We start from the raw sequence: 48179 nt of genomic DNA, 5'->3' as shown, positions 1-48179 counted from the left end.
CCCTGACCACTAAAGGTCGCTCTCGAACTTCTTGGTGTCGACCGTTCGCAGGCGACCGGTGGGCGCTGACCAAGCGCAGATACGGTGGTGTCGGCGGTGAAGAGGCCGGCGTGACGTACGGGCATGTCCGTGAACCCATGCGCGGCTCTCGGCGCGGGGCTTGTTGTGCATGGCGTGATGCTGGGCCGCTGCATGAGTGGCGACCCGGTCACACATCGAAGGCGGCCTCCTTGGCCGTCATGTCGGGTGCCGGGTGGACGGCGAGGTACTCGGTGTATCGAGGAAGTGCGTCGTCCGGATTCCGCCGGAGACGGCGCGTGGGTCGCCCTAGGTTCGAGGCATGGGAACGCATGTCGACATCGATCCGGCCATTCTCTACTTCGGTACGCCGGTGGTGCTGCTCTCGACGCTCAATGAGGACGGCAGCACGAATCTGATGCCGATGTGATGTCCTGAGCCTGTCGAAGGGGTCGTCGGTGTTCTGGCTGGGGCGTACGGCGGTGCTCGGGATGGGGGCTTCGTCGCAGACGGCGCGCAATGTGCGGGAGCGGCCCGAGATCGTCCTCAATCTTCCCGGCGTCGACATGGTCGACCAGGTCGACCGGTTGGCGCTGACCACGGGGAACGCGGCGATGTCGGCGGCGAAGGTCGAGCGGGGGTATGTCCACGTGGGCCGACAAGCATGCGCATGCCGGGCTGACCGCGTACGGATCGGACACGGTGCTGCCGACGTCGGTGGCCGAGTGTCCGGTGCACATCGAGGGGACCGTTTCGGCGATCCATGAGCTCGAGGAGCCGAAGCTGCTTGCGGTGGAGGTCGCGGTGACCGCGGTGCGGGTCATGCCAGACGTACGGCTCGAAGGTCATCCGAACCGGATCGACCCGGATCGGTGGAGGCCGCTGGTGATGAGCTTTCTGCAGTTCTACGGGCTGGGGGAGCGGGTGCATCCGTCGCGGCTGGCGAGCATCGACGAAGAGCTGTACCGCTGATCGGCGGCGGATCGATACATCCGGGCGGCGGATTGTGGTCCGGGTCGACATAGACCTGTGGTGACCGTCACATCTACCGTCGATCTGCCCGCCGGGAGGCGGTGGGCGGGTCTCGCTCAGGAGGAATGGTCATGCGTCTCGGGTCACCGATCTCACCCAGGTTGCGGCGACGACGGATCGGGGCGGCGCTCGCGGGCCTCGGCCTGGTGCTGGCTGGTGGTACGGCGATCGCGGTCGCGCCCTCCGCCGATCCTGCGGCGGCCGCCGGTACGTGGACGACCCGGACGGCGGGCGGGATGACGACCCAGCTGTACGTCCCCGGCACCGCGCCGACGCTCGGCACCGCGCGTGCGCTCATGGTCAATCTGCACGGCTGCGTCCAGACCTCGGCCAACCTGCGTGACGGCGGCAACTGGACCGCGACCGCGGAGGCGCGGGGCATGGTCGTGGCGATCCCCGCGGCACCGAACGGCGGCGTACTCCTCGGTTGCTGGGACTACTACGACAGCAACCACTCCCGGACCTCGCCGAGCCGGCACGACGACAACCTCCTCCAGCTGGTCAGCGATCTGCTCGCCGATCCGGCGCTCGACATCGACCCCGACCAGGTCTACCTCTCCGGACTGTCCTCGGGCGGCGGCGAGACGATGGTGATGGGCTGCCTCGCGCCCGACGTCTTCGCCGGGATCGGGATCAACGCCGGGCCGTCGGTCGGTACGACGTCGGGCCAAATCGGGTCCGTGGCGGTGACGCATTCACAGGTCACCACCACCTGTCGGAGCTTCGCCGGATCCGCCTCGTCAGGTTTCGGCAGCCAGGTCACCTCGGTGACCTACGGTTCCAACGACACCACCGTCGCGCCCGGCTACAACACCCTGAACGCGCAGGTCATGGCCGGGATCTACGGTGCCACGTCGCAGTCGTCGTTCTCGCTGTCGGGGCTGGCCGGCAACAACACCGCCGGCTCCGGGACGCTGTGGTCGGACGGCAGCGGTCCGCGGGTCTCGCTCATCCAGAACACCGGGATGGGCCACAACTGGCCGGCCGGTGGCGGCCCCGGCGGTTCCTACATCACGACGAACTCGATCGACTACCCGGCGTACGTCACCGACTTCTTCTTCGACAACAACCGCCGCGTCGATCGGAGCACCGAGCCGACCGACCCGCCCACCGAGGACCCCACCGACCCGCCGACCGATCCGCCGACCGAGCCCGGCCTCTGCTGCGGCTCGGCGACCAACGCCCAGCACCAAGCCGCCGGGCGAGCGCACTCCTACGGGACCAACCCCTACAACCCGTACTACGCCGATGTCTCCGAGGACTACATGGGCCAGGGCGACGCCACCGTGACGACCCTCCAGGAGTCGGCGGGCGGCCGCTTCGACGTGGTCACGACGTGCTGACGTAGGCTTCGTCTCCCGACGAGAACGAGGTGTACCGATGACAGCGAGCAAGTCGGCTCGTGAGCGGAAGGCAGCCTCGCAGGCCGGGCCTCTGGCCACGGTGAGGATCGACCTCGACGCGGAGCAGCAGTTCGTCTACAAGGTCACGTGCACGGAGTGCGTCGTCCGGGACAGGATCAAGTGGGCGACCTACCGGTCCGGTGAGGACAACGGCTTCATGGCGGCCATGGACCGATGGATCTTCCACCTCACCGAGAAGCACCCCGACGCCGACGCGCCGTGCCTGAAGTTCCTGCCCGAGGCTCAGCAGCGCTTGCAGGAACGGCGCGAACGACGATCGGCCGACTGACGGCTCAGCCGTTCGACGCTGCTGCCTTGATCTCCTCGAACTGCGCGCCCATCCGGGCGGCGAGGGCCTCGGCGGCACGCAGCGGGCGCACCATCACCTTGAAGTCGACGATCTTCCCCTCCTCGTCGTAGGTGAGGAAGTCGCAGCCGTTGAGGTCGAGGCCGTCGACCTTGGCGGTGAACTCGTAGGCGTGGTGGGCGCCGTCGTGGATCTCGCGTACGTAGGTGAAGTCCTCGAACACCTTCACCACCGCGCGCAGGATCGCGGCGGTGATCGCCCGGCCGGAGTAGGGCTTGAACGCGACCGGGCTGGTGAACACGACGTCGTCGGCCAGCATCGACTCGACGGCGTCCATGTCCTTGGCCTCGATCGCCTCACGGAAGGTGGTCATCTGGGGCTCCTCCTGGGTCGGTGGTGGAAGAGAGCCTAGAGGGAGGGGTGTGGCGGCGCGCTGTTCCCGACCGTCCCGCCGCCGTTGCCGAGGGCGTAGCCGATGCCGATGCCCACCGCGGCGGGGACGAGGACGAGCCCAGCGAGGAACGGGGTCAGGTTCCACAGGTCGCTCCAGAGCACGCCGAGGTCGCGACCCTCCTCGAACCAGATCCGGAACGGACCGCTGAGACCGACCGCGCCGGCGACCAGCGCCCAGCGTACGAAGACGGGCGCGAGACGCTTCGCGTGGTAGCCGTCCCACAGGCCCCAGAGCCCGGAGACGGTGAGTAGCAGCGCGAAGTAGAGCAGTCCGACGCCGATGGTGGCGTCCTCGGTGCGGAAGAGGATGTCTGTCGCGACCGAGAACAGGATGCTGCCGCCGACCATCACGGCCAGCCGTACGAATAGCTTCATGTCTTCAGGGTCCTGGATCGAAGGCGCGAGGCGCATGAGCGCGGATACTCAGATCCGCGGGAAACGGGTCGCTTGACACCGGGCGGCCATGCCCCGATCGTGTGCGACAACGATTTCGAAAGGACTGCCATGGGGAGCACCACGGTGCCGGGAGGCGCGGTCCGTCCGACGTCGACGCCGCTCGCCGCCGCCCGGGGTACGGGCAAGGTGGCCGCCCTGACCTTCGACGACGGCCCGAACCCCGGCGAGACGGATCGCCTGCTGGACATCCTGGCGGCGCACCAGGTCACCGCGGTGTTCTGTGTGATCGGCCAGAACATCACCGCTCCCGGCGGCGCCACGATCCTGAGGCGCATCGTCGCCGAGGGCCACACCCTGTGCAACCACTCGACCTCCTACGCCGACATGGGCAGCTGGTCTCCTGTTCAGGTGGAGCGTGACCTCGCGGCCAACCTGGCCACGATCCGGGAGGCGCTGGGTGACCCGGCCCAGAAGGTGCCCTACTTCCGGGCTCCCAACGGCAGCTGGGGCACCACCGGAGAGGTCGCCGCAGCCCTCGGCATGCAGCCGCTCGGGCTGGGCAACGTCATCTTCGACTGGGACGGCAACGACCTCTCCGAGGAGACCCTGACGAACAACCTCCGGGCGGCGATCCAGCCCGGCGCGGTGGTCCTGGCCCACGACGGTGGCGGCAACCGCGAGAACACCGTCCGCGCGGTCGAGACGGTGCTCCCGGAGAAGCTTGCCGAGGGATACGGCTTCACCCTGCCGCAAGGCGGTGTCACGGCGTAACGGTCACCCCGGTTCGCGAGGTGTCGGGCCCCAGCTCGAACGCCGCGGTCGAGTCCTCGATGTCGACCCGGTAGTCGCCCGCCCATCCGCGCACCTTCATCCGCCCCTCGGCGTCGGTGCGCAGGCGCGTCGGTCCCAGCCACCACTCGTCCTTGACCAGGCGGTGGAGCGCGTCGTACGCCGGTTTCGGTGTGCCGTCGGCGCGCACCAGACCCGCGGGCGCTCCGAGCCAGGACCCGAGGTCGGTGAGGCCCCAGTAGGTGATCGCCTCGACCGACGGGTGCGAGAGCAGGGTGCGGTAGTGACGTACGAGCTCGTCGGCTTGACGCGCCTCGCCCTCGGGGGTCGAGGGCCAGCTGGGCACCTGGTGGTCGTTGAGGTCCTCGATCTCGGCCGGCATGAGGTCGCCGGAGAGGAGCGTCGTCTCGCTGAGGTGGAGCGGGAGGCCGAAGCGGGCGAACCGGTCGAGGATCTCCAGGGTCCGCTCCTCACCCCAATAGCCCTGGTGCATGTGGCTCTGCAGGCCGATCGCGTCCACCCGGATCCCCGCCTCGAGCACGCCCTCGATGAGGCACTCGTAGGCCGTGGACATGTTGAAGTCGTTGAGGACGAGACGTACGCCGGGGCCGGCCGCCCGCGCCTCCTCGAAGGCCAGGCGTGCCATCGGGATGCGGCCGAGCCGCCGGCACAGCCGGGTGATGGCGTTCTGGCGGTCCTCGTTGTCGAAGACCGGCATGATCACCAGCTCGTTGATCGCGTCCCAGGTGTCGACCAGCCCGTCGAACGCGGTCACCTCGCGCCGGATCCGGGCGCGGAGGACCTGCTCGACCTCCTCTGCCGGCGCGTCGAGGAGCCAGGCGGGGGAGAGGGTGTGCCAGGCCAGCGGATGTCCCTTGAGGGACACTCCGCGGTCGCGGAACCAGCGCGCCGCGGTGAGCAGGCGCTCGGTCTCGGGCTCGCCGCGCACGGGCTCGAAACCGGACCAGTAGAACGGGAGCGTCGCCGTGTTGAACACCGCCAGCCACAGGTCCACGAGCCGCTCGGCGGTCTCGGCGTCGGCGCCGCCGAAGACCGCGCCGGGGGACTCCGCCGTGTCGCCGTTCGCCAGACCGATGAAGTCGAAGCCGACGTTGCCGAAGGCGAAGGCGTGGCGGGTCTGCTCGACGACCACGTCGGTGTCGGCGTACGCAGTGCCGTCGGGTCGGAGCAGCCTCAGCGTCACCTCGTGGGAGCGGTGGCGAAGGGTCGGGTCGGGGGAGAGCGGCTGGTTCACGGGAGACCTTCGGGGGTAAGGGTTACGCGGATGTAAATCGTTGTCGACAACGATTGCTGTGCGCAAGGGTCTGCTCGGACGGAGTTCGGCTCGGTCGGCTAGATTGCGCGTCGTGAGTGGAACGACGAGCAGTCGGAGCGCCGTGGTGGTCGGTGCGGGGATCGGCGGGCTCACCGCGGCGCTCGCGCTGTCGCGGACCGGGTGGCAGGTCACCGTGCTGGAGCGGGCGCCGGAGCTCGGCGAGGTCGGTGCCGGCCTCTCGATCTGGCCGCGGGCGTGGCGGATCCTCACCGACCTCGGGGTCGCGGATCGACTCGTGGACGGGACCCGGCCGGCGATCCAGGCGGGGCTGCGTCGGCCCGACGGACGCTGGCTGGCGAAGGTGCGCGCCGACGCCGCTGCCCACACACCGGTGATGGTGCACCGGGCTCGGCTGCACGAGGCCCTGGTGGGTGCGCTGGCGGCGCGCGACGGGGTCGAGGTACGCACCGGCGTGACCGTCTCGGGCCTCGCCGATCTCGACGGCATCGACCCCGGCGGTCCGGCCGATCTCGTGGTCGCCGCCGACGGGATCCGCAGCAGGATCAGGAACGAGCTGCACCAGCGCGAGGACGTACGTCATGCCGGCTACACCGCCTACCGCGGCGTCACCGCGCAGCCGGTGCCGGGCGAGGCGTCGAGCACGGGCGGGGAGACCTGGGGGACCGGGGTGCGGTTCGGTTACGTCCCGCTGGTGGACGGCCGGACCTACTGGTTCGCGACCGCCAACCGGCCCGCCGGGGAGACCGGCGGGGACCACCATGCCGACGTCACCGCGCTGGTCGGCCACTGGCACGAGCCGATCCCGCAACTGCTCGCGGCCACGCCGCCGAGCGCCGTCATCCGCGGAGACATCTGCGACCTGCGGCTGCCGCTGAAGCGGTTCGACCACGGGCGGGTCGTGCTGCTGGGGGATGCCGCGCACGCCACGACGCCCAACCTCGGCCAGGGCGCCTGTGCCGCGATCGAGGACGCCGCCGTGCTGGCTGCGCAGCTCGCGGGCCACGCCCGGATCGAGAGCGCGCTGGTGGCGTACGACCGCATCCGGCGTCCCGCGACCCAACGGCTGGTGCGGGCCTCCAGGCTCGTGGGCGTGCTCGGTCAGCTCCAGAACGGTGCCGCCGTCACCGCCCGCGACGCCGCGCTGGCGTGCGTCGGCGCGGTGGCCGGGCTGCTGGCCAGGTAGGCCGTCCGGTCACGACGTGGCCTCGCCGGAAGTCAGGATCGGAGCCGGTCGCTGACCAGGTCGAACGCTCGGCGGACCGCGTCGCGGGACTGGTCGGTGTGGTCGAGGCAGTCGAAGCTGTGATGGCCGTCGGGGACGTCGATGACGGTCAGCCCCGTGGGTGCGGTGGCGACGAAAGCCTCCACGGTGGCGGCGACCTCGGGCGCCTCGAGGCCGACCCGGGTGAGAACGATGGGGAGGTCGCCGGCCGTCTTCACCGCCACGGCGGGGCGGAAGCGGGGATCTTCCGGCCAGCCCGGGAGGAAGCCCAGCAGCGGGTAGGTCGCCGCCAGGCAGCGCAGCCACGGGGGAGGCGTACGGAGCCAGGCGCTGGTCAGCAGGCCGCCACCGGAGAAGAACCACAGCGCGACGCGGTCGGCGTCGACGCGCGGATCTGCGCGGACCTCCTCGATCGCCTCGGCGATGACCCGTTCCGCGGTGCCGAACGGGTCCGGCGTCAGGTGCGGGCCGTGCTCGACCGTGACGCCGACGAGACCGCGTTCGGCGGCGGTCGATGCGTACCCCTGGAAGATCGGCCAGTCCCGTGGCAGCGGCTTCATCTCCTCCGGGATCGGGCCGCCGTGGATGAACACGATCGCCGGCTGTGGCGCCTCGCCGTCGGGCGCATACAGGTCGAAGGTGTCGTGGCGCTCGTGCGGGCGCTTCCGGGTCGGCAGGACGAAGGGTTGGAGATAGTCAGGCTCGGTCACGAAGATCCGTTCGACGGTGTGCTCGGGTCGTCGGCAACGTACGGGGCCTGTGCGGGCGGTTCAACCGATATTCGGCGGCCGGTCGGTCACAGCGACCGCTGCTGCGGTGTCTGGATGACCATGACGGCTACCTATCTGACCGTGACCCTCATCGCCTCGATCGCCGCTCTCGGCGGGGCGGTGCTCAACCTGACCGGACACCGGATACCCGTGACGGAGGCTCGACGGCTCTCGGTGCCGGTGGAATGGTTGAGGTTCCCGATCGGGGTGTCCTACGGGCTCGGCTTCCTCGGTCTGCTGGTCGGGGTGGCGGTGCCGGCGGTCGGGATCGTCGCTGCGACGGGGTTCGTGGTCTTCTTCGTGCTGGCGATCGGGGCGCACCTGCGGGTGGGGGACCGGAGCCTGGGCCGTGCAGCCGTCGGTCTCGCGGTGGCGTCGGCCACGCTGGTGATCACGGGGATGTACGCGGCGGGGCAGGACGACCTCGGCGGGGTCGTGGCGGCGTACGTCCGTGAGGTTCCGGAGCCGTGGTGGCCGGTCGTGCTGCTCGCGGTGATCCAGCTCGGCGACGCGGCGATGTGCTTCCAGCCGGTCGGCTTCATCGCCCGGTGCTTCACCGACGTCGGGCTGCCACGGGCGCTGTGGCCGGTGATGCCGTGGGTCAAGGTCGCCGCCACCGTCGGCCTGGTCGCCGGGCTGTGGGTGCCGTACGTCGGCGCGCTGACCGGTGCGGCCCTGGTCGCCTACTTCGTGTGCGCCGTCGCGGCGCACGTCCGGGCCCACGACTTCGGCCGCAACCTCGCCCTCAACGCCTCGTTGTCGCTGGTCCTGTGCGTGGCCGTGTTCGTGGCCTGCTTCCTGCGCTGAGCCTCGTCTAGGAGGCGCCGAACAGGAGCAGGCACGGCTCCACGCCGCTGACCTCGATGCCGCTGCGGTCGTTGAGCTCCCACCGTTCCCGGCAGAGCCGGAGCCGGTGGGAGACCAGCACCTCGCCGTCACGTACGTCGCGGGAGATGCCGTCCGGCTCGTAGCCGAGCTTGGTCGACACCCCGACGGAGGCGGCGTTGTCGGGGAAGGCCTCGGAGGTGGCGTAGGCGGCGCCGAGGTGGTCGAAGGCCAGGGCGAGGGCGCCCAGGCGCGCCTCGGTGCCGAAGCCGCGGCGGTGGTGGGGAAGGCCCAGCCAGGAGGCGGTGCTCACCTCGCGTCGCTCGGCGAACTCGGTCGCCGAGAGCCACACGACGCCGATCGGGTCGGTGTCGAGGAAGACGGTCAGGTTCAGGCTCCAGTCACCCGGCCGCCACTCGCCCCGGCCCGCCCAGGCGCCCTGGACCACGTGGCGCGCCCGTTCCAGCGGTGAGCGCTCGGCCCACGGGGTCAGGAACGGCCGGTCGCCGGGCTCGTGCACGCCCTCGGCCGCGACCTGGGCCAGGCGCGCGAGCTCGACATCGGTCGGCAGGCGCAGCTCCAGACGTGGGGTCCGGATCCTCAGGCCGAACAGCGGCCACACCTCGGTCGGGGTCATCGGGCCATCATCGAGAGGGGTCTGCTGGGCGGGCAACCGCTTATCAGCGCTCGGTGCGGCTCGGGTCCCTCACGTAGTCGAGCAGGTCGGCGTCCGTCGAGGTGTAGCGGTCGACCTCCTCGCCGCTGTCACAGGTGCACAGCACGATCGTGACCTCGTCGGCGCGCGGCCAGATCGCCTCCCAGGTCGCGCCGGCCTGCTCCCAGCGGAGCAGTCGGTCGAGGTCGTACGTCATCGGTCGGCCAGGACCGCGTCGACGGACTCGGCCCACAGGCCGGCGGCCTCGTCGATCGCGGCGGAGTCGACCACGAGGGCGGGGATGAAGCGTACGACCTGGCCCCAGGCGCCACAGGTGAGCAGCAGCAGGCCCCGCTGGGCGGCCTCCTGCTGGGCCGCGGCGGCGGTGGCCCCGTCGGGCTCGCCGTCGGGGGTGCGGAACTCGTTACCGAGCATGAGTCCGAGGCCGCGTACGTCGGTGATCGCCTCGTGCTTGCTCGCGACCTGCTCCAGGGCGGAGCGGAGCTCGGCGCCGCGCTCGGCAGCGTTCTTCACCAGGCCCTCCTCCTCGATGACGTCGAGGGTCGCCAGGGCCGCCGCACAGGCGACGGCGTTGGCGCCGTAGGTGCCGCCCTGCGAGCCGGGCCAGGCCTTCGACATCAGCGCCTCGCTCGCCGCGATCGCGGACAGCGGGAACCCGGAGGCGAGACCCTTGGCGGTCATGATGATGTCGGGACGCCCACCGAAGTGGTCGTGTCCCCAGAACTCGCCGGTGCGGCCGAAGCCGGTCTGCACCTCGTCGATGATGAGCAGGATGCCGTGCCTGTCGGCGCGCTCGCGCAGGCCCTCGAGGAAGGCGGCGTCGGCGGGGACGTAGCCGCCCTCGCCGAGGACCGGCTCGACGAGGAACGCGGCCGTGTCCGCCGGAGCGCTCTGGGTCTGCAGCGTGTAGTCGAGCTGGCGCAGCGCGAACTCGGTCGCCTGCTCCTGGGGCCAGCCGAAGTGGGGTGCGTCGGGGAAGGGAGAGACCACGACACCGGCCATCAGCGGACTGAAGCCGGCCCGGAACTTGGTGCCCGAGGTGGTCATCGAGGCGGCCGCGACGGTGCGGCCGTGGAAGCCGCCGTGAAAGACGACGATGTTGGGCCGGCCGGTCGCCTGGCGGGCCAGGCGGATCGCCGCCTCGGCGGCCTCCGAGCCGGAGTTGGCGAAGAAGAGACTGTCGAGGCCTTCGGGGAGGACGGAGCCGAGCTGGTCGACGAGGTCGAGGAGCGGGCGGTGCCTCACCGTCGTGTACTGCCCGTGGATCAGGTTCGCGATCTGGCGCTGGGCAGCCTCGACGACCTTCGGATGACTGTGGCCGGTGCTGGTCACGCCGATGCCGGCGGTGAAGTCGAGATAGCGACGGCCCTCCTCGTCGAAGAGGTGGACGCCTTCGCCACGAGCCGCCACGACCGGGGTTGCCTGCTTGAGGATGGGGGAGAGCTTGGCCACCGTGGCCTCCTGTCGATTGTTGACAATCTGACCCGCTACTACACTAGGCCAGCGTTGGCCGGCTGTCAGCCGGACGGCCGGATGCTGACCTGGGAGGCTGATGCGGCATGGGTGGAGAACCGAACGAGGCACGGGTGGTGGCAGAGGTGCCCAAGGGGCTCCTTGTCGCAGGTCAGTGGGTGGATGCGAGCGGAGGCGAGACCTTCGACGTGCTCGACCCGTCGACCGGGGAGGTGCTCTGCGCGGTCGCCGACGCGACGCCCGAGGACGGCCGGCGTGCGCTCGATGCCGCGGCCGGCGCTCAGAAGGAGTTCGCTGCGACCGCGCCGCGCGCCCGGGCCGACATGCTGATGGCCGCCTTCGACCTCCTCCACGAGCGGATCGACGACCTCGCGCTGCTGATGACCCTCGAGATGGGCAAGCCGCTGGCCGAGGCGAAGGGCGAGATCGCGTACGCGGCGGAGTTCTTCCGCCACTTCGCCGAGGAGGCCGTGCGGATCGAGGGCGGCTACCAGACGGCACCCGCCGGCGGCTCGCGGTTCCTGATCACGAAGCAGCCGGTCGGTCCGGCGCTGCTGATCACGCCGTGGAACTTCCCGATGGCGATGGGCACCCGCAAGATCGGCCCGGCGATCGCGGCCGGTTGCACGAGCATCATCAAGCCCGCCGAGCTGACGCCGCTCTCGATGCTGGCGCTGGGCGAGATCCTGCGCGAGGCCGGCGTCCCCGACGGGGTCGTCAACATGCTGCCGACCTCACGCCCCGGCGAGCTGACCGAGCCGCTGCTGCGTTCCGGCGTGATCCGCAAGCTCTCCTTCACCGGCTCCACGGCGGTCGGCCGTGTGCTGCTGGCGCAGAGCGCGGAGAAGGTGCTGCGTACGTCCATGGAGCTCGGCGGCAACGCCGGCTTCGTCGTCTTCGAGGACGCCGACATCGACGAGGCGGTCGCCGGCGCGATGGCCGCGAAGATGCGCAACACGGGGGAGGCGTGCACCGCCGCCAACCGGATCTTCGTGCAGCGCTCGGTCATCGACGAGTTCGGCGACCGGCTCGCGAAGGCGATGTCCGAGCTGCCGGTCGGTCGCGGGGTCGAGGAGGGCGTACGGGTCGGGCCGCTCATCGACGAGACCGCTCGGGAGAAGGTGCAGAGCCTGGTGGACGACGCGGTCGCTGGTGGCGCACGCGTGCTGACCGGCGGCACGGCCCCCGACGGCCCGGGCTACTTCTACCCGCCGACCGTGCTCACCGACGTACCGGTCTCGGCCCGGATGGGCAGCGAGGAGATCTTCGGCCCGGTCGCGCCGCTGACCCCGTTCGACACCGAGGACGAGGTGGTCGCGGCGGTCAACGACACCGAGTACGGCCTGGTGAACTACGTCTTCACCAACGACCTGCGCCGCGGGCTGCGGGTCGCCGAGGCGCTCGAGTCCGGGATGGTCGGGCTCAACCAGGGCGTCGTCTCCAACCCCGCCGCGCCCTTCGGCGGCGTCAAGGCGTCGGGACTGGGGCGGGAGGGTGGGCGTACGGGGATCGAGGAGTTCCTCGAGACCAAGTACGTCGGGATCGCGATGTGATCGTGGCGTCGGCCGGGGTCTAGATGTAGCCCGGGTCGTCGTCCTCCGCGTGGATGAGGCGCCGCAGCGCCTCGTCCATGTGCTGCTCGACGCGCTTGAGGGTCAGCTTCACGTCGCCGGCCTCGATGGCGTCGACGATCTGGTTGTGCTCCTCGACCAGCTCGAGCGGCTGCTGGTAGGTGCCCTCCAGCGCGGTCAGGCACATCCTGGTCTCGACGATCAGGGTCTGGTGCATCCGGGCCAGCCGCCGGCTGCCGGAGCACTGCACCAGCACGTCGTGGAAGTGGAAGTCGGCATCGCTCAGCGCCGCCGGGTCGCCCAGCTCGAGGGACTTGGTCATCGCGTCGCAAGCGGCGCGGAGCTCGCGCAGCGCGGCAGGGACCCGGGCGCGGGCGATCATCGCGGCAGCGGCGCCCTCGACGGCTCCCCGGGCGACGTAGATGTCTCGGATGTCGGCCTCGTCGAGCTCGATCACGAAGAGCCCGCGGTTGGGCTCGCTGCGCAGCAGGCCCTCCTGGACCAGGCGCTGCATCGCCTCGCGCAACGGGCCACGGCTGACGCCGAACTGGGTCGAGAGCGCGGTCTCGCTCAGTTGTGCACCCGGCTGCAGTGTGCGCTCCATGATCGCCGTACGCAGCTGGCGAGCGATGACCGAGGCCGTCGACTCTCTGTGCACGGGTTCGAAGCTCGATGTCGCTGTCAACGTGGTCTCCGATGGGCTGCCGAGAAGAAGAGTTTGATTGTTGACAATCATTGCATGTGGGCGTGTCGACGGAGAGAACCGACGGCGAGCGGGCCGGGCACGTGTGACGTACCCGGCCCGCTCGTTCACGATGTCCGCTCAGACGACCTTGTCGAGCTCGGCGAGCTCCGCCTCGGACTCCGGCGTACCCGGGATCTCGGTGCCCCGGATCGACTTGCCCGCCGTCTCGACGACGAAGAACAGCGCGATCAGACCGACCACCGAGCCGGCGATCATGTAGTAGGCCGGCATCAGCACGTCGCCGGTCGCGCCGATGAGCGCGTTGTTGACGTACAGGGCCGTACCACCGAACGCCGCGGTGGAGATGTTGTAGCCGATCGCCATGCCGCCGTAGCGCACCTGCGAGGGGAACATCGCCGGGAAGGTCGCCGAGATGGTCGCCAGCTGGGCGACGTAGACGACGCCCAGCACGGTGAACCCGAGGACCGCCGGCCAGAAGCCCTGACCGATCAGCAGGAACATCGGGACCGACAGCACGATCAGCCCGATGAACGAGCCTCCCCACATCGGCTTGCGGCCGATCTTGTCGGAGAGGGCTCCCGCCATCGGCAGGAAGATCAGCATCGCGACCTGACCGAAGATCACCAGCAGGTCGGCGTCGGAGCTGTTGAAGCCGGCTTCCTCCTGCAGGTAGGTCGCCATGTAGGCCAGCAGGGTGTAGTTGGCGATGTTGAGCGCGGCGACCAGGCCGATCAGCGTGAGGATCGGCTTCCAGAACAGCGAGAACAGATCCTTGAGCGCGGCGCCGGCGCCGCCCTCGACGGCGTCCTCCGCCTCGAGCTCCTGGAAGACCGGGGTCTCCTCGAGCCTGGTCCGGATGTAGAGGCCGATCAGGCCGATCGGGCCACCGATCAGGAACGGGATCCGCCAGCCCCACTCGGTCATCGCCGCGTCACCGATGATCGACTCGGTGGTGAAGACGACGGCGATGGCGGCGGTGAAGCCGACGATGGTGCCGAACTCCAGGAAGCTGCCGTAGAAGCCGCGCTTCTTGTCGGGCGCGCACTCGGCCATGTAGGTCGCGGCGCCGCCGTACTCGCCGCCGGTCGAGAATCCCTGGATCACGCGGAGCAGCACGAGCAGGACGACGGCCCAGACGCCGACCGAGTCGTACGTCGGCAGGCAGCCGACCAGGAAGGTGGCGCCCGCCATCAGGATGATCGTCATCGCGAGGACGCGCTGGCGCCCGATGCGGTCGCCGAGCGGACCCCAGAAGATGCCGCCGAGTGGTCGCAGGATGAACGAGATCGCGAAGGTCAGAGCCGTGCCGGCGAAGCCGTACTCCGGGAAGAAGTTCGCGGTGATCTCGGTGGCGACATAGGCGAAGGCGCCGTAGTCGAACCATTCGGTCGCATTGCCGACCGCTGAGCCGGTGATGGCTCTTCGGAGCATCGGTTTGTCGGGTTGTGCCTCGTGGGAGGGGATGGTGGGGGTTCCGGACATTTCTTCTCACCTATTCGGTGTGATTGATGGCTGGGGACCGCTTTTGACCCGCAGTGTCGACAGTAGGTTTGTCAACAATTCTTTCCACGTTAGCGCCGTCTGTGCGCCCTGGCTAGGGCGCGCCGACCGTGGCGCAGGGTGTCGCGAAAGGTTTATGTAAAGCCGCGACGCTACCTGAAGAGGGCTCCGAGCCCGGGCAGGGGGTGGGACGCCCGGGCGAGTCGCAGGCCCTCCCACACGGTCACCTGATTGGCTGTCAGGACGGGCTTCCCGAGGGCTTTCTCCAGTGCATCGATGCAGGTCAGCGTGTGCATCGCGGTGTCAGGGACGAGGACGGCCTCGGCTCCGGGAACGTCGACGGCCACGGCCATCTCGACGACCGCCTCCGGGCCGAGTCGGCCGACGTCGGCGGCGGTGAAGATCCCGCTGGCGCCGAAGGCGATCACCTCGATCCCGTCCGCGGCCAGGAACGAGCGGAAGTGCTCGGCGAGCTCTGCGGGGTAGGAGGCGGCGACGGCCACCTTGCTGATCCCGAGAGCCCTGGCCGCCTCGACGAACCCGATCGAGGTGGACGACGCGGGCACGCCGACGCGTGCGCTGATCGCGGCCGCCTGGGCCGCGGCGCCGTCGCGGCCGTAGACGAAGCTGCCCGAGGTGCAGGCCCACATCACCGCATCGGGGGAGTGGGCGGCGATCGCGTCGGCGCCCTCGGCGAGCCTGGCCGCGGAGCCGGTGTCGAGGAGGGCCTCGACGGTGTGCTCGTCGCGACCGATCGAGGTGTGGACCACGGGCAGCCGGATCGCCCCGTCGAGGGCGCTCTCGAGCGCCGGGAAGTCGTCCTCGGCCGCATGTCCGGGATAGAGCAGCCCGACGACCGGCGGCCGGGTCATGAGGCGTGCCCCCACAGGTGCTCGGCGGTCGGCGGAGTACGTCCGACCATCCGGAGCACGGTCTCCATCGTCGCCCGGTTGGCCGAGACCACCGGCTTGCCGAGCTCTGCCTCGAGCCGGCCGATGACGTCGTACGTCGCCAGGTTCGTGCACGAGACGACGACCGCCTCGGCGGCGTCGGTGTCGGCGGCCCGCACCAGCTCGAGCGTCGTCTCGTAGGGGACCTCCCAGATGTGGTGGCTCAGGCCGAGGTCGCCGGTGCTCACCACGCTGATCCCGGCCTCGGCGAGGAAGCCGGCGAACCGGCCGGCGAGCGCCGCATCGTAGGGAGTGGCGACCGCGACCCGGGTGACGCCGAGGGCGGCGAGCGACTCGAGCACGGCGCCGGAGGTGGTGATCGCCGGAGCGCCGCCCGCCCGGCGCATCGCCGCGGTGAGCCGGCGTTCGCCATGGCGCCCGTGGACGAAGCTGCCGGAGGTGCAGGCGTAGACGTAGGCGTGCGGTTCGGCGGCCGAGAGGTCGCGAACGGCCTGCTCGAGGACCGCGGTCTCGCTGATCTCTTCGGCCATCTCGACGGTGACCACGCGGTCGGTGTAGGGCGTCCGGGTGAAGAGCAGGCTGGTGTCGGCCGGGGTCCACCGCCAGAGCTCGTGGTCGAGCACCATGTCGTGGGGAACGACCACGGCGATGCGTACTGATGGGGACATCGCACCTCGCTAGGATTGTTGACAATCTGCAATCTGCTTTCCTAGCGTAGTCTCGGATTGTTGCCGAGGTGTGTCGAGTGCGACGGAGGATTTTCTTGGAGACGTCGCGGCGCCCCACGATCACGATCCTGTGCCCGTCCGACGGCGGCAGACCCGTCGGCATGGAGCTCCTCGAGGCGGATGCCGAGCTCGTCTACACCGATGCCGCAGGTCTGCCCGACGCGCTCCGCGGCGCCGAGGCACTGTTGCTGTGGGACTACTTCTCCGAAGCCGTGCGCGACGCCTGGCCCAGCGCCGGCTCGCTGCGCTGGATCCATGTCGCCGCCGCCGGCGTCGACAAGCTCCTGTTCCCGGAGCTGGTCGGCTCCGACGTGGTCGTCACCAACGCCCGCGGGATCTTCGACCGGGCGATGGCGGAGTTCGTGCTCGGCTCGATCCTGGCGGTGGCCAAGGACATCCACGTCAGTCATGACCTGCAGACGGCCCGGAAATGGCACCGCCGCGAGACCCGGCTGATCAGCGCGGAGACCGCGCTCGTGGTCGGCACCGGCGCGATCGGCCGCGAGACGGCCCGGCTGCTGCGTGCTGCCGGGATGCAGGTACGCGGCGCCGGCCGCACCGCCCGCAGCGGTGATCCCGACTTCGGTGAGATCGTCGCGAGCGCCGACCTGGTCGCGCACGTGGGCTGGGCCGACCACGTCGTGGTCGCGGCCCCGCTGACCGAGCAGACCCGCGGCCTGATCAGCAAGGACGTGCTCGCGGCGATGAAGCCGGGCAGCCACCTGGTCAACGTCGGACGCGGCCCGATCGTCGACGAGAGCGCGCTCGTCTCCGCGCTCCGGGACGGTCCGGTCGAGGCGGCATCCCTCGACGTCTTCGAGGTGGAGCCGCTGCCGGCCGAGAGCCCGTTGTGGACGATGCCGGGAGTGGCGGTCTCGGCACACATGTCCGGTGACTACGAGGGCTGGCGGGAGGCGCTGGCACGCCAGTTCATCGACAACGCCCGGCGCTGGCTGAACGGTGAGCCACCGCTGAACATCGTCGACAAGCGACACGGCTTCGTCGTCGCGGAGGAGGGGACGCGGCCATGACCGACCTCAGTGCCATGACCGCGGCCGAGCTCGTCGCCGGCTACCGCACCGGAGCCTTCACGCCGCTCGACGCCACCCGCGCCGTGCTCGACACGATCGAGGAGCGCGACCCCGCGGTGAACGCGTTCGTCCGGGTCGACCCCGACGGTGCGCTGGAGCAGGCGACCGCGTCCACCGAGCGGTGGCGGGCCGGGCGGCCGCTCGGCAGCGCTGACGGTGTACCGACCTCGGTCAAGGACATCCTGTGGACAGCAGGATTGCCGACAATCCGCGGAACCTGGCTCATCGACGAGGCCGGACCGTGGCCGGAGGACGCGCCCGCGGTCGCGCGGCTGCGCGAGGCCGGGGCCGTGATCACCGGCAAGACCACGACACCGGAGTTCGCCTGGAAGGGCGTCACCGACTCGCTCCGCCACGGCTCCACCGGCAACCCGTGGGACCCGGCCCTGACCTCGGGCGGCTCCAGCGGCGGCGCGGCCGCCGCGGTCGGCCTCGGCATGGGCCCGTGGGCGCTCGGCACCGACGGCGGCGGGTCGGTGCGGATCCCGGCATCCTTCACCGGCACCGTGACGATCAAGCCGACCTACGGCCTCGTGCCGCTCTATCCCGCCAGCCCGTTCGGCACCCTCTCCCATGCCGGACCGATGACCCGGACGGTCACCGACGCCGCCGCCCTGCTCGACGTGATCGCCGGCTTCGACTCCCGTGACTGGTCGGCCCTGCCGACCCCGAGGACCTCCTTCCTGACCGGCCTCGACGACGGCGTCGAAGGGCTGCGGATCGGGTTCTCGCCCACGCTCGGGTACGTGAAGAACGACCCGGAGGTCGAACGACTGGTCCGCGCGGCGGTCGTCGTGCTCGAGGCCGAGGGCGCCCAGGTCGACGAGGTCGACCCCGGCTTCACCGACCCGGTCGAGGCGTTCGACGTGCTGTGGTTCTGCGGTGCCGCGAAGGTGCTCGACGCCTACCCGGCCGGCGCGATCGACCGGATCGACCCCCTGCTGCGCGAAGGCATCGAGACCAAGGGCCGCGGCTCCGCCGCCGACTACCTGGACGCCACCGCGGTCCGGATGGACCTGGGCCGGCTGATGGGGCGGTTCCACGAGACGTACGACCTGCTGATCACCCCGACCATGCCGATCACCGCCTTCGAGCGCGGGCGGCAGACACCGGAGGGGTGGCCCTCGCCGTGGTGGCCGAGCTGGACGCCCTACACCTACCCGTTCAACATGACCCAGCAGCCGGCGGCGAGCGTGCCGTGCGGCACCACCGACGCCGGCCTGCCCGTCGGCCTCCAGATCGTCGGGGCGCGCCACGACGACGCCCGCGTGCTGCGTGCGGCGCGGGCCTACGAGCGGGCCAGCGGCGAGCCGTTCGTCCGACCTGTCGACAATCCTCGAGGAGCCAGATGAGCCGCTACATCACCGTCACCCTGGAACGCCGCGGCGTCTCCTGCCTCGCCCGGCTGCTCGACGAGGAGGCGCCACGCACCGCCGGCGCCGTCTGGGACGCGCTGCCGCTCAGCGGCCAGGTCTTCCACGGCAAGTACGCCCGCAACGAGATCTACCACCTGGTGCCCGCCTTCGCCGCGAAGGAGCCCGGCAAGGAGAACACCACGGTCACCCCGATCCCGGGCGACCTGTGCTACTTCGCCTTCTCCTCCGACGATCTCGGCAACCCGTCCTACGGCTACCCGGAGGACCGCGGCCCGGGGGAGCTGACCGAGATCGTCGACCTCGCCCTCTTCTACGGCCGCAACAACCTCCTCATCAACGGCGACCAGGGCTGGGTGCCGGGCAACGTCTTCGGCACGATCGTCGACGGCCTCGAGGAGATGGCGCAGGCCTGCCAGGACGTCTGGATGAACGGCGCCACCGACGAGGTCCTCACCTTCGCGCGCTCTCACGAGGACACGCCGTAGCCCTGGCCGAGAGTGGCTGGGAGCCGGACGGATCGGGTATCGATCGGGTGTCTGGGTTTCCGTCGATAGGGTTTGAGCATGTCGTGGTCGGAGAGCAACACCCATCACTGGGACGACTGGTCGCTGGCCGAGCTCGTCGAGGCGAAGCAGGGGCAGCGGGTCAGCCTCGTCGTCCCGGCGCGCAACGAGGCCGCGACCGTCGGCGACCTGGTCAGCACGCTGCGCAGCAGCCTGATGGAGACCTCCGACCTGGTCGACGAACTCGTCGTGATCGACTCCGACTCCTCCGACGACACCGCGCGGATCGCCTCCGACGCCGGCGCCGACGTCTACGCCTCGGCGGCGATCCGTCCCGATCTCGGGTCCTATCCCGGCAAGGGCGAGGCGATGTGGAAGTCGCAGTTCGTGACCACCGGCGAGCTCATCGTCTTCATGGACGCCGACCTGACCGAGTGGGACACCCATTTCGTACGCGGCCTGGTCGGCCCCCTTGTCAACAATCCGACGATCGAGCTGGTCAAGGGCTTCTACCGGCGCCCCGGTGAGCACGGTCTCGACGGCGGCCGGGTCACCGAGCTCGTCGCCCGCCCGCTGCTCGCGCTCCACCGCAGGCCGCTGCGCGACCTGATCCAGCCGCTGGCGGGGGAGTGGTCGATCCGGCGCTCGCTCTTCGAGCGGCTGCGGGTCCCGACCGGCTACGGCGTGGAGCTCGCCGCCCTCGTCGACACGCTCGACACCCGCGGGATGGACGCGATCGCCCAGGTAGACCTCGGTCAGCGCGACCACAGCCACCAGGATCTCTTCGACCTCGGCCTGATGGCGACGCAGATCGTGGGCATGATGTCGCGCCGCCTCGGCACCGGTCCGGCGGGCGACGATGTGGAGATGCGGCAGTACATCCCGATCGACGGCTCGACCAAGGTCGTCGACCGGAGCGTGAGCCTCCTGGAGCGGCCGCCGCTGCGCGACGGCTCGGGCGGTATGGTCGCCTGATGCTGCGCCTCGGACGACACGACTTCGGTGATGACGACGCGCTGATGATGGCGATCGTCAACCGCACCCCGGACTCGTTCTTCGACAAGGGAGCGACCTGGGCCGAGGACGCGGCCTTCGAGCGCGTACGCCTGGTGGCCTCCCAGGGGGCGGAGATCGTCGACATCGGCGGGATCAAGGCGGCACCGGGCGCGGAGATCGACGCGGCGGAGGAGAAGGCCCGGGTGGTCGACTTCGTCGCCCGGGTGCGGGAGGAGTTCCCGGCCCTGGTGATCTCGGTCGACACCTGGCGCGCCGAGGTGGGCGACGCGGTGTGCGCCGCTGGGGCCGACCTCATCAACGACGCCTGGGGCGGAGCAGACCCGGAACTCGTCGACGTCGCTGCTGCCCATGGCGCTGCGATCGTGTGCACCCACACCGGCGGCGTGACGCCGCGGACGCGGCCCTACCGGATCGAGTACGACGACGTGGTGCGAGCAGCGATCGACGACACCCTGGGCTACGCCCAGCGTGCCCTGGACGCAGGCGTCGCCAAGGACTCGATCGTGATCGACCCGGCCCACGACTTCGGGAAGAACACCTTCCACTCCCTCGAGATCACCCGTCGGCTGGGGGAGATGGTCGCCACCGGCTGGCCCGTGCTCGTCTCCCTCTCCAACAAGGACTTCGTGGGGGAGACCCTCGACCTGCCGGTCGGTGAGCGCCTGCTCGGCACGCTGGCCGCGACGACCGTCTGCGCGATGGCCGGCGCCCGCATCTACCGGGTCCACCAGGTCCCGGAGACCCGCCAGACCGTCGACATGGCCCGGACGATCGCCGGGAGACGGCTTCCGGCGCGAGCGATCAGGGGGCTGCAGTGACGCGAGTGGCGCTGGTTCCGGGATGTCTGGCCCTGCTGCCGGAGTACGCCTCGCTCGAGGACCCTGTCCACGACCTCCGCGCTGCCTGCCTGGCCGCGGTGGCCTGGCTGGGGGAGGACGTACGCGTCGTCGCCGGTGCGCAGGGCGCCCGGGTGGCCACCGCGCTGCTGGCCGAGGTCGGCACGGCTCCGGTGGACAGCGGGGAGGCGGCGTACCTCATCGTCGGCAACGGCTCGGCCCGCCGCAGCGAGAAGGCGCCGGGACACCTCGACCCGCGGGCTGCGGGGTTCGACGACGTGCTCGGGAAGGCCCTGGCGACGCCCGATCCCGAGGCGCTCGGTGCGCTCGATCTCCAGCTGGCCGATGAGCTCTGGGCCGACGTCGGCCCGATCGTGGAGGCCGCCGAGCTGCTGCGTGGCGTCACGACCGTGGCGGTCGACTATGAGGACGACCCCTACGGGGTGCGCTACTGGGTCGCCCGCTGGGCCGACCGGTAGCGCACCCCGCGCAGCGGTCCTCAGCGCAGCTTCTCGAAGAAGTCCCGGACGTCGCCGACGAGCAGGTCGGGGGCTTCGAGGGCGGCGAAGTGGCCGCCGCGGTCGAACTCGGACCAGTGCACGAGGGTGTGCTCGCGCTCGATGGTGCTCCGGATCGACACATCCATGGGGAACACGGCCACCCCGGTCGGCACGGTGGAACGTGCGCTCGCGCTCCAGGCGCCGGCATGCGCGGTCTCGTAGTAGCTGTTGGCCGAGGAACCGGCCGTGCCGGTCAGCCAGTAGAGCATGACGTTGGTGAGCAGCAGATCACGATCCACCGCATCCTCGGGGAGGTCGGCCGCGGGATCGGTCCACTCCTTGAACTTCTCCACGATCCAGGCCAGCTGCCCCACCGGCGAGTCGTGGAGCCCGTGCGCCAGGGTCTGGGGGCGCGTGGTCTGCATCATCATGTAGCCGGCACCCTCGAACTTCCAGTAACCCTGGACCTTCAGGCGCTCCTGCTCGGCCTCGGTCAGCCCGACCTGATCCTCCGGGGCGACCTCCGCGAAGGCGTAGAGCCCGTTCGCGTGCACGCCGACGACCTTGTCGGGATCGAGCCGGCCGAGCCCCGGGGCGATGACCGCGCCGGTGTCGCCGCCCTGCGCGCCGTAGCGGTCGTAGCCGAGCCGGTCCATCAGGACGGCGAGCGCCCGCGTCACCCGGTTGATGTCCCAGCCGGCCTCGGTGGTCGGTCCGGAGAACCCGTTGCCCGGGAGTGACGGGATCACCAGATGGAACGCGTTCGCCGGGTCACCGCCGTGGGCCCTGGGGTCGGTGAGGGGACCGATGACGTTCAGGAACTCCACGATCGATCCGGGCCAGCCGTGGATCAGGATCAGCGGCAGCGCGTCGGGCTCGGGGGAGCGTACGTGCAGGAAGTGGATGTTCTGCCCGTCGATCTCGGTCGTGAACTGCGGGTAGGAGTTCAGCTGCCGCTCGTAGGTGCGCCAGTCGTAGCCGTCACGCCAGTAGTCGGCCAGCCCCTTGAGGTAGCCGGCCGGAACCCCGCGGCTCCACCCGACGTCGGGAAGGTCGGTGGTCCAGCGTGTCCTGGTGAGCCGCTCGGCGAGGTCGTCGAGGTCGGCCTGGGGAACGTCGATGGTGAAGGGGTGGATCTCGCTGTTGGTGTCCATATCGGCAACGCTACGGACCAGTTAGGCCAGCTTCTGTCCTAGGACGATGGCAGACTTCACGACATGTGGGAGACATCGGCACGGCTGCTGCGGCTGCTCTCGTTGCTGCAGGCGCGGCGCGACTGGTCCGGCGCCGAGCTGGCCGAGCGGCTGGAGGTGACCACCCGTACGGTTCGCCGCGACATCGACCGGCTGCGCGCCCTCGGCTACCCGGTGCACGCCACCGCCGGCACCGCCGGCTACCGGCTGGGGCCGGGCGCTGACCTGCCGCCGCTGCTGCTCGACGACGACGAGGCCGTCGCGGTGGCGATGGGTCTGCGTACGGCGGCCGGCGGTTCGATCACCGGCATCGAGGAGACATCGGTGCGGGCGCTGGCGAAGCTCGAGCAGGTGCTGCCGTCCCGGCTCCGCCACCGGATCAACGCACTCCAGTCGATGACCGTTCCCCTGACCAACATCGGACCCACCGCCGATCCGGACACGCTCACGGCCATCGCCGCGGCCTGTCGAGACTCCCTGCGCCTACGTTTCGACTACCGCACCCACGACGGCACCTCGAGCGTACGCACCGCGGAGCCGCACCGGTTGGTGCACACCGGCCGGCGCTGGTACCTCGTCGGCTGGGACGTCGATCGTCAGGACTGGCGCACCTATCGTGTCGATCGACTCGAACCGCGTACGCCCACCGGTCCCCGGTTCACCCCACGCACCCCGCCGGATCCCGAGCTCGGCGGCTACACCTCGCGGGCCGTCTCGACCGCTGCGTACCGTTATCAGGGTCGGTTCACGCTGCATGTCAGTGCCGAGACGGCCGCGGAGCGCATCGCTCCCACCACCGCGGCCCTGGAGCCGATCGACGAGCATCGCTGCACCCTGCGTGCCGGGTCCAACTCCTTGGACGAGCTGGCCGTCTACGTCGCCGGCAAGGGCTTCGATTTCGAGGTGCACGAACCGCCGGAGCTGGTTGCGCACATCAAGGCTCTCGCTGCCCGGTTCGCCGCGGCGACGCCGTAGTCGCCGTCGTAGGTCCTCAGTCGAGCAGGTCGGCGAGCCCTGCGGCGTAGATCTTCGGGGTGACGTCACCCAGCATGATCCGCTGCAGGATAAAGCCCGGCAGCAGGCCGGTGAGGACCATCGCGATGCGTTCGGGGTCGGCACCTCGGCGGAACTGGCCCGCGTCGATGGCCTTCTCGGCGTAGTTGCGCCAGGCGTCGCGGATCCGTCGGGCCTCGGGCACCATGATCGCGTGGATCTCCGGGTCGCGCGCGGCCTCCGCCCAGGTCTGCAGGGCGATCCGCGGGAGGTCCACCCCGAGCTCGGTGCCGAGATCGAGAAGGTGCTGGGTGGCGGCCTCGATCGCCCACTCCGGCGGGGGAGCGTCCATGTCCGATCCCTCTTCGGGGATGAGCCGGTTGATCGCGGCGGTGACACCGGTCAGGCCGGACTGGGCGATCGCGTGGATGATGTCGTTCTTGCTGCGGAAGTAGGTGTAGACCGACCCTGCCGAGAGGCCGGACTCCTTGACGACCGCGGCCATCGTCGTCTTGTGGAAGCCGTCGCGCTCCACGCAGCGCAGCGTCGCCGCGATGATCTGCTGGCGTTTCTCGGCACGGTGCTCCTCGCTGACCTTGGGCATGGGCTGAGGATACCTCAAAAGAAAACGAACATTCATTCTTGATAAATCCGCCGAGGAGGAGGAGAGTTCTCTCAAAGAGAATGAACATTCGTTTTTTTTAAGAAGGAATCGCCATGCCCACGTCCGTGAAAGCCGTGATCGGGGTCAGCCTCGGTCTGGTCACCCTGCTCACCCTGCTCATCACCGCCTTCACCTGGCCCTCCAGCGAGATGGAGCCACGGGCGCTGCCGTTGGCCGTCGCCGGTCCGCCGCAGGCGGTCACCCAGATCGAGACGCAGCTCGCCGCCACCGCGGGCGAGGACGCCTTCGACGTCATCGCGGTCGCCGACCGGGATGCGGCGGTCGAGGCGATCGAGGACCGCGAGGCCTACGGCGCGATCGTCGTCGCCCCGGAGGGCCAGGAGGTGCTGACGGCCACCGCCGCCAGCGCCAACGTCGCCCAGCAGCTGACCGCGATGGCGACGGCGATGGGCGCCGAGACCGGCACCGCCCCGAAGGTGACCGACGTCGTCGCCGCTCCGCAGGACGACCCGCGCGGGCTCGTCTTCGGCACCGCGGCGCTGCCCCTCGCGCTCGGCGGCATCATGGCCGGCGCGATCACCTCGCTGGCGCTCAAGCGCACCCGCGACCGCGTCGCCGCCGCGTTCCTGATCGCGATCGGAGGCGGCCTGGCGATGACCGGGATCATCCAGGGCTGGCTGGGCGCCCTCGAGGGCACCTATCTGGTCAACGCCGGTGTCGTCTCCCTCGGCATCCTCGCGGTCGCGCTGCCGATCGTCGGCCTGCGCCACTTCATCGGCATGGCCGGTGTCGGCATCATGGCGCTCCTGGTCATGTTGGTCGGCAACCCCCTCTCCGGCATCACCTCGGCCCCGGAGATGCTCCCGTTCGGCTGGCTCGGCCAGCTCCTGCCTCCGGGTGCGACCGGATCGGCTCTTCGCGGCCTCTCCTTCTTCGACGGCGCAGGCTCCACGACCCCGCTGATCGTGCTCGCCTGCTGGGCCGGCGCGGGCCTGCTCCTCACCCTCCTCCCGCATCGTGAGAAGGGCAGCTCGGAGGTCGACGAGAAGGTGGGTGACCTGGAGTCCGTGGCAGGGTAGAACTGTAGGGATGACTCATCCACACGAGCCGGCCGGCGAGTGGTGGCGCGACCAGGTGGCCGCGCTCCACCGCTGGGGCCGGCTCGTGCTGCGTGACGAGGACGACTCGGTCCACCAGATGCGCGTGACGGTTCGCAGGATGCGGAGCGTCCTGGCGACGTACCGCCGATTTCTCGACCCGGAGCAGACCGAGCCGCTCCGCGAGGAGCTGAAGTGGCTCGCCGACCTCCTCGGAGAGGTACGCGACGCCGAGGTGCTCCGCAAGCGGCTGCGCCAGTGGGCGGCCGAGCACGGTCCGGGTCCCACGGGTGTCGACGCGCTCCGGATCGCGCTGGCCGAGCGCCAGGCCCAAGGCCGTGCCCTGCTGCTCCCGGAGCTGGAGGGGGAGCGTTACCGCTCGCTGATCGCGGCCCTCGCCGCCCCGGGCGGGTTCCCGTGGTCGGACGGCACGCCCGGCAAGAAGGCTCTGCGCAAGCGAGTCCGGCGGAGCTGGCGACGCCTGGCGGCAGCGGTCGATGCCGCCGAGGTCGCCGATGGCCCCGGCGAGCGGCGCCGGCGGCTCCACGAGGCACGCAAGAAGGCCAAGCGCACCCGCTACGCGGCCGAGTCGCTGCGGGAGCTCTTCGGTGAGGATGCCGAGCGCCTCGCCGAGGCCGCGAAGTCGATCCAGTCGACCCTCGGTGACCTCAACGACGCTGCCGTCATGATCCGGACGATCGACACCGTCCCTGGGCCCGATGCCGCGCTCAGCGAGCTCAGGGCAGCCGAGGAAGCCGCCGCCGCCGACGCCGAGGAGCGGTTCGCCTCCGTCTGGAAGAAGGCGAACCGCTCGAAGGTCCACGGCTGGCTGGGCTAGCTACTCGATCGGAAAGTCGAAGTACGTGTCGGGATAGGGCTCCTCGATCAGCGAGTAGTGCCACCACTCGCTGTCGTAACGGCTGAACCCGCACGACTCCATGACCGAGCACAGCTGCGCCCGGTTGCTGGCCGCCTCCGCGGAGACCCCGGCCGCGCCGTGATGGGAGATCTCGTCCATCAGGTCGTGGCCGCCGCCCATGTCCAGCAGCTCGCCCGAAGCCAACGAGAAGAGGGTCAGGTCGACGGTGCTGCCGCGGCTGTGGCCGGACTTCGTGGCGACGTACCCCTTCTCGAACATCTCCGGACGGGTGATCGCGGGGTAGTGGATCTGCTTGCGCGCGTCGTGCCCGGAGGGCTCCTCGGCCCAGCGCAGGAAGGCGTCGACGGCGCGCTGGGGACGGTAGCCATCCCACAGCAGGATCCCGAGGCCGAGGGCCGCGGCCTTGTCGCGGGCCTGGGTGAGGGCGACGCACAGCTCCCGGGTCCCGACGATCCGGTTCACCAGGTAGCCGTCGACCGGCTTGCCGGTGAAGTTGTCCCGGGTGGCGTACTTGCTGTCCCAGCGGATGCCCGGCACCAGCTCGTCGACGAAGGCGAAGCCCTCCCTCATCGGACCGTCTCCTCCAGCGCGAGGGTGACCGCACGGTCGAGGAACTCGGTCATCGAGATCCCGGCGGCCGCCATCATCCGAGGGTAGCGGCTGTAGGAGGTGAGCCCGGGCAGCGTGTTGACCTCGTTGAGCACCACGGTGCCGTCGGCCTTCAGGAACATGTCGACCCGCGCCAGACCCCGGCAGCCCAGCGCGCGGTAGACCCGCTGCGCCTCGGTCTTGACCAGCTCCTGCGCCTCGGCGGGGATGTCGGCGGGCACGATGAAGGTCGCGTTCTCCGAGCCGGTCTCAGGAGCGTCCTCCTGGTGGATCTTGAAGAAGCCGTGCGAGAGCGCGACGTGGTCGACCTCGCCGGTGACGAGCTCGGCGCCGTTGCCGAGGATCGCGCAGCCGATCTCCTCGGCCACGACGCCTTCCTCGATGAGCACCTTCTCGTCGTACTGCCGCGCGGTCGCGATCGCCTCGTCCAGCTCCGCGGCCGAGCTCACCTTGCTGACCCCGAACGACGATCCGGAGCGGGCCGGCTTCACGAAGACCGGATAGGGGAGTACGCCGGGATCGATCTCGTCGCCCGGGTAGAGAGTCCAGAACGTCGGTGTCGGGATCCCGGCCTCGGCGACGATGGTGTAGGCCAGCGACTTGTCCATGCACAGCGCCGAGCTCTGCACGTCGCAGCCGACGTACGGGATCCCGGAGAGCTCGAAGAGGCCCTGGATCGCGCCGTCCTCGCCGAGCTTGCCGTGCAGGACCGGGAGCACGACGTCGAGCCGGATGGTCTCGTAGCTGCCTTCGTCCAGGACGAGCAGCCCGTGGACGCTGCGGTCGGGGGAGAGCACGACCGGGCGGTGGGCGCCGTCCTCCCAGCTCGGGTCGGGGCCGTCGCACAGCCGCCAGTCACCGCTCTTGGTGATGCCGATCCAGTAGGCCTCGTACGCGTCGGTGTCGAGGTTCTTGGCGACCTCCTGCGCCGACTTCACCGAGACGGGGTGCTCCTCGAAGACGCCACCGAAGATGATGCCGACCTTGCGCTTAGACATGCTGCAACCTGCTTTCGAATTCACGACAGTTGACGATGGAGTTCTCGACCGTGTCCCGGAGGGCATGGTCGGTGAAGTAGGCGATGTGGGGGCTGACCAGCACGTTCGGCATCTCCTGAAGCCGCGCCAGCCAGCCGTTCGGGATCTCGCGGCCACGGAGATCGGCGTAGAAGATGCCCTCCTCGCCCTCGATGACATCGAGGGCAGCGCCGCCCAGACGGCCCTCCTCGAGCGCGGTGACGAGCGCCGGGGTCTCGACGAGCGCGCCGCGACCGGTGTTGATGACGTACGCGCCGGGGCGCATCCGGTCGATGCGCCGCCGGTCGAGCAGATGGTGCGACTCGGCGGTGAGCGGCGCGTGGAGCGTGACGACGTCGCTGCACTCGACCAGGTTGTCCAGGTCGACGTGCTCGACGCCCTCGGCCGCCGACCGGGGCTTGATGTCGTAGGCGAGTACGTCGCAGCCGAAGCCCCGCAGCCGGTCGATGACCGCGACGCCGATCCGCCCGGTGCCGACCACGCCGACGGTGAGGTCGCGCAGCTCGCGACCCCGGGTGGCCGCCGGGCGGTAGTCGTGGGCGTCGGTGCGACGGATGGTCGACTTCGCCTGGCGCACCGCCATCAGCATCAGCATCAACGTGTAGTCGGCGACCGAGTCGGGCGAATAGGCGACATTTCCGACCGTTATCCCGATGCTTGCCGCGAAATCGACATCGATGTGGTTGAAACCGACGCATCGCGTCGAGACATACCGGATTCCGACCTTCTCCAGAGCGAGAAGCGTCTCGTTCGATATCGGCGTCTTGTGGCTGACGCTGATGCAACGGCCTCCGTGGGCGAGATCGGCATTCTCCACGGTGACCGGTTCTGCCGTGGTGGTCAGCGTGACCCCGTGAGCGGGTGCCAGGGAGTCGAAAAGGTGCCTCTCATCAGGGGCGCAGCCATAGACCGTGATACCGCTGGTGGGCGGGACCGCGGTGTGCGCCGTCGGCTCGTGGTAGATCATCCCGGCCAGCAAACCGGAGGAGCAGTTGCGGCCCCGTATGGAATTTCCGATATGTCGACGATAAGTTATCGTCCGCATATCGATTAGCGGATACGCGGTGACAACAAGGGAATTCGAACACTGAGGGGATGATTCCCCTCAGCTTGGACGAAATCGCCTCGTTGGTCGGCGGGAAGGTCGTCGGCGACGGCTCGGTGACCGTGACCGCCCCGGCCGTGATCGACGGTCGCCAGGCCGACCCGGGCGGCCTCTTCGTCGCGTTCGCGGGCGAGCACACCGACGGCCACGAGCACGCACCGCAAGCCGCCGCGGCCGGCGCCGTCGCCGTGCTCGGCTCGCGCCCGACGACGCTCCCCACGGTCGTCGTCGACGACGCCCAGGCCGCGCTGCAGCGGCTGGCCGCCCACGTCGTCGCGCTGCTGCGCGACGGGCTGACCGTGGTCGCGGTCACCGGCTCCCAGGGCAAGACCAGCACCAAGGACATGATCGGGGCGGTGCTGTCGAGCGCCGCACCGACCGTCGCGACCTCCGGCTCGTTCAACAACGAGCTCGGCGTACCTCTCACCATGCTGCGCGCCGACGCCACCACGAGGTTCCTGGTGCTCGAGATGGGTGCCCGGCACATCGGTGACATCGCCGAGCTGACCGGCCTGGTCGCGCCCGACATCTCCGTCGTCACCAACGTCGGCCGGGCCCACCTGGGCGAGTTCGGGTCCCGCGAGGCGATCGCCGTGGCCAAGAGCGAGCTGGTGCGGGGCCTGGCGAGTGGCGGCACCGCCGTGCTGCATGCCGACGACCCACGGGTGCTCGCGATGGGCGACCTGACCGACGGTCCGGTGCTGGCCTTCGGTGCCGGCGAGAGGGCCGGTGTGCGTGTCCACGACCTGGCTCTGGACCGGCTCGGCCGTCCATCGTTCCGTCTCCGGCACGGCGAGGAGCAGGCGACCGTCACGCTCCCCTTCGTCGGCGCTCACTGGGCGCTCAACGCCGCGGCCGCCGCAGCCGCGGGCCTGGCCGCCGGCGTACCCCTCGAGCAGGCCGCGACCGCACTGCACACCGCCTCGATCTCGAGGTGGCGGATGGAGCTGCGCGCCCTGGCCAACGGCGCGACCCTCCTCAACGACTCCTACAACGCCAACCCCGAGTCCACCCGCGCCGGCCTCGACGCCCTCGCCTCGATCGAGGCCAGGCGCCGCATCGCCGTGCTCGGCGAGATGCTCGAGCTCGGCGAGACCAGCCGCGACGCGCACCACGAGATCGGGACGTACGCCGCCACGCGGGCCGACCTCGTCCTCACCGTCGGCGAGGCAGCGGCCGTCATCGCCGACGGTGCCGGGGCGAAGGCAGTGGCGCTGCCCGACAACGCCGCCGCGATCGACTGGCTGCGAAGCCACGTCGGCCCCGGCGACGTCGTCCTCGTCAAGGCCTCACGCGGAGCCCGCCTCGACCAGGTCGCTGCGGCCCTCGTATGACATCAAACCGAAGGCGGTACGCCCAATGAGAGACGCCATGTGCCACCAGCGTGGATGGCTGAAGGTTGGCGATCGGGTCAGTTCTGCGGAATCGATGTGAGAAGAGCGTCAGAAGCCATCAGCAAGGATTGATTGACGGAACCACCGGACTTCTTTTCCGTGGTGCACCTGGTCGTCACGTTCACGTAGGCACCATTACCAGCTACGAGCGACTCTACGAAGAGATTCGTGCTGGATCCGGACGATTCCTGCGATGCAAATCGGTCGCCCTGGCTCCACCATCCCTGTATCGCCGACCGCTCCGTCCGTCCGACGAATATTTGATCAGTGGCGCTTGCTGCGGTCAGCCACGTCAGGCGATCCTCGTACTCTTGCTCGATGTCGGCGGCGTCCGAGTCATCGTCGAGGAATCGCATGGTCAGGCGAAAGGATAAAGCTGTGGGGGCCGAGACCCTAGTCGAGCTTGCCGGCCGGATCGCACCGTTGATCGTGCATGAGGCGCCGCCGCTGACGATTGTCTCGCTGAGGACCGACCAAGTGCGATCGCGGAGAACATCTTCTATACCGGACGCTGTCAAAATGTCAGTGCAGTAACCATCACTTGGAGTAGCGACCCTATTTTCGCCTGACGATGTTGGAGAACTGCTCGACGGATGAGTATCCGGATCATTTCCGTTGCTTCCACAGGAAGTCATGAACGCTGTGAGGGCCAGCGAGACGAAGATGGCCCTTGGTGTTCGAGCCACCGTCATGAATTCACCGACTCGTGATGCCAATCGCCAGGGTCGACTCGGCCAACATCCGGAGTTCGAGGAGCCAAACTGGACTCGTTTTCAGTGACAATCTTCACGATACCGGTGAGCCCTCCTTCAAGTTCATCCCACTTTGCACGATTCCAGGTCAGGACATCAGAAACTCTGTTGAAAAGTTCGTCACCGATTTCGACGGCTGTCGCGGCGGACAATGCGACGCGCTCGGACCCCTCCAATGAGGCGGCTGAGGCGGCCATTCCTCCAGCTGCCGCTGCGGCTCCCATGAGTCCCGCCGCGAGCGCCAACGAAGTTCCGCCGGTCGGGATTGCAAGCAATGCTGCAATCACGCCGACGCCAGCAGACCCCAGTCCCACTGTCTCGGCTGTGCTGGGTGGCGGATCCGCCTGCCAGTCCGCTGCGCGAGCATCTAATTGCTGCATGATGGCGTCGTCGATTCCCCTGACGATCTGCATAAGCGCATCCTGCGATATGGATACGATCTGATGCGCTGAAGTGAGTCCACAATTAAGCGCTGCTGCAATGACTGAATGGATCGCACCCGCAGGCTGTATATGTCCATAAGTATAGTTGAAGAAGGCGTCTGCTGCGTCGCCCTCCCAGTCGCTCACGCTATTCGTGAGTTCGAGAAGGTCCTGTGTAGCGACCACTTCGATCGCCGCCTCAGTCTCCGATATCGTGCTGGCTGCGCTTTCAAATGATGGTGCAACGGGTTGAACCAGATACTTCGTGGCGTCACGAACATACCCAACGAGATTAGCCGCGTATTCTTTGCCATTGGTGTTGCATTCCGCAAGCGCCTTCTTGAATTCGCTCTCCCAATGGCCGACTGGTCCTGTTGATGTGGACGCTGGCCAAGAAACAGATGGCTGGGTTGCCGATCCTGGGGTGGGAAACCATCCGAGGTCCATCTCGAATTCGTGGATTCGGCCCACGGTCATGACTACCTTTTCGCCGCCGCCCGCGGTATATAGGTTGTCGATCTCGCCGCCCGGAATTGCCTGTTCACGAGTCGCCTTTACTGTTGCGATGAACGCGTCGATCGCGTGCAGGTCTGCGAGGGTGTGCTCAAAGCGCTCGATGGTGGCATCAAAAACCCCTCGGTTCCAGTCGTTATTCGCCACCACTAATCCACCTTGGCAGTTCCCGTGATACTCATGCCCTCAAACCATTCGGGAGCATCTTTCGGTGACTCCAAGGATGGAGGTTCGTAAACCGATCCGTAAGGTGCGCCCGTGCCAGGTGGCTCTGGCACCTTGGCGGGATGTGCAAAGTCGTCCGCGCCGAGGTTCTGCTCGCGTAGTTCATCGAACTTAGCCTTGGCTTCTTCGTCGGTCTCGACGAAAAGCTCCGCGACCTGAACCAATGTTCGTCCGCTGATGTCGAGAACCTCGGTCGTTCTACGCATGCCGAAATGCAATTCGTTTCGAAGATTCTCCATGACCCTGAATGCAGCCTCGCCGCCTACAGAGTCGCCCAAGAAGGCAATCTGCTGCGTGAAGTCATGGACCGATCCCGTTAGTCCAGAGTACTTGGCCGCTAGATCAGGAAACTTCACTCGACCCGCCCTGAAGAGGGCGAATATGTCCGCCCCGAACTCTTTGCCGTGGCCGAACTTGCCTGCACGCCCCTGCGGACTCGGCGGTAACGCTGATGGATCCAGGCTCATGTGGCCCGGTCGATGTGCATCATCACCCATATGGTCCTCCCCGAGATATCGCCATGTGAGCCTAGCCTTTACTGGACGACTTCACAATCTTCTTCGGGCTGTGCGGTGTGTTGATAAGGACGTTGTCGAGGCAACAGACTTCCTGACCGATGGGCGCGACGCGGATCTTACAGAATGTACGTACGCCGCGGGGAGGCGACCTTCGTTGTTCATGACTGGGCGAGGGGCCGAGCCAGGACAGCGGACGACGATCGGGGGATCGGAGTCATAGTCGGCTCCATGGTCGGCAGTCCACGGGGATCTCGGGTACAGACCTTCTCGCGCAGACTTCGACGACCAGCCAAAGTAGGAGCTTCCACAGCCGCGTGAGGGATGGGTGCTGTGGCGGCCTGGTGTAGTCACATGGTTCGCACGAGATCGTTGTCGAGAACCATGGTCGACGCGCACGACGGGCGGCGACGGCGCCACCACGGCCACGACAGGATCGCGGCGGCGGTGGCGCCGCCGGCGTTGAGGATGACGTCGTCGACGGAAGAGACCCGGTCGAGCATCAGGGCGTATTGCAGCACCTCGATCGAGACCGACACCGCGAGTGCCAGGCCCAGGACCCGCCAGATCGAGCGCAGGCCGCGGAACCGGATCGGTGCGAAGAAGCCGAGGGCGGCGAGCAGGATCAGGTTGCCGACGATGCCGATCCGTCCCATGGTGGGGAGGTCGGTGAACGGCTCGAGGCTGACGGCACCGGGGACGAGGCCTGCCTCGCTGCCCGGCACCATGGTCAGCAGCAGGCCCGGCACGGTGCCGTAGACGATGGCGACCTCCGCCAGCGAGTGGCGCCAAGCCCGTCGCCATGCGACCCCGAAGACCCGGCGCAGCACGGCCAGCAGCGGCACGGCCAGCACGGCCACGGGGAACGCCAGCACCGCCAGCACGACGATGCCGGTCTCCGTCAGTGAGCCCGACTCGTTCACGATCATCATCCGATGCCGCCTTCCCTGATCTTCCTGCTCGACATCTTCGTCATCGACTCCGCCGTCTCATGTAGAGGTCGAACGCCCGGTAGAGGATCGGCCGCAGCGGGAGGTCCCACTCACCGACGTACCGCACCGCCTGCCCGCCGGTGCCGACCTTGAACTGGATGAGCCCGACGTGCGGGTCGTCGGTGGACAGCGTCGGGGTGATGCCGCGCAGGTCGTAGACGTCGCACCCGGCGGCCAGCGAGTCGCGGATCATCGCCCACTGCAGGGCGTTGGAGCCGCGTACATCCCGCTTCTCGGTCGAGGAGGCGCCGTAGACGTACCAGGCGTGCCCGCCGACGCGGACGTAGATCGTCGCGGCCACCAGGTCGCCGTCGTGGCGGGCGAGATAGAGCGTGATCCGCTCGGGGTCCTCGGCGGACAGCGCGGCGAACATCTTCCCGAAGTAGGCCAGCGGGCGCGGGGTGAAGTGGTCGCGCTCGGCGGTGTGGACGTAGAGGTCGTGGAACGCCTTCAGATCCGCGCCGCCGGCGGAGGTGGTGACCTCGACGCCGGCCTTGGCGGCCCGCTTGATGTTGCGCCGCCACAGCTGGTTCATGCCGCGGAGCACGTCCTCCTCGGAGCGCACGGTCCCATCCGGGCGCCGCAGCGGGATCTCGTACGTGAACTGCGGCTGCCCCGCCCCGAACCCGTCCGTGGGGTTCTGCGGGATCCAGCCGGAGTCGCCGAGGTAGCGCGTCACCTCGGCGCCCACGGGATCGGGCCGCCCCGGGAGGTCGGTGAGGCGGGCGACGCCGGGGTCGGCGATGCCGTCCTTGACCTGTGCCGCGTCCCAGGTGTCGGTGGGCACCGGGGGAGCGACCCGGATCGCGAACGCGCCCTGCGACCTCAGATAGGAGACCAGCGGCGGGAACCAGACGGTGAGCCCACCGGCCCAGTCGATGTCGGGGCCCCACGGCAGATAGGCCAGCGTGCGGCCCAGCCGCGGCACCGACCGGTGCAGGACCAGCCCGGTCGCGGCGAGCCGGTCACCGGCGTACCAACCCAGCGACTCGCTGCGCCACTCCGTCTTGACCTCGGCCCACGCGGGCGTCTGCAGGAAGCTGACCGACCGGCGCGACCTGACGTGGTCGAGGTGCTCGGCGGGGCTGATCGGTCGCACGGTGAAGGTCACCGTGCCAGTCAACCCGTGCAGATGTCGCCAGGGCGTATGGCATTTCGGATACGTCGGCGATATGTCGTCCACCTAGGATCAGAGCATGCGGGTGCTGGTGGTCGAGGACGAGCCGTTGATGGCCGGGGCGATCCGGGACGGGCTGCGGCTGGAGGCGATCGCCGCCGACGTCGCCGGTGACGGAGACACGGCTCTGGAGCTGTTGAGCGTCAACGCCTATGACATCGCCGTGCTCGACCGCGACATCCCGGGGCCCTCCGGCGACGAGGTCGCCAAGCGCATCGTCGCCTCGGGCACCGGGATGCCGATCCTCATGCTCACCGCTGCCGACCGCCTCGACGACAAGGCCTCCGGGTTCGAGCTGGGCGCCGACGACTACCTGACCAAGCCGTTCGAGCTGCGCGAGCTGGTGCTGCGGCTGCGGGCCCTCGACCGGCGCCGTGCCCACAGCCGGCCGCCGGTGCGGGAGATCGCCGGCCTGCGGGTCGACCCCTTCCGCCGGGAGGTCTACCGCGACGGCCGCTACGTGGCGCTGACCCGCAAGCAGTTCGCCGTGCTCGAGGTGCTCGCCGCCGCAGAGGGCGGCGTGGTCAGCGCCGAGGAGCTGCTGGAGCGGGCGTGGGACGAGAACGCCGACCCCTTCACCAACGCCGTACGCATCACCGTCTCCGCCCTGCGCAAGCGGCTCGGCGAGCCCGCGATCATCGCGACCGTGCCCGGCGTCGGATACCGCATCGATGTCGATTCCTAGACGCCCGGGGATGAGCGTCCGGCTCAAGCTGACGCTGAGCTACGCCGCGGTCATCGTTGTCACCGGGATCCTGCTCCTCGCGGTCGTGTGGGTCTTCCTGTTGCGCTACGTCCCCGACGGGGTCTGGATGGAATGGCCGCAGCAGCCGGGGAGACCGAGCGCTCCCTTCGTCCCGAACCGCTCCGACCTCGAGCGTGCGTTCATCCCGCGGGCGGCCACGATGATGGGCTTCCTGCTCGTGTTCGGGCTGGTGGGCGGCTGGATCCTGGCCGGCCGGATGCTGGCGCCGCTGCGGAAGATCACCGAGGCCACGCGTACGGCCGCGACCGGCTCGCTCTCCCACCGGATCGAGCTCGACGGCCCCGGCGACGAGCTGCGCGAGCTCGCCGACGGCTTCGACGACATGCTCGAGAAGGTCGAGTCGCAGGTGGCCGAGCAGCAACGGTTCGCGGCCAACGCGTCCCACGAGCTGCGTACCCCGCTCGCGATCACGCAGACGCTCCTCGACGTCGCCGGCAAGGACCCGAACCGCGACGTCGACGAGCTCATCGGCCGGCTGCGCCAGATCAACGCCCGCGCGATCGACCTCACCGAGGCGCTGCTCGTGCTCAGCCGTGCCGACCAGCGCTCGTTCGCCCGCGAGCCGGTCGACCTGTCGCTGGTCGCCGAGGAGGCGGTCGAGACGCTGCTGCCGCTCGCCGAGCAGCGCGGAGTGAGGATCGAGACCTCCGGTGAGCAGGCCTCGGTCAACGGCTCGCCCGCGCTGCTGCTGCAGGTCGCGACCAACCTGATCCACAACGCGATCGTCCACAACCTGCCCGAGGACGGCTCGGTGTCGGTCACCATCGTCGCCACCGAGAAGAGCGTGGTCCTCACCGTCGCGAACACCGGCGAACAGCTCTCCCGCGAGCTCGTCGCCACGCTCACCGAGCCGTTCCAGCGAGGCACCCAGCGCATCCACGTCGACCACGCCGGTGTCGGCCTGGGCCTGGCGATCGTCAAGAGCATCACCCGTGCCCACGACGGCAATCTCGCCGTCCTCGCCCGGCCCGGCGGCGGGTTGCGGGTCTCGGTGGAGCTGCCCCGCATCGCATGATCGTCGGGTTGTGAAGCGGAGAGTGACCTATAGGGCACCCTCGGCTTCACAACCTAGGGGCGTGGCGTGGCGCCGGTGCGCAGCAGGTCGAGGGTGCGCGGCTCGATGAGCGTGGAGAGGGTGACCACGCTGGTCGAGCGGACGACGGCGTGGGACTGGTCGATCCGGACGAGCACCTCCTGGAGCTTCGCGTGAGACCCGGTCGCCACCTTGCAGAAGACGTCGAAGGAGCCGGTGGTGACGTAGGCCTCCAGCACCTCGGGGATCTCGGCGAGGTCGCGGCGCACGTCCTCGAGTGCTCCCTGGGAGATCTCCAACGTCACGAACGCCTGGACGGCGTGGCCGGCGGCGGCCGGGTCGATCGTCGGCGCCCAGTCGCGGATCACGCCGGCCTCGGCCAGCTTGCGCAGCCGGCTCTGCACGGTCGCGCGGGCGACGCCGGCGACCCGGGAGAGCTCGAGGTCGCCGACCCGCGGGTGGGCGTGCAGGGTCTCCAGCAGAGTGACATCGAGGGCATCGAGGTGCATGGGCCGATGGTAGTCAGATTGACTAGCAAAAGACACTGAATGCTGGTCCGATCTGACAGATTGACCAGTGCTGGGTGGTCAACTTGTTTGGTGTGATCCGGCCCACTTGACTTGCCCGCATGACGCTTGCAGACACCCTGACCAACCAAGAGAAGCTCGCCGGACTCGGGCTGGCCGAGCTGGAGCAGCTCGTCGGCCTGGTGGCCTACGACGACACCTCTGACCCGTTCCCGGTCACCGGCTGGGACGCGGTCGTGTGGGCCGTCGGCAACGCCACCCAGACCGCCCACTTCTTCCAGAGCGCCTTCGGCATGGAGCTGGTCGCCTACTCCGGCCCCGAGACCGGCAACCGCGACCACCACTCCTACGTGCTGCGCAGCGGGGGAGTACGGTTCGTGATCAAGGGCGGCGTCGCGCCCGAGAGCGAGATCATCGCCCACCACGCCCGCCACGGTGACGGCGTCATCGACATCGCCCTCGAGGTGCCCGACGTCGACCGCTGCATCGAGCACGCCCGCAAGCAGGGCGCCCGCGTCCTGGAGGAGCCCCACGACGTGAGCGACGAGCACGGCACCGTACGCATCGCTGCGATCGCCACCTACGGCGAGACCCGCCACACCCTGGTCGACCGCAAGGCGTACGACGGCCCCTACCTGCCCGGCTACGTCACCCGCACCTCGACGCTGAAGAAGCCCGAGGGCGCCCCCAAGCGTCTCTTCCAGGCGCTCGACCACGTCGTCGGCAACGTCGAGCTCGGCAAGATGGACGAGTGGGTCGACTTCTACGGCCGCGTCATGGGCTTCACCAACATGGCCGAGTTCATCGGTGACGACATCGCCACCGACTACTCCGCGCTGATGTCGAAGGTCGTCGCGAACGGCAACCACCGGGTGAAGTTCCCGCTCAACGAGCCGGCCATCGCGAAGAAGAAGTCGCAGATCGACGAATACCTGGAGTTCTACCAGGGCCCCGGCGCCCAGCACCTGGCGCTGGCCACCGGCGACATCCTGGCCACCGTCGACGCGCTGCGCGACGCCGGCATCGAGTTCCTCAACACCCCCGACTCCTACTACGAGGACCCCGAGCTGCGCGCCCGGATCGGTGAGGTGCGGGTGCCGATCGAGGAGCTGCAGAAGCGCGGCATCCTGGTCGACCGCGACGAGGACGGCTATTTGCTGCAGATCTTCACCAAGCCGATCGGCGACCGCCCCACGGTCTTCTTCGAGCTGATCGAGCGCCACGGCTCCCTCGGCTTCGGCAAGGGCAACTTCAAGGCCCTCTTCGAGGCCATCGAGCGCGAGCAGGAGCGCCGCGGCAACTTCTGATCGCCGAGTCTGTAGTCGTGGGCGACGAAACTGTGGTTTCGTCGCCCACTTCTACGGTTTCGGCCGGGGGTCAGCCGGCCTGGGTGACCAGGCGGACCGGCGCGTTGCCGGCGCCGTAGCCGTCGTAGCGGTCCCGCCGCTCGACGAGCTCGAAGAAGACCTCGCCGACGGTCTCGGTGTAACAATGCAGATATTCGCCGTCGGGGTCGCGGTCGTAGAGCAGATCGAGGTCGCGCAGGGTGGCGACGAGGCCGTCGCTCAGGCCGAAGCGGGCGACCAGGTCGTCGTAGTAGTTGCCCGGCACCTTCAGCGGCCGCAGCCCACGCTCCCGCGCCGCCGCGACGACGCCGATGATGTCCTGGCAGGCGAGCGCGATGTGCTGGGCCTGACCCTGCTGTCCCGCATCGGGCTGCCCGGTCGGAAGCAGGTTGAGCGGCAGCCGTACGCCGCCGGCCGGCGAGCTCATCACCTGGCTGCGGACGAGGCCGGAGGGGCCGGCGACCTCCTGGGTCGGCTGCGGGGTCAGCGACAGCACGCTGGTGTAGAAGAGCACCGCCTCGTCGAAGCTGTGCCAGGGCTGGACCAGGTTGACGTGGTCGATCCGCGCGTCGTGTCCGTCGGCACCCGAGACCCCGCCGTCGAACTCGCCCATCCAGTCCTCCGCGTGGGAGAGGAAGACCTCGGTGCCGTCGGGGGAGGTGAAGGCGCGCAGCGCCTGCTCCCCGGCGTACGTCCGGCGGTGGACCGGCGGCGCCATCAGCCGGGCGGCCCGCTCGGCGGCCGGGTCCGAGTCGGCGACGTCGAAGCCGACGGCGGCGATCCGCGGCGCGGGGGAGGCGCTGGGCACGTCGTTGCAGACGATCCGGGCCGCGCCCCAGGTCCACAGGCGCACCTGCTTGCTGCGATGGCGGCCGCCGAAGTCGAAGCCGAGCTGCTCGAGCAGCACCTCGACGCCGGAGGTGTCCGGTGCCTTGATCTCGACGAAGTCGAAGGCCTCCGGCGCGGTCATCTCCGGCAGCCGGGGGAGTGATGCGTGCTGGTCGGCCTCCTCGCCGAGCAGGTCGGCGGTGCGGTCGGCGAGCCACCGCAGCGAGCGCTGCGCCTGGCGCGCGGTGCGGACCGGGTCGGTCTGGCGGAAGGTGTCGTTGAAGACCTCCAGCGAGAGCGGGCCGTCGTAGCCGGCGCGCACCACGTGACCCAGAAACGCAGGCAGGTCGAAGCTGCCCTCGCCGGGGAAGAGCCGGTGGTGGCGGCTCCAGGAGAGCACGTCCATGCTGAGCGCGGGGGCGTCGGCGAGCTGCAGGAAGAAGATCTTCTCGGCCGGGATCTCCTCGATCTGCTTGGGGTCGTGACCGCGGGAGAGGATGTGGAAGCTGTCCAGGCAGACGCCGACGTTGGGGTGGTCGGCGAGCTCCACGATGCGCCACGAGCGCCGGTAGTCGTCCACGAACCGTCCCCAGGCCAGCGCCTCGTAGGCCAGCCGGATCCCGTACGTCGCCGCGAGCTCGCCCAGCCGCCGCAGCTGCCCCGCGGAGACCTCGTCGTCGTCGACGGTCGCGGTGGCCACGTTGCTGCACACCAGCATCAGGTCGATCCCGAGCCGCTGCATCAGGCGGAACTTCGCCTCGGCCCGGTGCAGCACGTCGGCGAAGGCCGACTCGTCGACGCCCTCGGCGTCACGGAAGGGTTGGTAGAGGTCGAGGGTCAGGCCCAGCCGGGACGCCAGCGCCCGGATCTCCTCGGGAGACTGGGGTGCGGCGATGAGGTCGGGCTCGAAGATCTCGATCGCGTCGAAGCCGGCCTCGGCCGCGGCGTACATCTTCTGGACCAGGCCGCCGCTGAGACAGACGGTGGCGATCGAGGTGCGCATGGGTCTCCGTTCGTCGCTAATGTACGAAACGGTACATACATTGTTGCGCCTTGGGAAGTGGGGCGTGCTCTAGGCTCGGGGCATGGTTCAGTCGCGCGATGCCGAACGCACCCGGTCCGAGCTGATCGAGGTCGCGACCGAGGTGTTCTCGGAGCAGGGCTATTCGGGTGCTCGGGTCGACGAGATCGCCGAGCGCACCCGCACCACGAAGCGGATGATCTACTACTACTTCGGCGGCAAGGAGGGGCTGTTCCTGGCCGTGCTCGAGGCTGCCTATCGCCGGATCCGCGATCTCGAGCAGAACCTGCACGCCGGTGATCTGGAGCCGGTCGACGCGATCCGTCGTATCGCCGAGCTGACCTTCGACCACCACGTCGACCACCCCGACTTCATCCGCCTGGTCTCCGTCGAGAACATCCACCGGGGCCGGCACATGGAGAAGGTCGAGTCGCTGCGCGAGCTCGGGGCCCCGGCCGCCACCGTCCTCGAGGACGTCCTCGCCCGCGGTCGCGCCTCCGGTGAGCTCCGAGCCGACGTCGACGCCGTCGACGTACACATGATGATCAGCGCCTACTGCGTCTTCCAGGTCGCCAACAGCGCGACGTTCGGGTTCCTCTTCGGCCGCGACATGCTCGCCCCCGACGTGCGCGAGCGCAACCGACGCATCCTCGGCGACATCGTGGTCGGCTGGCTCACCGCTCACTGAGCTGCGGCCCGAAAGAGCCCGTCCCCGCACTGCGGGGACGGGCTCTTTGCCGTGCGGGGGTTGACGAGCGGGGGTGGAATGTGATGCCCTTCACTCTCGTAACGTACTAGTTCGTACATTAAGGATCGCCCAGATGAAGTCTTCGTTTCTTGTCGGCCTGATCGGCGCGGGCGTCGGACCCTCGCTGAGTCCGGCGCTGCACATGCGCGAAGGGTTCGAGCACGGCTTGTCGTACGTCTACAAGACGCTCGACATCACCGCCCTGGGGGTTCCGGCCGAGGGCGTGGGCGACCTGATGAGGGACGCCCGGCGTCTCGGCTTCGACGCGCTCAACATCACCCACCCGTGCAAGGAGCTCGTGATCGAGCACCTCGACCGGCTCGACGAGACCGCGGCTCGGCTCGGTGCGGTCAACACCGTGGTCTTCACCGAGGAGGGTGCGGTCGGCTACAACACCGACACCACCGGGTTCGGCCACGCGCTGCGCACCGGGATGCCGGACGCCCCGCTCGGCACCGTCGTCCAGATCGGCGCGGGAGGGGCGGGCTCGGCCGTCGCCCACGCGCTCGTGGGCCAGGGCGTCGAGCGGCTGATCATCGCCGACATGGACGTCGACCGCGCCCAGGCGCGGGTCGAGGAGATCCGGCGCCACCACCCCGACAGCACCGTCGAGGCCAGCCACGTCGACAAGCTGCCGGCGCTCCTGCCCGAGGCCGACGGACTGGTCAACTGCACCCCGATGGGCATGGCCGACCACCCCGGCACGCCCCTGGACACCAGCCTCCTCCGCCCCGACCTGTGGGTGGCGGACATCGTGTACCGGCCTCTGGACACCGCGCTGCTGCAGGCGGCGCGTGAGGCCGGCTGCCGCACGCTCCACGGAGGCCACATGGCGGTCTACCAGGCCGTCGACGCCTTCCGGCTGATCACCGGCATCGAGCCCGATGCCGAGCGGATGCTCGCCCACCTGCGCGAGCTGGCCGCGGCCGGCTGAATCTCCGAACACTTTCATCCACCCCCCCACAGCCCGCGGTCAGGACCGCGGGACGACCCCGAGGAGGACCCGATGGCGGGACCTGTCACCGAGAACCGAGACGGCAAGACCCCGGTCCGGGCCGCTCTGGCCAGCTTCATGGGCAGCGCGGTCGAGTACTACGACTTCTTCGTCTTCGGCTCTGCCGCGGCGCTGATCTTTCCGCACGTCTTCTTCCCCAGCGCCGGTGACGCCGCGCTGGTGATGTCGTTCGCGACCTTCGCCTTCGCGTACGTCGCCCGCCCCGTCGGCGCGATCTTCGTCGGTCACTTCGGTGACCGGATCGGCCGTCGGAAGGTGCTGCTGTTCACCCTCCTGCTGATGGGTGGCGGCACGTTCCTGATCGGCTGCCTGCCGACGTACGACCAGGCCGGCTGGATCGCGCCCGCACTGCTGATCGTGTGCCGCCTGCTCCAGGGGCTCTCGGCCGCCGGCGAGCAGGCCGGCGCCAGCTCGCTCACCCTCGAGCACGCGCCTGACGACAAGCGCTCCTTCTACACCTCCTGGACGCTGACCGGCACCCAGGGCGGCCAGATCCTGGCCGCGCTCGTCTTCATCCCGGTCGTCGCGATGCCGGACGAGATCAAGTACGGCATCGGCTGGCGGATCCCGTTCTGGCTCTCCGCGGTCGTGGTCGTGGTGGCGTTCTTCATCCGGAGCCGCCTCAACGAGACCCCGGAGTTCGAGGAGGCCAAGGCCAACAACGAGGTCGCCAAGCTGCCCCTCGCGGTGCTGCTGCGTGACCACTGGGTCGACGTGCTGCGGGTCATCTGCTGCGCCTTCATCGCGGCCGTCTCCACGGTCTTCGGCAACCTGGCCATCGCCTACGGCGTCGCGGTCGGCATGGTCGACTCGATCACGCTGTGGCTGGTCGTCGCGGCCAACGTCGTGGCGCTGTTCACCCAGCCGATGTTCGGCCGGCTCGCCGACCGGATCGGGCGCAAGCCGGTGTTCGTCTTCGGCGCCGTCGCCAGCGCGGTCCTGATGCCGTTCTACCTGCTCTCGATGAGCCAGGGCAGCGAGCTGCTCGTCTTCGCACTCGCGATCCTGACCTTCTCGTTCGGCTACGCGGCGGCCAACGCGACCTGGCCCTCCTTCTACGGTGAGATGTTCTCGACCCCGGTGCGCTTCTCCGGCGTCGCGATCGGCACCCAGATCGGCTTCCTGCTGGCCGGGTTCACGCCGTCGATCGTCACCGCTCTGGGTGGCGTTCAGGAGGGTGGCTGGGTCGTCACCGCCGGCTACACCGCCGTCGTCTGCCTCGTCGCCTCGATCTCCGCTCTCACCGCCCGCGAGACCAAGGACGTACGCACCGCCGACCTCGGTCTGCGGACGTCACCGACGCCGCAGGGCGCCGTCGCCTGAGGGTCTCCGCTGGTCGAGCCGCTCGCCGGCTCGACCAGCGGCGTCACTGCCCGCGGCGGTGGCGGTTGCGGCGGCGGACGACGTCCTTCAAGTCGGCGACCGGGCCGAGGTGGCCGAGCTTCTCGGGGTTGGTGACCGAGCGGATCCGCTGGATCTGGCCGTCGAGGATGTCGAGGGTCCAGGTGCCGAGGATGGCGCCGTCGGCGTCGCGCAGGATCGCACCCGGCTCGCCGTTGAGCTCGCGCTGCTCCAGGCGGGCACCGATGGCGAGCAGCGGCGGCACCGCCGCGATCAGGATGCGGGCGGCCTTCTCGGCACCGAACCGGCCACCGACGCCACCGGCCACACCACCGCCGTCGTTGACGGTCTCGACGTCGGCGGCCAGCAGCGCCTGGAGCTGGTCCAGGTCGCCGTCGCGCAGCGCCTCGAAGAACCGGTCGGAGAGCTCGGCCCGCTTGCGCCGGTCGGCCTCGAACCGCGGCTTGCCCTCGTCCATGTGCCGTCGTGCCCGGGAGGCGAGCTGACGGCAGGCGGCCTCGGAACGGTCGACCGCCTTGGCGATGTCGGCGAAGCCGAAGTGGAAGACCTCGCGCAGCACGAAGACCGCGCGCTCCAGCGGGCTGAGCCGCTCCAGGAGCAGCAGCGCGGCCATCGACACCGAGTCGGCCAGCTCGGTCGCCTTCTCCGGGCTCGCGTAGATGTCCACCGGCTCATCGATGTGGGTGTCGGTCGGCAGCGGCTCGGGGAACCACGGCCCGACGTACGTCTCCCGCCGGACCCGCGCGGAGCGCAGCACGTCGAGGGAGATGCGGGTGACCACGGTGGACAGGTAGGCCTTGAGCGACTCGGGCTCGGTCGAGGTCCCCTCGAGCCGGATCCAGGTCTCCTGCACGGCGTCCTCGGCCTCGCTCACGCTGCCGAGGATCCGGTAGGCGATCGAGAACAGCAGCGGTCGCAGCTCCTCGAACTCGATCTCGGTCTCAGGTGTCACGTTCGTCCTCCCTCGGGTCACATCTTCCACCCCTGGGACGAGACGGCGCGCGGGACTGTGACACGCGCCGGAAAGTTTCTACTCGTGGGCGCTCAGGAAGGCGTCCAGATCCTCGAGGTCGTCGGTGTTGATGTGGTCGACCCCGGCCGCGAGGAGCTCGGTCCAGACGGCCTCGCGCGCGGGGCCGTCGGTGTCCGGCGTGGCCCAGAAGCGCACCCGGTATCCCCGGGAGTGGGCCCGGTCGACGATCTCGTGGAGCTTGCGGCGCTCGGTCTCCGGCATCGGGCCGATGCCCTGCCAGAGGAACACCTTGGTCCAGTTGTCGCTGACCAGCGGCATCAGCGAGGACGGCATGCCGGAGTCGAGATCGCTCATCCGGCCGTCGTAGAAGCCGAACCGATCGGTCGCGGCCCGCATCGTCTCCAGCGGGCGGTCGCCGCTGATCACCGCCTCGATCGGCCCGTCCTTGACGGTGCCGTTCTCGTAGCGGGTGAAGAGCTCCTCGTAGTCGCCGAGCTCCTTCTCGACCGCGGCGTACGTCGCCTCGCCGGTGTTCTTGATGTCGATCAGGAGCTGGAAGGTGCCGTCGTATCCCGGGTAGACGTCGCGGCCCCTGCCGCTGACGAGCTCCTTGAGCGGGGCGAGATAGAGGCCCTCCAGCGTCCGCGCCGGGTCGAGATCCACCGCGTCGTGCGCCACCAGGAGCTCGCCGTCGACCAGCCACACGTCGGCCTCGACGCTGGTGAAGCCGTGCTCGAGCGCGTCGAACAGCGGGCGCTCGTGCTCGTAGTCGTTGTGCGCGTGCGCCTGCGGGTGCGGCGTACCGAGCTCGACGGCGGTACGCGTCGAGCCGGTCTCGCTCGCGGTGGCGGCGGCGGGGGCGAGAAAGGCCGTCGCGGCGAGGGCGGCGGCCAGGAAGCGGGCGAGGGTTCGCATCGGGGTCTCCATCGGTGAGGGTGGCCCTCAATCTGGCCGGACCGCGTGATCCGGTGGCGACCGCCGTACGTCCCGCGCCTGAACTCCTTCCGAACCGCCGCCCGGACGCTCAGCGGGACAGGCCGGACTCCTTCAGCGGCGGCGTGACGGCGGCCGCCTGCACCCGTCCGGCACGCGAACGGTCCTTGAAACTGAACGCGGAGCCGGGGCGACGCGCCTCCATCCCCAGCGCCCAGACCGTGCTGCGGCAGACCAGCTCCTTGACCTTCGCCGCGGGCGTGCCACGAAGACGGGCGCCCACGGCCGAGTCGTCGCGGTGCGAGAAGTTCACCAGCCCCAGATCGCGGCCGATGCTGATGCACTGACCCACGAAGCCGATGCTGACCGGCTCCGGTGTCGCGCCGGCGAGCCGGGCCAGCACCGTCTCCCCGGCCAGCGGCCCGAGCTGGTTGGCGGCCTGGCAGCTCATCCGGTACGCCAGCCCCGACGGCGCCGCGGCGTCGCCCGTCGCGACGATCCGGTGGTCGTCGACGCTGGTCAGGGTCTCGTCGGTGATCAGCCGGCCGAGCTCGTCGGTGGTCAGGCCGCTCGCGCGGGCCAGGTCCGGCGCGGCGAACCCGGCGGTCCAGATGGTCACCTCGCTGGTGAGCTCTCGGCCGTTGTCGAGGCGTACCCGGCCGGCCATCACCTCGGCCACCCGGGTGCCCTCGACGATGCCGACGCCGAGCCGTCGCAGGTCGCGCTCGACCACCGCCCGGCCCTTCTCGTGCAGCCACGGACCGAGCCTGTCTCCGCCGATCAGGGTCACGTTCCGGCCCGCCTCGGCGAGCTCGGAGGCGACCTCGATGCCGGTCGGGCCGCCGCCGACTACGATCACGGGGGCGTCGGCCGGAGCCGCGTCCAGCACCGACCGCAGCCGCGTCGCCTCCTCGTAGGTCGTGACCCCGTAGGCGTGCTCCGCCGCCCCCGGGACCTGAGTCGTGCCCGCGCTGCCGACGGCGTAGACCAGATAGTCGTACGTCATCTCCTGCCCGCTCCCGAGCGCGATCGTCCGCGCGCCGGCGTCGATGGAGCCGACGGTGTCGACCACCAGCCGCACCCGCTCGCCGAGCACATCGGCGTAGGCCACCACGGCCTCCGAGGACCCGGCCACCAGCTGGTGCAGCCGGATCCGCTCGACGAAGTGGTCGCGCGGGTTGACCAGGGTGATCGCGACGTCGTCGCGCTTGGTGAGCCGATTGGCGGCCATCACGCCGGCGTACCCGCCACCGATGACCACCACGTGGGGCTTGCTCATGGGTTCCTCCTGCTTGTCGAGGTTCATACCCCTAGGACCCCGGCGGTGCGCTGGTTGTGACAACGCACCAGTCATGGACGAGGAGGTCAGTGCAGCAGGTCGGTGAGATCGATCTTGATCGGGAACGGCACCGGGACGTCGAGCCGGTCGCGGAAGATCCCGATCGCGACGTAGGCGTTGGTCAGGTCGTCACGCTCGTAGACGTGGACCGCGGGTGCGCCGTCCTCGTTCTCGATGCGCCAGTAGTGGGAGATGCCCGCCTCGGCGTACTTCTGCGGTTTGACCGACCGGTCGCGATGCTCCGACTCCGGCGAGACCACCTCGACCACCAGCACCACGGAGTCTGCCTCGTAGTACGAAGCCTGGTCGGAGATCCGAGCCGTGCTCACCAGGACGTCCGGCTCCGGCCGGTTGCGCCGGTCGAGCACGACCGTCAGCTCCCGGTCGACCTCGAACCCGTCGGGCGCCTGCGCTGTCAGCGCGTTGGTCAGGGCGGTGACGAGCCGACTGTGCCAGCGGCGCTGCGGTGACATATTGAAGACCAGGACTCCGTCGATGAGTTCGGTATGACGCGGCGCCTCGACGAGCATGTCGAGGTCTTCGGAGTACCAACCCTCCTCGCGGGGAGGGCGCATCCAGTCGGGCAACGCGGTCATACGTCGAGGATACCGTCTGTCTCGCGCTTCATTTTCGTAAGCGAACCGTTCGTTTCGTCGGATCAGGAGGACACGTGGAACGTGGCGAAGTCTGGTGGGTGGAGTTCGACGAGCGACGGCCGTTCGTGGTGCTGTCGGGAGACGACCCGTCCGCGATCGAGGTGATGCAGGTCGTCGCTCCCGCAGGCGTCGACCTCACCGGTCTGGGCGTCGAGGTGGCGGTGGGCGCCACGGAAGGACTGCCCTTCGAAGGCGTGCTCAGGGTCGCGTACCCGCGCCCGGGCTTCACCCCGTGCACCTGGCTGACCACGCTGTCCCGCGACGACCTGATCGAGCGAGCAGGAACCCTGTCCTCCGCGAAGCTCGGTGAGCTGGACGATGCTCTTCGTCGTGTCGCCGAGGCGGACGAGCCGACCGAGGCCACGACCGCGAAGCTCAGCGAGATGCGGGACAGCCTTCGTCGCGGTGGGCTCGGGCTTCCAGGCTGAGCCGGCGCATGTGTCCCGCCTTGTCCTGCCGCTAGGAGCTCGGGCAGGGACAGTCGGGCCGACTCGAGCGCTTCTCTTGTGGGACATTTGCGCCGACTCGACGGGGATGTGCGGTCTCGCTTTGGGCGGACGGTTCGTACCGGTTCAGGGTCTGCGGGTGAATCGGATGGTGCCGTCGGGTAGTCGTTCGTGGAGGTAGGCCGGGTTGTGGGCCAGCCGGTGGTGATGCAGACACAGCAGCGCGCCGTCTTTCAGGTCGGTCTTGCCTCCGGCCA

Annotated in this window: 51 protein-coding genes; 24 read left to right on the top strand and 27 right to left on the bottom strand. The window is 69.4% G+C overall.

The features are described from left to right. The first annotated feature begins 660 nt into the window (after positions 1 to 660). The 3 genes from UG56_RS28715 (at position 661) to UG56_RS24180 (ending at position 2742) form a co-directional block, all read left to right on the top strand. Complete coding sequence (locus UG56_RS28715) at positions 661 to 990, top strand: hypothetical protein (protein WP_218145279.1); 330 nt, start codon at positions 661 to 663, stop codon at positions 988 to 990. A 131-nt stretch (positions 991 to 1121) separates the two neighbouring features. Next, the gene (locus tag UG56_RS24185; protein WP_045550042.1) at positions 1122 to 2393 is read left to right on the top strand and encodes an extracellular catalytic domain type 1 short-chain-length polyhydroxyalkanoate depolymerase; all 1272 of its coding nucleotides are present in this window, start codon (positions 1122 to 1124) and stop codon (positions 2391 to 2393) included. A gap of 37 nt (positions 2394 to 2430) precedes the next feature. Further along, positions 2431 to 2742, top strand: a complete 312-nt coding sequence (locus tag UG56_RS24180) for a hypothetical protein (protein WP_256206872.1) — start codon at positions 2431 to 2433, stop codon at positions 2740 to 2742. 4 nt (positions 2743 to 2746) lie between these two features. On the opposite strand, the gene UG56_RS24175 is transcribed toward UG56_RS24180, so the two are convergent. Next, the gene (locus tag UG56_RS24175; protein WP_045550035.1) at positions 2747 to 3133 is read right to left on the bottom strand and encodes a nuclear transport factor 2 family protein; all 387 of its coding nucleotides are present in this window, start codon (positions 3131 to 3133) and stop codon (positions 2747 to 2749) included. A gap of 35 nt (positions 3134 to 3168) precedes the next feature. Continuing rightward, positions 3169 to 3588, bottom strand: coding sequence for a hypothetical protein (locus tag UG56_RS24170; protein WP_045550034.1), 420 nt, complete (start codon positions 3586 to 3588; stop codon positions 3169 to 3171). 129 nt (positions 3589 to 3717) lie between these two features. Here UG56_RS24170 and UG56_RS24165 point away from each other — a divergent pair, with 129 nt between their 5' ends. Beyond that, positions 3718 to 4380, top strand: a complete 663-nt coding sequence (locus UG56_RS24165) for a polysaccharide deacetylase family protein (RefSeq protein WP_045550033.1) — start codon at positions 3718 to 3720, stop codon at positions 4378 to 4380. On the opposite strand, the gene UG56_RS24160 is transcribed toward UG56_RS24165, so the two are convergent. After that, positions 4370 to 5653 (bottom strand): endo-1,4-beta-xylanase, encoded by a 1284-nt coding sequence (locus UG56_RS24160; RefSeq protein ID WP_045550032.1) that lies wholly within the window; start codon positions 5651 to 5653, stop codon positions 4370 to 4372. The two genes, UG56_RS24165 and UG56_RS24160, sit on opposite strands and share 11 nt — an antisense overlap. Positions 5654 to 5765: 112 nt before the next feature. Between UG56_RS24160 and UG56_RS24155 the strand changes: the two genes are divergently transcribed. After that, on the top strand, positions 5766 to 6878 hold the full coding sequence (locus UG56_RS24155) for an FAD-dependent oxidoreductase (protein ID WP_052693817.1): 1113 nt from the start codon (positions 5766 to 5768) through the stop codon (positions 6876 to 6878). Between the two features lie 32 nt (positions 6879 to 6910). On the opposite strand, the gene UG56_RS28090 is transcribed toward UG56_RS24155, so the two are convergent. Then, a complete protein-coding gene (locus UG56_RS28090; protein ID WP_045550031.1) occupies positions 6911 to 7627 on the bottom strand; it encodes an alpha/beta hydrolase family protein in 717 nt (238 codons plus the stop codon). Between the two features lie 114 nt (positions 7628 to 7741). Here UG56_RS28090 and UG56_RS28710 point away from each other — a divergent pair, with 114 nt between their 5' ends. After that, a complete protein-coding gene (locus UG56_RS28710; protein WP_218145278.1) occupies positions 7742 to 8494 on the top strand; it encodes a DoxX family protein in 753 nt (250 codons plus the stop codon). Positions 8495 to 8501: 7 nt separating this feature from the next. Here UG56_RS28710 and UG56_RS24140 read toward each other — a convergent pair whose 3' ends face one another. The 3 genes from UG56_RS24140 to UG56_RS24130 are packed head-to-tail and all read right to left on the bottom strand — an operon-like array spanning position 8502 to position 10640. Then, a complete protein-coding gene (locus UG56_RS24140) occupies positions 8502 to 9149 on the bottom strand; it encodes a GNAT family N-acetyltransferase (RefSeq protein ID WP_071327297.1) in 648 nt (215 codons plus the stop codon). Positions 9150 to 9192: 43 nt separating this feature from the next. Next, the gene (locus UG56_RS24135; protein ID WP_045550029.1) at positions 9193 to 9384 is read right to left on the bottom strand and encodes a hypothetical protein; all 192 of its coding nucleotides are present in this window, start codon (positions 9382 to 9384) and stop codon (positions 9193 to 9195) included. Beyond that, positions 9381 to 10640 carry an aspartate aminotransferase family protein gene (locus UG56_RS24130; protein WP_045550028.1) on the bottom strand — a complete coding sequence of 420 codons (1260 nt, stop codon included), beginning with the start codon at positions 10638 to 10640 and terminating at the stop codon, positions 9381 to 9383. Before UG56_RS24130 ends, UG56_RS24135 begins: the two co-directional genes overlap by 4 nt. Before the next feature lie 107 nt (positions 10641 to 10747). Here UG56_RS24130 and UG56_RS24125 point away from each other — a divergent pair, with 107 nt between their 5' ends. Beyond that, complete coding sequence (locus UG56_RS24125; protein ID WP_045550027.1) at positions 10748 to 12214, top strand: NAD-dependent succinate-semialdehyde dehydrogenase; 1467 nt, start codon at positions 10748 to 10750, stop codon at positions 12212 to 12214. Between the two features lie 19 nt (positions 12215 to 12233). Here the strand turns inward: UG56_RS24125 and UG56_RS24120 are convergent, their stop codons facing one another. From UG56_RS24120 to UG56_RS24105, 4 genes are all read right to left on the bottom strand, one after another. Beyond that, entirely contained in the window at positions 12234 to 12890 is a 657-nt protein-coding gene (locus UG56_RS24120; RefSeq protein WP_084101541.1) for a GntR family transcriptional regulator, read from the bottom strand. A gap of 165 nt (positions 12891 to 13055) precedes the next feature. Next, positions 13056 to 14420, bottom strand: coding sequence for an MFS transporter (locus UG56_RS24115; protein ID WP_045550025.1), 1365 nt, complete (start codon positions 14418 to 14420; stop codon positions 13056 to 13058). Between the two features lie 170 nt (positions 14421 to 14590). Continuing rightward, on the bottom strand, positions 14591 to 15310 hold the full coding sequence (locus UG56_RS24110) for a maleate cis-trans isomerase family protein (protein WP_045550036.1): 720 nt from the start codon (positions 15308 to 15310) through the stop codon (positions 14591 to 14593). Beyond that, the gene (locus UG56_RS24105) at positions 15307 to 16017 is read right to left on the bottom strand and encodes a maleate cis-trans isomerase family protein (protein ID WP_045550024.1); all 711 of its coding nucleotides are present in this window, start codon (positions 16015 to 16017) and stop codon (positions 15307 to 15309) included. Before UG56_RS24105 ends, UG56_RS24110 begins: the two co-directional genes overlap by 4 nt. Positions 16018 to 16112: 95 nt before the next feature. Here UG56_RS24105 and UG56_RS24100 point away from each other — a divergent pair, with 95 nt between their 5' ends. The 6 genes from UG56_RS24100 to UG56_RS24075 all read left to right on the top strand — a co-directional run bounded on the left by UG56_RS24100 (position 16113) and on the right by UG56_RS24075 (position 21379). After that, the gene (locus UG56_RS24100) at positions 16113 to 17108 is read left to right on the top strand and encodes a D-2-hydroxyacid dehydrogenase (protein ID WP_256206870.1); all 996 of its coding nucleotides are present in this window, start codon (positions 16113 to 16115) and stop codon (positions 17106 to 17108) included. Continuing rightward, positions 17105 to 18520 (top strand): amidase, encoded by a 1416-nt coding sequence (locus UG56_RS24095; RefSeq protein ID WP_071327296.1) that lies wholly within the window; start codon positions 17105 to 17107, stop codon positions 18518 to 18520. Before UG56_RS24100 ends, UG56_RS24095 begins: the two co-directional genes overlap by 4 nt. Further along, complete coding sequence (locus UG56_RS24090; RefSeq protein WP_045550999.1) at positions 18517 to 19029, top strand: DUF3830 family protein; 513 nt, start codon at positions 18517 to 18519, stop codon at positions 19027 to 19029. The genes UG56_RS24095 and UG56_RS24090 overlap by 4 nt, the downstream gene beginning before the upstream one ends. A 78-nt stretch (positions 19030 to 19107) precedes the next feature. Then, positions 19108 to 20022, top strand: a complete 915-nt coding sequence (locus UG56_RS24085) for a glucosyl-3-phosphoglycerate synthase (protein WP_045551000.1) — start codon at positions 19108 to 19110, stop codon at positions 20020 to 20022. Further along, complete coding sequence (gene folP / locus UG56_RS24080) at positions 20022 to 20882, top strand: dihydropteroate synthase (protein ID WP_045551001.1); 861 nt, start codon at positions 20022 to 20024, stop codon at positions 20880 to 20882. The genes UG56_RS24085 and folP overlap by 1 nt, the downstream gene beginning before the upstream one ends. Then, positions 20879 to 21379: a hypothetical protein gene (locus UG56_RS24075; protein ID WP_045551002.1), complete on the top strand. Its 501-nt coding sequence runs from the start codon at positions 20879 to 20881 to the stop codon at positions 21377 to 21379. Before folP ends, UG56_RS24075 begins: the two co-directional genes overlap by 4 nt. Before the next feature lie 20 nt (positions 21380 to 21399). On the opposite strand, the gene UG56_RS24070 is transcribed toward UG56_RS24075, so the two are convergent. Further along, the gene (locus UG56_RS24070) at positions 21400 to 22554 is read right to left on the bottom strand and encodes an epoxide hydrolase family protein (protein WP_045551003.1); all 1155 of its coding nucleotides are present in this window, start codon (positions 22552 to 22554) and stop codon (positions 21400 to 21402) included. A gap of 63 nt (positions 22555 to 22617) precedes the next feature. Between UG56_RS24070 and UG56_RS24065 the strand changes: the two genes are divergently transcribed. Next, positions 22618 to 23568: a helix-turn-helix transcriptional regulator gene (locus UG56_RS24065; RefSeq protein WP_045551004.1), complete on the top strand. Its 951-nt coding sequence runs from the start codon at positions 22618 to 22620 to the stop codon at positions 23566 to 23568. 16 nt (positions 23569 to 23584) lie between these two features. On the opposite strand, the gene UG56_RS24060 is transcribed toward UG56_RS24065, so the two are convergent. Further along, a complete protein-coding gene (locus UG56_RS24060) occupies positions 23585 to 24190 on the bottom strand; it encodes a TetR/AcrR family transcriptional regulator (protein ID WP_045551005.1) in 606 nt (201 codons plus the stop codon). 113 nt (positions 24191 to 24303) lie between these two features. Here UG56_RS24060 and UG56_RS24055 point away from each other — a divergent pair, with 113 nt between their 5' ends. After that, positions 24304 to 25290, top strand: a complete 987-nt coding sequence (locus UG56_RS24055) for a hypothetical protein (protein WP_045551006.1) — start codon at positions 24304 to 24306, stop codon at positions 25288 to 25290. Between the two features lie 10 nt (positions 25291 to 25300). Beyond that, positions 25301 to 26146, top strand: a complete 846-nt coding sequence (locus UG56_RS24050; protein WP_052694049.1) for a CHAD domain-containing protein — start codon at positions 25301 to 25303, stop codon at positions 26144 to 26146. Here UG56_RS24050 and vanX read toward each other — a convergent pair whose 3' ends face one another. The 3 genes from vanX to UG56_RS24035 are packed head-to-tail and all read right to left on the bottom strand — an operon-like array spanning position 26147 to position 28801. Further along, positions 26147 to 26758: a D-Ala-D-Ala dipeptidase VanX gene (gene vanX, locus UG56_RS24045; protein WP_045551007.1), complete on the bottom strand. Its 612-nt coding sequence runs from the start codon at positions 26756 to 26758 to the stop codon at positions 26147 to 26149. Beyond that, entirely contained in the window at positions 26755 to 27795 is a 1041-nt protein-coding gene (vanA, locus tag UG56_RS24040; RefSeq protein ID WP_045551008.1) for a D-alanine--(R)-lactate ligase, read from the bottom strand. The genes vanX and vanA overlap by 4 nt, the downstream gene beginning before the upstream one ends. Then, positions 27788 to 28801 carry a D-isomer specific 2-hydroxyacid dehydrogenase family protein gene (locus tag UG56_RS24035; protein WP_071327298.1) on the bottom strand — a complete coding sequence of 338 codons (1014 nt, stop codon included), beginning with the start codon at positions 28799 to 28801 and terminating at the stop codon, positions 27788 to 27790. Before UG56_RS24035 ends, vanA begins: the two co-directional genes overlap by 8 nt. Before the next feature lie 128 nt (positions 28802 to 28929). Here UG56_RS24035 and UG56_RS24030 point away from each other — a divergent pair, with 128 nt between their 5' ends. Next, positions 28930 to 30273, top strand: a complete 1344-nt coding sequence (locus UG56_RS24030; protein ID WP_071327295.1) for a UDP-N-acetylmuramoyl-tripeptide--D-alanyl-D-alanine ligase — start codon at positions 28930 to 28932, stop codon at positions 30271 to 30273. Between the two features lie 77 nt (positions 30274 to 30350). On the opposite strand, the gene UG56_RS28075 is transcribed toward UG56_RS24030, so the two are convergent. The 5 genes from UG56_RS28075 to UG56_RS24020 all read right to left on the bottom strand — a co-directional run bounded on the left by UG56_RS28075 (position 30351) and on the right by UG56_RS24020 (position 34863). Beyond that, the gene (locus tag UG56_RS28075) at positions 30351 to 30689 is read right to left on the bottom strand and encodes a hypothetical protein (RefSeq protein ID WP_143055177.1); all 339 of its coding nucleotides are present in this window, start codon (positions 30687 to 30689) and stop codon (positions 30351 to 30353) included. A gap of 332 nt (positions 30690 to 31021) precedes the next feature. Then, positions 31022 to 32167 (bottom strand): hypothetical protein, encoded by a 1146-nt coding sequence (locus UG56_RS28070; RefSeq protein WP_143055176.1) that lies wholly within the window; start codon positions 32165 to 32167, stop codon positions 31022 to 31024. 2 nt (positions 32168 to 32169) lie between these two features. Beyond that, positions 32170 to 32742: a hypothetical protein gene (locus UG56_RS28065; protein ID WP_143055175.1), complete on the bottom strand. Its 573-nt coding sequence runs from the start codon at positions 32740 to 32742 to the stop codon at positions 32170 to 32172. A 368-nt stretch (positions 32743 to 33110) separates the two neighbouring features. Continuing rightward, complete coding sequence (locus UG56_RS24025; RefSeq protein ID WP_071327294.1) at positions 33111 to 33692, bottom strand: VanZ family protein; 582 nt, start codon at positions 33690 to 33692, stop codon at positions 33111 to 33113. 40 nt (positions 33693 to 33732) lie between these two features. After that, positions 33733 to 34863, bottom strand: a complete 1131-nt coding sequence (locus UG56_RS24020) for a lipid II:glycine glycyltransferase FemX (RefSeq protein WP_045551156.1) — start codon at positions 34861 to 34863, stop codon at positions 33733 to 33735. 85 nt (positions 34864 to 34948) lie between these two features. On the opposite strand from UG56_RS24020, the gene UG56_RS24015 reads away from it, so the two are divergent. Together UG56_RS24015 and UG56_RS24010 are read left to right on the top strand one after the other, a co-directional pair. Beyond that, on the top strand, positions 34949 to 35614 hold the full coding sequence (locus UG56_RS24015) for a response regulator transcription factor (protein WP_045551155.1): 666 nt from the start codon (positions 34949 to 34951) through the stop codon (positions 35612 to 35614). A 10-nt stretch (positions 35615 to 35624) separates the two neighbouring features. Beyond that, positions 35625 to 36710, top strand: coding sequence for a sensor histidine kinase (locus UG56_RS24010; RefSeq protein ID WP_045551154.1), 1086 nt, complete (start codon positions 35625 to 35627; stop codon positions 36708 to 36710). Between the two features lie 53 nt (positions 36711 to 36763). On the opposite strand, the gene UG56_RS24005 is transcribed toward UG56_RS24010, so the two are convergent. Beyond that, positions 36764 to 37237, bottom strand: coding sequence for an Lrp/AsnC family transcriptional regulator (locus UG56_RS24005; RefSeq protein WP_045551153.1), 474 nt, complete (start codon positions 37235 to 37237; stop codon positions 36764 to 36766). A gap of 119 nt (positions 37238 to 37356) precedes the next feature. On the opposite strand from UG56_RS24005, the gene hppD reads away from it, so the two are divergent. Continuing rightward, positions 37357 to 38562, top strand: coding sequence for a 4-hydroxyphenylpyruvate dioxygenase (hppD, locus tag UG56_RS24000; RefSeq protein ID WP_045551152.1), 1206 nt, complete (start codon positions 37357 to 37359; stop codon positions 38560 to 38562). A gap of 70 nt (positions 38563 to 38632) precedes the next feature. On the opposite strand, the gene UG56_RS23995 is transcribed toward hppD, so the two are convergent. Further along, on the bottom strand, positions 38633 to 40432 hold the full coding sequence (locus UG56_RS23995) for a bifunctional sugar phosphate isomerase/epimerase/4-hydroxyphenylpyruvate dioxygenase family protein (RefSeq protein ID WP_071327293.1): 1800 nt from the start codon (positions 40430 to 40432) through the stop codon (positions 38633 to 38635). 82 nt (positions 40433 to 40514) lie between these two features. Between UG56_RS23995 and UG56_RS23990 the strand changes: the two genes are divergently transcribed. The 3 genes from UG56_RS23990 (at position 40515) to UG56_RS23980 (ending at position 43536) form a co-directional block, all read left to right on the top strand. Beyond that, entirely contained in the window at positions 40515 to 41138 is a 624-nt protein-coding gene (locus UG56_RS23990; protein ID WP_045551084.1) for a TetR/AcrR family transcriptional regulator, read from the top strand. Positions 41139 to 41271: 133 nt separating this feature from the next. Beyond that, positions 41272 to 42132 carry a shikimate dehydrogenase gene (locus tag UG56_RS23985; protein ID WP_045551085.1) on the top strand — a complete coding sequence of 287 codons (861 nt, stop codon included), beginning with the start codon at positions 41272 to 41274 and terminating at the stop codon, positions 42130 to 42132. Positions 42133 to 42204: 72 nt separating this feature from the next. Then, positions 42205 to 43536 carry an MFS transporter gene (locus tag UG56_RS23980; protein WP_045551086.1) on the top strand — a complete coding sequence of 444 codons (1332 nt, stop codon included), beginning with the start codon at positions 42205 to 42207 and terminating at the stop codon, positions 43534 to 43536. Between the two features lie 43 nt (positions 43537 to 43579). Here UG56_RS23980 and UG56_RS23975 read toward each other — a convergent pair whose 3' ends face one another. From UG56_RS23975 to UG56_RS23960, 4 genes are all read right to left on the bottom strand, one after another. Next, a complete protein-coding gene (locus UG56_RS23975; RefSeq protein ID WP_045551087.1) occupies positions 43580 to 44527 on the bottom strand; it encodes an RNA polymerase sigma-70 factor in 948 nt (315 codons plus the stop codon). 78 nt (positions 44528 to 44605) lie between these two features. Further along, positions 44606 to 45463, bottom strand: coding sequence for a phosphatidylinositol-specific phospholipase C/glycerophosphodiester phosphodiesterase family protein (locus tag UG56_RS23970; RefSeq protein WP_256206868.1), 858 nt, complete (start codon positions 45461 to 45463; stop codon positions 44606 to 44608). A 109-nt stretch (positions 45464 to 45572) separates the two neighbouring features. Further along, the gene (locus UG56_RS23965) at positions 45573 to 46760 is read right to left on the bottom strand and encodes an NAD(P)/FAD-dependent oxidoreductase (RefSeq protein ID WP_045551092.1); all 1188 of its coding nucleotides are present in this window, start codon (positions 46758 to 46760) and stop codon (positions 45573 to 45575) included. Between the two features lie 86 nt (positions 46761 to 46846). Next, on the bottom strand, positions 46847 to 47416 hold the full coding sequence (locus UG56_RS23960) for a Uma2 family endonuclease (protein WP_045551089.1): 570 nt from the start codon (positions 47414 to 47416) through the stop codon (positions 46847 to 46849). 74 nt (positions 47417 to 47490) lie between these two features. On the opposite strand from UG56_RS23960, the gene UG56_RS23955 reads away from it, so the two are divergent. Next, positions 47491 to 47904, top strand: coding sequence for a type II toxin-antitoxin system PemK/MazF family toxin (locus UG56_RS23955; RefSeq protein ID WP_045551090.1), 414 nt, complete (start codon positions 47491 to 47493; stop codon positions 47902 to 47904). The last annotated feature ends 275 nt before the right edge of the window (positions 47905 to 48179 follow it).

The organism is Nocardioides luteus (genome assembly GCF_000960475.2).
In the GTDB taxonomy this organism is placed as follows: Bacteria; Actinomycetota; Actinomycetes; order Propionibacteriales; family Nocardioidaceae; genus Nocardioides; species Nocardioides luteus_A.
Note: the sequence above shows the minus strand (reverse complement) of the source record. Positions and strands in the feature narration are given on the sequence as shown.

Coding starts and splice junctions, on each gene's coding strand:
- UG56_RS28715 (WP_218145279.1), top strand. CDS start 661: ATGTCCACGTGGGCCGACAAGCATGCGCATGCCGGGCTGACCGCGTAC.
- UG56_RS24185 (WP_045550042.1), top strand. CDS start 1,122: ATGCGTCTCGGGTCACCGATCTCACCCAGGTTGCGGCGACGACGGATC.
- UG56_RS24180 (WP_256206872.1), top strand. CDS start 2,431: ATGACAGCGAGCAAGTCGGCTCGTGAGCGGAAGGCAGCCTCGCAGGCC.
- UG56_RS24175 (WP_045550035.1), bottom strand. CDS start 3,133: ATGACCACCTTCCGTGAGGCGATCGAGGCCAAGGACATGGACGCCGTC.
- UG56_RS24170 (WP_045550034.1), bottom strand. CDS start 3,588: ATGAAGCTATTCGTACGGCTGGCCGTGATGGTCGGCGGCAGCATCCTG.
- UG56_RS24165 (WP_045550033.1), top strand. CDS start 3,718: ATGGGGAGCACCACGGTGCCGGGAGGCGCGGTCCGTCCGACGTCGACG.
- UG56_RS28710 (WP_218145278.1), top strand. CDS start 7,742: ATGACCATGACGGCTACCTATCTGACCGTGACCCTCATCGCCTCGATC.
- UG56_RS24140 (WP_071327297.1), bottom strand. CDS start 9,149: ATGACCCCGACCGAGGTGTGGCCGCTGTTCGGCCTGAGGATCCGGACC.
- UG56_RS24135 (WP_045550029.1), bottom strand. CDS start 9,384: ATGACGTACGACCTCGACCGACTGCTCCGCTGGGAGCAGGCCGGCGCG.
- UG56_RS24125 (WP_045550027.1), top strand. CDS start 10,748: ATGGGTGGAGAACCGAACGAGGCACGGGTGGTGGCAGAGGTGCCCAAG.
- UG56_RS24115 (WP_045550025.1), bottom strand. CDS start 14,420: ATGTCCGGAACCCCCACCATCCCCTCCCACGAGGCACAACCCGACAAA.
- UG56_RS24110 (WP_045550036.1), bottom strand. CDS start 15,310: ATGACCCGGCCGCCGGTCGTCGGGCTGCTCTATCCCGGACATGCGGCC.
- UG56_RS24105 (WP_045550024.1), bottom strand. CDS start 16,017: ATGTCCCCATCAGTACGCATCGCCGTGGTCGTTCCCCACGACATGGTG.
- UG56_RS24095 (WP_071327296.1), top strand. CDS start 17,105: ATGACCGACCTCAGTGCCATGACCGCGGCCGAGCTCGTCGCCGGCTAC.
- UG56_RS24090 (WP_045550999.1), top strand. CDS start 18,517: ATGAGCCGCTACATCACCGTCACCCTGGAACGCCGCGGCGTCTCCTGC.
- UG56_RS24085 (WP_045551000.1), top strand. CDS start 19,108: ATGTCGTGGTCGGAGAGCAACACCCATCACTGGGACGACTGGTCGCTG.
- folP (WP_045551001.1), top strand. CDS start 20,022: ATGCTGCGCCTCGGACGACACGACTTCGGTGATGACGACGCGCTGATG.
- UG56_RS24070 (WP_045551003.1), bottom strand. CDS start 22,554: ATGGACACCAACAGCGAGATCCACCCCTTCACCATCGACGTTCCCCAG.
- UG56_RS24065 (WP_045551004.1), top strand. CDS start 22,618: ATGTGGGAGACATCGGCACGGCTGCTGCGGCTGCTCTCGTTGCTGCAG.
- UG56_RS24060 (WP_045551005.1), bottom strand. CDS start 24,190: ATGCCCAAGGTCAGCGAGGAGCACCGTGCCGAGAAACGCCAGCAGATC.
- UG56_RS24055 (WP_045551006.1), top strand. CDS start 24,304: ATGCCCACGTCCGTGAAAGCCGTGATCGGGGTCAGCCTCGGTCTGGTC.
- UG56_RS24050 (WP_052694049.1), top strand. CDS start 25,301: ATGACTCATCCACACGAGCCGGCCGGCGAGTGGTGGCGCGACCAGGTG.
- vanX (WP_045551007.1), bottom strand. CDS start 26,758: ATGAGGGAGGGCTTCGCCTTCGTCGACGAGCTGGTGCCGGGCATCCGC.
- vanA (WP_045551008.1), bottom strand. CDS start 27,795: ATGTCTAAGCGCAAGGTCGGCATCATCTTCGGTGGCGTCTTCGAGGAG.
- UG56_RS24035 (WP_071327298.1), bottom strand. CDS start 28,801: ATGATCTACCACGAGCCGACGGCGCACACCGCGGTCCCGCCCACCAGC.
- UG56_RS24030 (WP_071327295.1), top strand. CDS start 28,930: ATGATTCCCCTCAGCTTGGACGAAATCGCCTCGTTGGTCGGCGGGAAG.
- UG56_RS28075 (WP_143055177.1), bottom strand. CDS start 30,689: ATGCGATTCCTCGACGATGACTCGGACGCCGCCGACATCGAGCAAGAG.
- UG56_RS28065 (WP_143055175.1), bottom strand. CDS start 32,742: ATGGGTGATGATGCACATCGACCGGGCCACATGAGCCTGGATCCATCA.
- UG56_RS24025 (WP_071327294.1), bottom strand. CDS start 33,692: ATGATGATCGTGAACGAGTCGGGCTCACTGACGGAGACCGGCATCGTC.
- UG56_RS24015 (WP_045551155.1), top strand. CDS start 34,949: ATGCGGGTGCTGGTGGTCGAGGACGAGCCGTTGATGGCCGGGGCGATC.
- UG56_RS24010 (WP_045551154.1), top strand. CDS start 35,625: ATGAGCGTCCGGCTCAAGCTGACGCTGAGCTACGCCGCGGTCATCGTT.
- UG56_RS24005 (WP_045551153.1), bottom strand. CDS start 37,237: ATGCACCTCGATGCCCTCGATGTCACTCTGCTGGAGACCCTGCACGCC.
- hppD (WP_045551152.1), top strand. CDS start 37,357: ATGACGCTTGCAGACACCCTGACCAACCAAGAGAAGCTCGCCGGACTC.
- UG56_RS23995 (WP_071327293.1), bottom strand. CDS start 40,432: ATGCGCACCTCGATCGCCACCGTCTGTCTCAGCGGCGGCCTGGTCCAG.
- UG56_RS23990 (WP_045551084.1), top strand. CDS start 40,515: ATGGTTCAGTCGCGCGATGCCGAACGCACCCGGTCCGAGCTGATCGAG.
- UG56_RS23985 (WP_045551085.1), top strand. CDS start 41,272: ATGAAGTCTTCGTTTCTTGTCGGCCTGATCGGCGCGGGCGTCGGACCC.
- UG56_RS23980 (WP_045551086.1), top strand. CDS start 42,205: ATGGCGGGACCTGTCACCGAGAACCGAGACGGCAAGACCCCGGTCCGG.
- UG56_RS23970 (WP_256206868.1), bottom strand. CDS start 45,463: ATGCGAACCCTCGCCCGCTTCCTGGCCGCCGCCCTCGCCGCGACGGCC.
- UG56_RS23965 (WP_045551092.1), bottom strand. CDS start 46,760: ATGAGCAAGCCCCACGTGGTGGTCATCGGTGGCGGGTACGCCGGCGTG.
- UG56_RS23960 (WP_045551089.1), bottom strand. CDS start 47,416: ATGACCGCGTTGCCCGACTGGATGCGCCCTCCCCGCGAGGAGGGTTGG.